The 57671-nt window shown below is 70.3% G+C and carries 45 protein-coding genes and 3 pseudogenes (1 of these 48 running past the window's edge); 10 read left to right on the top strand and 38 right to left on the bottom strand.

The features are described 5' to 3' along the window. Together ACWEN3_RS00580 and ACWEN3_RS00575 are read right to left on the bottom strand one after the other, a co-directional pair. A protein-coding gene (locus ACWEN3_RS00580; protein WP_452963855.1) for a PP2C family protein-serine/threonine phosphatase crosses the window boundary here: on the bottom strand, nt 1-176 show its start. It extends 1003 nt beyond the left edge of the window; 176 of the gene's 1179 nt are visible here — the first part of the coding sequence; it begins with the start codon at nt 174-176; its stop codon lies off the left edge, out of view. Between the two features lie 121 nt (nt 177-297). Then, nucleotides 298-1473, bottom strand: coding sequence for a PP2C family protein-serine/threonine phosphatase (locus tag ACWEN3_RS00575; protein ID WP_452963853.1), 1176 nt, complete (start codon nt 1471-1473; stop codon nt 298-300). A gap of 201 nt (nt 1474-1674) precedes the next feature. On the opposite strand from ACWEN3_RS00575, the gene ACWEN3_RS00570 reads away from it, so the two are divergent. Beyond that, on the top strand, nt 1675-2109 hold the full coding sequence (locus ACWEN3_RS00570; protein ID WP_452963880.1) for a MarR family transcriptional regulator: 435 nt from the start codon (nt 1675-1677) through the stop codon (nt 2107-2109). 179 nt (nt 2110-2288) lie between these two features. On the opposite strand, the gene ACWEN3_RS00565 is transcribed toward ACWEN3_RS00570, so the two are convergent. Continuing rightward, a complete protein-coding gene (locus ACWEN3_RS00565; protein WP_452963852.1) occupies nt 2289-2825 on the bottom strand; it encodes a TspO/MBR family protein in 537 nt (178 codons plus the stop codon). 126 nt (nt 2826-2951) lie between these two features. Between ACWEN3_RS00565 and ACWEN3_RS00560 the strand changes: the two genes are divergently transcribed. After that, the gene (locus ACWEN3_RS00560; RefSeq protein WP_452963850.1) at nt 2952-3287 is read left to right on the top strand and encodes an STAS domain-containing protein; all 336 of its coding nucleotides are present in this window, start codon (nt 2952-2954) and stop codon (nt 3285-3287) included. 88 nt (nt 3288-3375) lie between these two features. Beyond that, nucleotides 3376-3825 (top strand): ATP-binding protein, encoded by a 450-nt coding sequence (locus ACWEN3_RS00555; protein ID WP_452963848.1) that lies wholly within the window; start codon nt 3376-3378, stop codon nt 3823-3825. A 21-nt stretch (nt 3826-3846) separates the two neighbouring features. On the opposite strand, the gene ACWEN3_RS00550 is transcribed toward ACWEN3_RS00555, so the two are convergent. The 4 genes from ACWEN3_RS00550 to ACWEN3_RS00535 all read right to left on the bottom strand — a co-directional run bounded on the left by ACWEN3_RS00550 (nt 3847) and on the right by ACWEN3_RS00535 (nt 8715). Further along, entirely contained in the window at nt 3847-4245 is a 399-nt protein-coding gene (locus ACWEN3_RS00550; protein WP_452963846.1) for an STAS domain-containing protein, read from the bottom strand. Continuing rightward, nucleotides 4242-5333 (bottom strand): cobalamin B12-binding domain-containing protein, encoded by a 1092-nt coding sequence (locus ACWEN3_RS00545; protein WP_452963845.1) that lies wholly within the window; start codon nt 5331-5333, stop codon nt 4242-4244. The genes ACWEN3_RS00550 and ACWEN3_RS00545 overlap by 4 nt, the downstream gene beginning before the upstream one ends. Then, the gene (locus ACWEN3_RS00540; RefSeq protein WP_452963843.1) at nt 5330-7000 is read right to left on the bottom strand and encodes a PP2C family protein-serine/threonine phosphatase; all 1671 of its coding nucleotides are present in this window, start codon (nt 6998-7000) and stop codon (nt 5330-5332) included. Before ACWEN3_RS00540 ends, ACWEN3_RS00545 begins: the two co-directional genes overlap by 4 nt. 248 nt (nt 7001-7248) lie before the next feature. Then, nucleotides 7249-8715, bottom strand: coding sequence for an extracellular catalytic domain type 1 short-chain-length polyhydroxyalkanoate depolymerase (locus ACWEN3_RS00535; RefSeq protein WP_452963841.1), 1467 nt, complete (start codon nt 8713-8715; stop codon nt 7249-7251). A 334-nt stretch (nt 8716-9049) separates the two neighbouring features. On the opposite strand from ACWEN3_RS00535, the gene ACWEN3_RS00530 reads away from it, so the two are divergent. Continuing rightward, nucleotides 9050-9877, top strand: a complete 828-nt coding sequence (locus ACWEN3_RS00530) for a 3-hydroxybutyrate dehydrogenase (RefSeq protein WP_452963839.1) — start codon at nt 9050-9052, stop codon at nt 9875-9877. A 181-nt stretch (nt 9878-10058) separates the two neighbouring features. After that, on the top strand, nt 10059-11624 hold the full coding sequence (locus tag ACWEN3_RS00525) for an MFS transporter (RefSeq protein WP_452963837.1): 1566 nt from the start codon (nt 10059-10061) through the stop codon (nt 11622-11624). A gap of 372 nt (nt 11625-11996) precedes the next feature. Here the strand turns inward: ACWEN3_RS00525 and ACWEN3_RS00520 are convergent, their stop codons facing one another. Further along, on the bottom strand, nt 11997-13742 hold the full coding sequence (locus ACWEN3_RS00520) for a TIGR03767 family metallophosphoesterase (protein WP_452963835.1): 1746 nt from the start codon (nt 13740-13742) through the stop codon (nt 11997-11999). A gap of 722 nt (nt 13743-14464) precedes the next feature. Next, complete coding sequence (locus ACWEN3_RS00515; RefSeq protein WP_452963833.1) at nt 14465-14920, bottom strand: hypothetical protein; 456 nt, start codon at nt 14918-14920, stop codon at nt 14465-14467. Nucleotides 14921-14962: 42 nt separating this feature from the next. Between ACWEN3_RS00515 and ACWEN3_RS00510 the strand changes: the two are divergent. Further along, nucleotides 14963-15973: pseudogene (locus ACWEN3_RS00510) on the top strand (IS701 family transposase). Here ACWEN3_RS00510 and ACWEN3_RS00505 read toward each other — a convergent pair. Continuing rightward, nucleotides 15965-16441: a DUF4231 domain-containing protein gene (locus tag ACWEN3_RS00505; protein WP_452963832.1), complete on the bottom strand. Its 477-nt coding sequence runs from the start codon at nt 16439-16441 to the stop codon at nt 15965-15967. The pseudogene ACWEN3_RS00510 and the gene ACWEN3_RS00505 sit on opposite strands and share 9 nt — an antisense overlap. A gap of 656 nt (nt 16442-17097) precedes the next feature. On the opposite strand from ACWEN3_RS00505, the gene ACWEN3_RS00500 reads away from it, so the two are divergent. Further along, nucleotides 17098-17652: a GNAT family N-acetyltransferase gene (locus ACWEN3_RS00500; RefSeq protein WP_452963830.1), complete on the top strand. Its 555-nt coding sequence runs from the start codon at nt 17098-17100 to the stop codon at nt 17650-17652. A gap of 254 nt (nt 17653-17906) precedes the next feature. On the opposite strand, the gene pyrE is transcribed toward ACWEN3_RS00500, so the two are convergent. The 5 genes and pseudogenes from pyrE to ACWEN3_RS00475 form a co-directional block, all read right to left on the bottom strand. Then, nucleotides 17907-18434, bottom strand: a complete 528-nt coding sequence (pyrE, locus tag ACWEN3_RS00495; RefSeq protein WP_452963828.1) for an orotate phosphoribosyltransferase — start codon at nt 18432-18434, stop codon at nt 17907-17909. Between the two features lie 182 nt (nt 18435-18616). Then, nucleotides 18617-20159: pseudogene (locus tag ACWEN3_RS00490) on the bottom strand (DUF1996 domain-containing protein). A 554-nt stretch (nt 20160-20713) separates the two neighbouring features. After that, on the bottom strand, nt 20714-21793 hold the full coding sequence (locus ACWEN3_RS00485; RefSeq protein ID WP_452963826.1) for a 3-keto-5-aminohexanoate cleavage protein: 1080 nt from the start codon (nt 21791-21793) through the stop codon (nt 20714-20716). A 48-nt stretch (nt 21794-21841) separates the two neighbouring features. Further along, on the bottom strand, nt 21842-22282 hold the full coding sequence (locus tag ACWEN3_RS00480; RefSeq protein ID WP_452963824.1) for a carboxymuconolactone decarboxylase family protein: 441 nt from the start codon (nt 22280-22282) through the stop codon (nt 21842-21844). Then, a complete protein-coding gene (locus tag ACWEN3_RS00475; RefSeq protein ID WP_452963822.1) occupies nt 22282-23676 on the bottom strand; it encodes an MFS transporter in 1395 nt (464 codons plus the stop codon). Before ACWEN3_RS00475 ends, ACWEN3_RS00480 begins: the two co-directional genes overlap by 1 nt. A 150-nt stretch (nt 23677-23826) precedes the next feature. Between ACWEN3_RS00475 and ACWEN3_RS00470 the strand changes: the two genes are divergently transcribed. Beyond that, nucleotides 23827-24897, top strand: a complete 1071-nt coding sequence (locus ACWEN3_RS00470; protein ID WP_452963820.1) for an AraC family transcriptional regulator — start codon at nt 23827-23829, stop codon at nt 24895-24897. 197 nt (nt 24898-25094) lie between these two features. Here ACWEN3_RS00470 and ACWEN3_RS00465 read toward each other — a convergent pair whose 3' ends face one another. The 3 genes from ACWEN3_RS00465 to ACWEN3_RS00455 all read right to left on the bottom strand — a co-directional run bounded on the left by ACWEN3_RS00465 (nt 25095) and on the right by ACWEN3_RS00455 (nt 28404). After that, nucleotides 25095-25901, bottom strand: coding sequence for a DUF817 domain-containing protein (locus ACWEN3_RS00465; protein WP_452963818.1), 807 nt, complete (start codon nt 25899-25901; stop codon nt 25095-25097). Nucleotides 25902-25948: 47 nt separating this feature from the next. After that, nucleotides 25949-27067 (bottom strand): Ca2+-dependent phosphoinositide-specific phospholipase C, encoded by a 1119-nt coding sequence (locus tag ACWEN3_RS00460; protein ID WP_452963816.1) that lies wholly within the window; start codon nt 27065-27067, stop codon nt 25949-25951. 83 nt (nt 27068-27150) lie between these two features. After that, on the bottom strand, nt 27151-28404 hold the full coding sequence (locus tag ACWEN3_RS00455; protein ID WP_452963814.1) for an alkyl sulfatase dimerization domain-containing protein: 1254 nt from the start codon (nt 28402-28404) through the stop codon (nt 27151-27153). Between the two features lie 75 nt (nt 28405-28479). Here ACWEN3_RS00455 and ACWEN3_RS00450 point away from each other — a divergent pair, with 75 nt between their 5' ends. Then, complete coding sequence (locus ACWEN3_RS00450; RefSeq protein WP_452963812.1) at nt 28480-29655, top strand: helix-turn-helix domain-containing protein; 1176 nt, start codon at nt 28480-28482, stop codon at nt 29653-29655. Between the two features lie 99 nt (nt 29656-29754). On the opposite strand, the gene ACWEN3_RS00445 is transcribed toward ACWEN3_RS00450, so the two are convergent. The 9 genes from ACWEN3_RS00445 to ACWEN3_RS00405 form a co-directional block, all read right to left on the bottom strand. After that, the gene (locus ACWEN3_RS00445) at nt 29755-31179 is read right to left on the bottom strand and encodes a DUF6177 family protein (protein WP_452963810.1); all 1425 of its coding nucleotides are present in this window, start codon (nt 31177-31179) and stop codon (nt 29755-29757) included. Beyond that, a complete protein-coding gene (gene eccCa, locus ACWEN3_RS00440; RefSeq protein WP_452963808.1) occupies nt 31176-35177 on the bottom strand; it encodes a type VII secretion protein EccCa in 4002 nt (1333 codons plus the stop codon). The genes ACWEN3_RS00445 and eccCa overlap by 4 nt, the downstream gene beginning before the upstream one ends. Continuing rightward, nucleotides 35174-36442, bottom strand: coding sequence for a type VII secretion protein (locus ACWEN3_RS00435; RefSeq protein ID WP_452963807.1), 1269 nt, complete (start codon nt 36440-36442; stop codon nt 35174-35176). Before ACWEN3_RS00435 ends, eccCa begins: the two co-directional genes overlap by 4 nt. A gap of 10 nt (nt 36443-36452) precedes the next feature. Further along, on the bottom strand, nt 36453-37817 hold the full coding sequence (gene eccD / locus ACWEN3_RS00430) for a type VII secretion integral membrane protein EccD (protein ID WP_452963805.1): 1365 nt from the start codon (nt 37815-37817) through the stop codon (nt 36453-36455). A 419-nt stretch (nt 37818-38236) separates the two neighbouring features. Continuing rightward, nucleotides 38237-39100, bottom strand: coding sequence for an immunity 49 family protein (locus tag ACWEN3_RS00425; protein ID WP_452963803.1), 864 nt, complete (start codon nt 39098-39100; stop codon nt 38237-38239). After that, the gene (locus ACWEN3_RS00420) at nt 39097-41730 is read right to left on the bottom strand and encodes a hypothetical protein (RefSeq protein ID WP_452963801.1); all 2634 of its coding nucleotides are present in this window, start codon (nt 41728-41730) and stop codon (nt 39097-39099) included. The genes ACWEN3_RS00425 and ACWEN3_RS00420 overlap by 4 nt, the downstream gene beginning before the upstream one ends. Beyond that, nucleotides 41727-42125, bottom strand: coding sequence for a DUF6507 family protein (locus ACWEN3_RS00415; RefSeq protein WP_452963799.1), 399 nt, complete (start codon nt 42123-42125; stop codon nt 41727-41729). Before ACWEN3_RS00415 ends, ACWEN3_RS00420 begins: the two co-directional genes overlap by 4 nt. 65 nt (nt 42126-42190) lie before the next feature. Further along, a complete protein-coding gene (locus ACWEN3_RS00410; protein ID WP_452963797.1) occupies nt 42191-42502 on the bottom strand; it encodes a pore-forming ESAT-6 family protein in 312 nt (103 codons plus the stop codon). 70 nt (nt 42503-42572) lie between these two features. Further along, nucleotides 42573-42905: a hypothetical protein gene (locus ACWEN3_RS00405; RefSeq protein ID WP_452963796.1), complete on the bottom strand. Its 333-nt coding sequence runs from the start codon at nt 42903-42905 to the stop codon at nt 42573-42575. Nucleotides 42906-43217: 312 nt separating this feature from the next. Here ACWEN3_RS00405 and ACWEN3_RS00400 point away from each other — a divergent pair, with 312 nt between their 5' ends. Continuing rightward, a complete protein-coding gene (locus ACWEN3_RS00400; protein WP_452963794.1) occupies nt 43218-44498 on the top strand; it encodes a protein kinase domain-containing protein in 1281 nt (426 codons plus the stop codon). Here ACWEN3_RS00400 and ACWEN3_RS00395 read toward each other — a convergent pair. From ACWEN3_RS00395 to ACWEN3_RS00345, 11 genes and pseudogenes are all read right to left on the bottom strand, one after another. Continuing rightward, a complete protein-coding gene (locus ACWEN3_RS00395) occupies nt 44464-47190 on the bottom strand; it encodes an ATP-binding protein (protein ID WP_452963792.1) in 2727 nt (908 codons plus the stop codon). The two genes, ACWEN3_RS00400 and ACWEN3_RS00395, sit on opposite strands and share 35 nt — an antisense overlap. Nucleotides 47191-47373: 183 nt before the next feature. Further along, nucleotides 47374-48579: an Ig-like domain-containing protein gene (locus ACWEN3_RS00390; RefSeq protein ID WP_452963790.1), complete on the bottom strand. Its 1206-nt coding sequence runs from the start codon at nt 48577-48579 to the stop codon at nt 47374-47376. A 289-nt stretch (nt 48580-48868) separates the two neighbouring features. Next, nucleotides 48869-50584 (bottom strand): NADase-type glycan-binding domain-containing protein, encoded by a 1716-nt coding sequence (locus ACWEN3_RS00385; protein ID WP_452963788.1) that lies wholly within the window; start codon nt 50582-50584, stop codon nt 48869-48871. Further along, the gene (locus ACWEN3_RS00380; protein ID WP_452963786.1) at nt 50581-51150 is read right to left on the bottom strand and encodes a phage tail protein; all 570 of its coding nucleotides are present in this window, start codon (nt 51148-51150) and stop codon (nt 50581-50583) included. The genes ACWEN3_RS00385 and ACWEN3_RS00380 overlap by 4 nt, the downstream gene beginning before the upstream one ends. Nucleotides 51151-51172: 22 nt before the next feature. Next, nucleotides 51173-53131 carry a putative baseplate assembly protein gene (locus ACWEN3_RS00375; protein WP_452963784.1) on the bottom strand — a complete coding sequence of 653 codons (1959 nt, stop codon included), beginning with the start codon at nt 53129-53131 and terminating at the stop codon, nt 51173-51175. Then, a complete protein-coding gene (locus ACWEN3_RS00370) occupies nt 53131-53589 on the bottom strand; it encodes a GPW/gp25 family protein (protein ID WP_452963782.1) in 459 nt (152 codons plus the stop codon). Before ACWEN3_RS00370 ends, ACWEN3_RS00375 begins: the two co-directional genes overlap by 1 nt. 55 nt (nt 53590-53644) lie before the next feature. Continuing rightward, nucleotides 53645-55555, bottom strand: a complete 1911-nt coding sequence (locus ACWEN3_RS00365) for a VgrG-related protein (protein WP_452963780.1) — start codon at nt 55553-55555, stop codon at nt 53645-53647. Next, nucleotides 55555-56274 (bottom strand): CIS tube protein, encoded by a 720-nt coding sequence (locus ACWEN3_RS00360; protein ID WP_452963778.1) that lies wholly within the window; start codon nt 56272-56274, stop codon nt 55555-55557. Before ACWEN3_RS00360 ends, ACWEN3_RS00365 begins: the two co-directional genes overlap by 1 nt. A 23-nt stretch (nt 56275-56297) precedes the next feature. Continuing rightward, on the bottom strand, nt 56298-56720 hold the full coding sequence (locus ACWEN3_RS00355; protein WP_452963776.1) for a phage tail protein: 423 nt from the start codon (nt 56718-56720) through the stop codon (nt 56298-56300). A gap of 72 nt (nt 56721-56792) precedes the next feature. Continuing rightward, nucleotides 56793-57299, bottom strand: coding sequence for an extensin (locus ACWEN3_RS00350; RefSeq protein WP_452963774.1), 507 nt, complete (start codon nt 57297-57299; stop codon nt 56793-56795). Between the two features lie 10 nt (nt 57300-57309). After that, nucleotides 57310-57671, bottom strand: a pseudogene (locus ACWEN3_RS00345) (hypothetical protein); the annotation flags it as partial.

Below are 57671 nucleotides of genomic sequence, written 5' to 3'. Positions count from 1 at the left end.
AGAGGGAGGTTGGACACCGGCTGCAGGACGGTCAGTCCGTAGTCGGCGAGGAGGAGGGTCACCTCCTCGGCTCCGAGGCGTTCGGCGAGGACGCGGCGCGCCGTGGCGACCAGGGCGTGGGGCGGGGCCCCGCGCAGTTGCGCTTCCACCGAAGGGAGCGGTTCAGAGGCGTTCACGGCATCGGCCCTCTCGGCTTGTGGCTTCCACGCTACCGCCACCGGCCGGAGCGGCGGGCGCGTGCGAGGCGGGGACGGCGACACCGCCGGGTCGCTCGCCGGGCCCCGTGACCGTACGGGCTCACGGCCGTGTGGGCCGCCCGCGCCAGTCGAGGCACACGACCAGCGCGTCGTCGTCCGCCAGCGCCGCCGTGCCACGGTGGCTGCTCAGTTCCCGCAGGATGGCGCGGGGGACCTCGGCGGCGGGCAGCAGCCGAGTGGAGTGGATGGCCCGGACGAGGGCCGCCTCTCCGTATGCCTCGCCCTTGGGGGACGCCACCGCGTGGACGCCGTCGCTGACGAAGACGAGCCGGTCGCCGGGCTCGACCTTGAAGTCCTGCGCCACGTAGTCCGTCTCCTCGAACATGCCGAGCGGGAGCTGGGCGTCGAAGGTGACGCGCTCGACGTTGCCACCGCGCAGCCGCAGCAGCTGCGGGGAGCCCGCGTCCACGACGCTCGCCCGGCCGGTGGCCAGATCGAACTCGAACATCAGGACGGACAGATAGCAGCGTCCCCGGTAGTGGGCGTAGACGGCCTGGTCGGCCAGGGCCGCCTGGTCGGCGATGGCGAGGCCGGCCCGCCGGGCGTTGCGCAGGGCGTTGATGGCGAGGTTGGTCAGCAGGGACGCCTCTATCCCCTCGCCCATGCCGTTGGTGACGTAGAGCATCAGGTGGTCGGCCGTGGCGGACCAGTCGAAGTTGTCACCGAAGATGGCGTAGGCCGGCTCCAGCTGGGCTCCCAGGTCGTACTCGGAGCGGGAGCAGGAGCGGCCGGGCAGCAGCTGCCACTGCATCTCGGCGGCCAGGGTGAGCCGGTCCTTGCGGCGCGCCTGGAGGTACAGGTCGGTGTCGCGCTCGGCCACGTACACCTCGCGCCCCAGCACCTCGGCGATCTCGGCCAGTTCGGGCAGACACGCGCGCGCCGCGTCGCTCCCGGGCAGGGTCAGCGAGAGCACGCCGAGCCGGTCACCGCGTACGCTCACCGGCAGATGCACGCGTGCACGCCCGTCCCGCTCCTCCTCCCAGTACGGCTCCTGCGAGCCGAAGGCCCGTCCCTCCGGGCTGCCGTGCGCCGGCACGGGCTCCAGGGTGTGCGGCAGCACCGACACCGGCTGAAGGACCGTCAGGCCGTAGTCGGCCATGAACAGCTCGACGGCCTCAGCGTCGTACCGCTCGGCCAGGACGGCGCGGACGGCGTCGAGCAACTCGTGGGGAGCCGCTGTGCGCAGAGCGCGAGCAGCGGCTTCGAATCTGTTCACGATGGGAAATACACCAATCCTTCTCCGGAAGACCGTACGGGCTCGCTCACGAAGCCGGGCCCGGTGAGGAGCCGCGTCGGTCGTCCCGAGTCATCTGTTGCCGGTGCGGGCGCCTAGTACGCTGACAGGCACCACAGTGCCTGCGAGAGTGTGACCGTGACTGCCTTCCGCCGCCGCCCGGAGCCCGACGAAGTCGCCCGTGTGACCACCACGGCCGTCGAGTTGCTGGAGGTCGTGTGGGGCCGGGCCTCGACCGCGCCCACCTCCGCGTCCCAGCTGCGGGTGCTGCACATCCTCGAACACCACGAGGGCATCAATCTGCGCACCCTGGCCGAGTCCCTCGCGTCCACCCCGCCCTCGACCAGCAGGCTGTGCGACCGGCTGCAGGCCGCGGGCTTCGTCGAGCGGGTGGTGAGCCCGGAGGACCGGCGCGAGGTGCGGCTGCGGCTCAGCGGCCGGGGCCGCGCCTTCCTCGCCGACCTGCGCGCCCGCAGGGAGCGGGAGTTGCAGAAGGTCCTGGCGGGTATGCCCGCCGCCAAGCGCGTCGCGCTGCTGGAGGGACTGGAGGCGTTCTGCGCGACCGCGGCCACGCAGATACACGACGACACCCCGGACTCCGGCAACCGGACCGCCTGAAAGGCCGTACACGGCACCGTCGCCGCCACCGCCCTTCGGCGTTCGCGACCAGCCCACGGAGCGGTCTCCCACCGGAGCATTCCAGGTCCTTCCCCGCGTACGTCCGACACGGCTACTCTGTTGCCTTATGGCTATTGTTGTCAAACGACAACAGTTCTTCGGGTGCCCCCTGCCCCGCTTCATCCGGCCCTCGCGGCTGCCGGAACGGCGCAGCGGCGACCGGGGTTGTGCTGCACCAAGGAGAAATTCAGAGCGGTGGCATACAGACACCAAGCCGCATACGGAGTCAGCGCCGCGGCGGCCGCACGGTCGGTGCCGGCCATCCGGCGGACGAGCCGGGCGTTGCCGCCGTCCAGCAGCACCGTGCCCACCAGACCGCCGAGCGGGCTCCTCCGGCCGAAGAACAGGTGGCTCCACGCCGCGTTGAGCGCGAGATCGACCGTCAGATCGACCGCCAGTGCCGCGCGTTCACGGCCGCGCGCCCGGCTGAGCCCCCGGCCCGCGGCCCAGGCGATCGAGGCGTACAGCGGCGTCCACACCACCCCGAACGCCCAGGAGGGCGGCTGCCATGCCGGCTTGTCCAGCGAGCGGTACCAGGGGCCGCCCGCGTCGACCGCCCGGGCGCCCGCCACCGCGGTCGCGGTGACGGCGACGGCCGCGCAGGCCGTCCACGCGCCGCTGCCGCCCGCACGGGAGCGTTCACCGATGATTTTCATGACCTCCCCAATACCCGCTGAGGCGCGTCACATGGCGGCGGTCACCGTGTCGGGTGCGGTCGGCCCGGTGGAAATGTGTGGTGCGAGGATGACCCGATGCAGGCGGCTTCTGGGATGAAAGTGCACGTGACCCACCATGAGCAGACCTTCGTCGTCACCGTGCGCGGCGAAGTGGACCATGACGACGCCGAGGACTTCGACGCGGCGTGGGAGGCGGCCGATCGGACGGCGCTGCCCGTGACGGCGGTCGATCTGTCCCAGGTGAGCTTCGCCGACAGCATGCTCCTCAACGCTCTCCTCGAGGCCCGGCGCCGTCACCTGGCCGACGGCCGTGACCTCGTGCTCCTCGGCCCCCTGCAGCCGGCGGTCACCCGGCTGCTGACCATCAGCGGCACCATCGACCACTTCACCATCGTCGACGCGGGGCCCGGACCCGGCAGGGCGGACGCCGCCACATCATGAACGGGACTACAGCGGGTAGGCGGGTACGGCACGACGAGACCACTGTGTGATCAAGAAATACCGACCGACCACGCATGGAGACACATCCATGGCCATCACGATCAGGGGGCAGGCAGCGGATGAACCACGACAGGCGGCTCCCCTGCGGCACAGCGCGACCTGGGACCTGGCCGGAATCTCCATCTCCGACGCCCGGCACGCGGTCCGTGGCCTGCTGGCCCGGGCCGGCCATCGTCCCGACCACCGGCCGAGCCAGGACGCCCAGCTCGTGGTCAGCGAACTCGTCACCAACGCGCTCCGCCACGCGCCCGGCCCCGGCGCCCTCCTGCTGGAACTGACGCCCGGCACGGACGAGTTGTGGATCGCCGTCCATGACAGCTCACCCCGCCCGCCCGAGGTGCGGGCCGGTGACGCGGGAACCGTCGGCGGCCACGGGCTGCGCCTGGTCACGCGGCTGTGCGAGCAGGTGCAGACCGTCCCGTCGAAGCTCGGCAAGCAGGTTCTGGCTCGCCTGGTCCTGCGCACGCACGCCGGCTGACCCCGCCGTACGGCGCACCGGTCACGTCACTCCGGCTCCCCTGATTCCCTCGTCCGGCTCGGCCGTCCGGGTCCGCCCGGGGGTCACCGGAGCGGTGAGGTGGCCGAGGACGTTGGTTATGTGGAGCATGCGCTCCAGGACGTCCGGCCGGTTGTCGAGGTGGAGGGTGGCGCCGAGGGCGCTCGTACGGCGGTGGATCATCAGCAGGGCGGCGAGGCCCGAGGAGTCGATCCACGTCAGCTCGCTGAAGTCGAGGCGCACGTCGCGCCACGGCTCCTGCTCGCCCGTCAGGTGCCCGGTGACCGCGTCGAGCAGGTCGTCACTGGTGTCGTAGTCGAGTTCTCCGCCTACGCGCACGGTCAGCGTGTCGGGCTCACGGACGCAGTCGACGGCGAACTCGGCAGGGGACAGATCGGTCATGCGTGGGCGCCGGGGCCGGGGACGGAACGGGCGGGGCGCTCGCCCAGGACGGCGGTGCCCTCATGGATCAGGTTCGTGCTGCGGGGGAAGTCGCGCAGTTGGCCCGCGAGGATGTCCAGGCCGGTCACCAGCGACCGGGCCGGGACACGTCGGGCTTCGAGGATGTCGGCCGTCCAGTCGAGGAATCCGGTGAACAGGTCGGAGTCGTCGACGTAGAGGGCGGTGGCCAGGAAGTCGACGACATGGGCGATGTCCTCCGCGGTCCGCTCCCGCTGGGCGTCGTCGTATCCGCGCATGGCCGGGAAGCGGGACTCCAGTTCGACCAGCGTCTGTTTGACGAGCTGCGGGCGGGACTGGACGACCATGGTGTACTCCTGGTCGGCCAGGTGCGGCAGGTCGTCCACCGCCTGCCGGCTCACCGACGCGTCCGGGCGGGCCAGGCCCTCGTCCAGTACGGCGACCGCGCCGCGCGCGTCGGCCGCCCACCGGTCGGCGCCGAAGGCCTTGGCGTACCGGCCGTCGGGACCGAAGGCGCGGCCACCGGCCAGGACGGGGACGCCGACGGCCTGGCAGGCGGTGATGGCGGCGTGCGCGGTGGGCAGATGGGTGGGGATCGACCCGGACAGCAGGACCGCGTCGGGGTTGGTGTGGTGCAGGTGGGCCACCAGATGCGGGGTGGGGGTCTGGGCGCCGAGGTAGTCGACCCACCGGCCGCTGAGGGAGAGGACCTCGGCGACGAGCCGGGCCGGGAAGGCGTGCCACTCGCCGTCGACACAGCTCACCGTGACGCGGCCCCGCCGGGGAGCGAGGCCGTCGCCGTGGCGGCGCCTGACGTGGGCCAGGGAGGCGATGACCCGCTCGTTGATGGCGGTGGCGGCATGCTCCTGGGCCACGGTGATGCGGTCGGCGGCCCACTCGGTCCCGACCTTCTCCTGGACCGGCGCGATGACCTCCAGCAGCAGCGTCTCCTCCTCCACACCGTCGGCCATCGCCTGGTGCACGATCCTGGCGGCCGCGTGTTCCTCGCCGTCGACCACTGCCTGCCACAGCCGCTCCACCAGATCGGCCGTCGCGGGTAGCTGTCTCACGTGTTCCTCCTGCTGTCTCGGCCGCCCGCATTCCCGTTGACCACCGTGAGTGAGCCGGTTCTGGGCGCGCTGATGGCCACGGTGGCCATGTCGTCGTGCCGGCCCGGGCCGATCCACTGGGCGGCCAGCATCTGCACCCGCTCCACGACCGCTTCCGCCGGCATGCCGGCGCACTCGGAAAGCGCCCGGCGCAGGCGGTGTTCACCGAACAGTTCGTCGCCGAGCGGGCCGCCCCGCGCCTCGGTGATGCCGTCGGTGTAGAGCAGGCAGGTCTCGCCGGGTGCGAGGGTCGTCCGCACCGTGTTCGTCGTGACGGACGGCAGGGCGCCCACCAGGGTGCCGTAGGTGGACACTTCCTCGACCGTGCCGTCGGCGCGGACGGTCAGCGGCGGCAGATGGCCCGCGCTGGTCAGCCGCACCTGCGCCCGGCCGCCCCGGCGGCGCACCGAGGCCAGGACCACCGTCGCGAAGCGGGTGTGATGGGAGTTGAGCAGGGCGCCGTTGAGCAGGCCGAGCACCTGCTGGTGGTCCCCGGCCAGCGGCAGCAGGGCGTGCAGCGTGTTGCGGATCTTCCCGGTCAGCACGGCCGCGTCCAGGCCCTTGCCCGCGACGTCGCCCAGGACGACCAGGGTCTCCTGGGAGGGGTCGGAGCCGGGGTGGACGTCGTAGAAGTCGCCGCCGACCCGCTCGTGGTCCTTGGCCGCGCGGTAGCCGCCGGCGTACTCCACCCCGTGCACGCTGTGCAGCGAGGGGGGCAGCAGTTCCCGCATCAACGTGTCGGTGATGGTGGCCTGTTCGGCGTAGAGACGGGCCGCGGACAGGGCGGCGCCCGCGCGGGCGGCGAACAGCCGGGCGAAGATCTCCTCGCCCTCGGTGAAGGCCTGCTCGGTGCTGGAGCGCAGCAGGATCAACGCCCCGGCGGGCACGCCGTGGCCGGGCAGCGGGGCGACGATCACCGAGCCGACCGGTCCGGCGAAGCCGTCCGGGACCACCCAGTCGGGAATGCCGGCGGGGTCTATCCAGCGAGCCGGCACGGGCGGGAAGCCCTGCAGCGCCTCCGTCAGGCCCGGCACGCCGGAGACCTCTACCTTCCGGCTGATCTGGGTGACGGGCCCGCCCCGGCGCGCATAGGTCAGCGGGTGGCGCTTGCCCTGGGAGGGAGCGACGAGGACGGCGGCCTCGGCGAAGTGTTCCGCGGCCATGGAAGCGGCCACCTCCATGCAGCGCGGCACGTTCAGCGTGGACAGCAGCGCGCCGGAGATCTGGGAGAGAATCTCGGTCCGCATCTGAGCGTCGGTCAGCGCCGACTCGGCCAGGCGACGGTCCGTCTCGTCGACCAGCCACCACACCACGTCGCCATGGTCGCCGGGAGTGGGATGCGCCTCGAAGAAACGGTCGTTGATACGACCGCTCAGCGGACCGGCCGAGGCGCTGCGCGAGCCGTCGCCGAGGCGCTGGTGCGCATCCCAGAGCCAGGGCGGCCCCGTGTCGGGCAGTCGGTCACCGCTCTTCGTGCCGGGCAGGAGCAGCCGGGCCGCCTCGTTGACCCGCACAAGACCGCCGTGCCGGTCGACGACCAGCACGGGATAGGGAGCCTCGGCCCACGTCTCACCGGCCCCGGGGCCGGTATCGGGCGGGCGGGCGGCAGAACCCTGGTGAACAGACACAATCGGAGGCACGCTAGGTGCGCACCCCACCACCTTCCTGCCATAGAAAAAGATGCCTTACGGCAACCGTCTCGCACTCACCCCCGGGGCCGCAACCCACCGCCGCCGACGTCACCCGCACCCGGGCCCACGAGTCCGGCCCTCTTCGAAACAATGGTCAGGGCTCATAGGGGAGTTCGAACTCACCTGCGCCGGCACGCCCGCGCCGGGCGTGGGTTCCCGGTGCGGGCGTGCCGGCACTCGCGGGTTCAGCAGCCGGAGTCGGCGATGACGAAGTAGCCCGGGGAGGTCTCCTTCAGTGTGTGGGTGACGGCGACGTTGTACAGGCCCATGTTCTGGCCGGAGCCGTCGGCGTAGGTGTAGCCGACGCTCTGGTGGGCGCGACCGGCTTGCACCTGGCCGTAGTTGTTGTCGGTGCAGCACTTGGGTGCGGCGCCTGTCGTCGTCGCCGTGACCGGCGCGGACGACGCGCCGACGGCTCCGGCGGGATCGACCGCCGCGACGGTGTAGCGGTAGGAGGCGCCGGCGGACAGGCCGGTGTCGGTGTAGGTGGTGCCGGTCACGGAGCCGGCCTCGGCGCCGTCGCGGTAGACGTCGTACGAGGCGGCGCCGCTGACGGAGTTCCACGACAGCGAGGCGCCGGTGTCGGTGGTGCCGGTCACCGTGAGTCCGGACGGGGCGGGCAGGGACCCGGTGCCGCCCTGGCCGTCGCTGCCGTCCAGGCCCCAGAACTTCGCGGTGTAGTAGCTGGAGCAGATGTGGTCGAGGTAGTAGGTCCCCGTGCTGCCGCACTGGTCGGCGCCCGAACCGGGGTCGACGGCGAGACCGTGCGCCATACCGGAGACGGAGAACAGGGCGACGGCGGGCTCGCCGGTGCGGTCGTCGTAGACGCTCTCGGTGGTGCCGCCGGCGAGGGTCCGGGTGCTGGAGGCCGTCTGGCCGATGCCCCGGACGTCCGTCCACTGGTCGCGCAGCTCGGTGCCGTTGACCGGGGCGACGGTGGTGTCGGAGGACCCCTGCCAGACGGCGACCCGCGGCCACGGGCCGGAGTACCCCGGGTAGGAGTTGCGGACCTTGTCGCCCCACTGCTTCGGGGTGAGGTTCTGGTCGCTGTACTGGCAGCCGGAGGCGGCGGTCTGCGTGGTGGCGCACTGCGCGGGGATGCCGGAGTCGACGGAGCCGCCGGCGAACACGTCCGGGTAGTCGGCGAGCAGGTCCGCGGTCATGCCGCCGCCGGCGGACAGGCCGGTGACGAAGACACGGCCGCGGTCCGAGCCGTACTGCGCCACGGCGGTGTCGACCATCTGCACGATCGAGGCCGCCTCGCCCTTGCCCCGGGTGTCCTTGGCCGAGTCGAACCAGCTGAAGCAGGACAGGCTGTTGTTGGCCGTGCCGGTCTGCGGGTAGACCACGGCGAAGCCCCACCGGTCGGCGAACTTCTGCCAGCCGGAGTGGGTGTGGTAGTCGCTCGCCGACTGGGTGCACCCGTGCAGGGCCACGACCAGGGGCGCGCCCGCGGGCAGGCCGGTGGGGGCGTACTCGTACATCGCCAGGTTGCCGGGGTTCGAGCCGAAGCCGGTGACCTGCTGGAGGGTGCCGGCGGCCGCCGCGCTCGGCGCGAGGGGGGTGACGGCGGTCAGGCCCGCGGCGAGGGCGCCCAGTGCGCCGGCCAGTGCGGTGCGCCGGAAGAATCCGCGCCAGGTGGAGGGAAGCATGGTGCGACTCCGATGAGGTGGGGGGAGAGGCGTGGGGAGCGTCGTACCGGCTTGCTGAAAACGGACCGTACGACCGGCCGGCCCGTCCGCGACATGTGAGGGACACCCAGGAGCCCGGTGCCCGGCGTGGCTCGCGCACCCATGGCGTCGGCGGTGCCGCTGTGACATGCGACGGGCCGGGCGCATGCACCCTTATCGGGTGTTCCCGGCGGGCAGGGTCCACCGGGGCGGCCGCCGGCCGCCGGCGCATGGCGATGTCACCCACCCCAGGTCCCGAAAATATGTGGGCGACCCACATGTCTCACCCCATGGTTCCTACCTACCGTGTTCGGCCATGGACAGCACCAAGAGCTCCGCCGAGGGCTCGCCCCAGCATCCCGGGCCCGGTGAGGGCGCCGCGTCCGGTCTGGCCTCGACCCGGTTCCTCACCGGCCGCAGGGCCCTGGTCACCGGTGCGGCCGGCGGGATCGGCCGGGCCTGCGCCGAGGGCTTCGCCGCGGCCGGTGCCGAGGTCTACGTGGTGGACCGGGCCGCCGAGGCCGCCAAGGAGGTGGCGGAGGCGATCGGCGGCATCGCCGTCGTGGCCGACCTCTCCGAGGCCGACGCCGTGGACGCGCTGCCGGACGACGCCGACATCGTGGTCAACAACGCGGGCCTGCAGCACATCGCGCCCGTGCACGAGTTCCCCCCGGAGCGCTTCACGCTGATCCAGCGGGTGATGGTGGAGGCGCCGTTCCGCATCCTGCGCCGCACCCTGCCCCACATGTACGCGCAGGGCTGGGGCCGGGTGGTCAACATCTCCTCCGTGCACGGTCTTCGGGCCAGTGCCTACAAGTCGGCGTACGTCGTGGCCAAGCACGCGCTGGAGGGCCTGAGCAAGGTGGTCGCCCTGGAGGGCGCCGCGCACGGCGTGACCAGCAACTGCGTCAACCCCGGCTACGTCCGCACGTCGCTGGTGGAGCAGCAGATCGCCGACCAGGCGCTCGCCCACGGCATCCCGGCGGCGGAGGTGGTGGACCAGGTGTTCCTGGAACGCACCGCGATCAAGCGCCTGATCGAGCCGGCCGAGGTCGCCGAGGCGGCGCTGTGGCTGTGCACCGAACGCAGCGGTTACCTCACCGGCAGCTCGATCCCCCTGGACGGAGGCTGGACGGCACACTGACGGACCGTCAACCCAGTTTCCCCTGCCGTCCGTTGCCGGCCCCGGCCGGTCCGGACGGCACCCGCGCCGCTGCCCCCGGCGCACCGCACCGGCACAACTCCCCCGGACTCGCTCCTCCGTCCCCCAGCGTCAGCCGGGTCCGGCGGTTCCGCTCCCATCCCCTCCGAGAACGGTGACAACCATGCCCAGCGATCACAACGCCGTGACCCGCCCAGGCGCCTCCGGAAGACCACGCGATCTGCGCAGGGTCGTCGCGGCCAGTCTCATCGGCACCACCATCGAGTGGTACGACTACTTCCTCTACGGTTCGGCCGCCGCCCTGGTCTTCGGCCGCGTGTTCTTCCCGGAGTCGGACCCGCTGACCGGCACCCTGCTGTCCTTCCTCACCTACGCCATCGGCTTCGCCGCCCGCCCGATCGGCGCCGTGGTCTTCGGCCACTACGGCGACCGCCTCGGCCGCAAGAAGCTCCTGGTGATCAGCCTGCTGATGATGGGCATCTCCACCGCCCTGATCGGCTGCGTCCCCGGCTACGGCACGATCGGCGTCGCGGCTCCCCTGCTGCTGACCCTCCTGCGCCTGGTCCAGGGCTTCGCCCTCGGCGGCGAGTGGGGCGGTGCGGTGCTGCTGGTGTCCGAACACGGTGACGCGAAGAGGCGCGGCTTCTGGGCGTCCTGGCCGCAGGGCGGCGCACCGGCCGGCAATCTGGTCGCCGTCGGCGTGCTCTCCCTGATGACCACCTTGCTCAGCGACGACGCGTTCAACTCCTGGGGCTGGCGGGTGCCGTTCCTGCTCTCCGCCGTGCTGGTCATGATCGGCCTGTGGATCCGGCTGTCCGTCGACGAGTCCCCGCTGTTCAAGGAGGCGCTGGCCAAGGCCGAGCGGCGCAAGGCCGAACAGCGGGCGGAGCAGCCGCCGTTCGTCGCGGTCGTACGCAGCCACTGGCGGGACATCCTGGTCGCGATGGGCGCGCGGATGGCCGAGAACATCTCGTACTACGTGATCACCGCCTTCGTCCTCACCTACTGCGTCGAGCACCTCAAGATCGACAAGCAGACCTCGCTGAACGCGGTGCTGATCGGGTCGGCCGTGCAGTTCTGCCTGATCCCGCTGTTCGGCGCGCTGTCCGACCGGATCGGGCGCAAGCCGGTCTACCTGGTGGGCGCGGTCGGCGTGGGCGCGTGGTCGTGGGCCTTCTTCGCCCTGCTCGACACCAGGTCGTTCCCCGCTCTGGTGCTGGCCGTCACCGTCGGCCTGATCTTCCACAGTGCCATGTACGCGCCTCAGGCGGCGTTCTTCTCCGAGCTGTTCGCCACCAGGATGCGCTACACCGGCGCCTCCATCGGGGCCCAGCTCTCCTCGGTGGCGGCCGGCGCCCCCGCCCCGCTGATCGCCACCGCGCTGCTCGGCGCCTACGGGGACTCCGCGCCGATCTCGGTGTACGTCGGCCTGGCCGCCCTGATCACCGTGATCGCCGTGGTCGCCGCCCGCGAGACGCGCGGCAGGGACCTGGCCACGATCGAGCCGGACGGCTCCGCGGCGCGCCCCGCCCCGGACCAGCAGACGGCGGCGTCCGCCGCGAGGTGGCCGCCGGGCCGGTTGCGTTGCCACCGCTCGCGCCGCAGCCGCCCACCGACAGGGCCAGGAGCACGCTGGCCAGCGGGGCGTAGATCCTGCCGCCTGTGTTGCGTTGCTTCACCGCACCGGTCTCCTGACTGCAAAGCTGACCTGACTCTGCTGGGAAGGTAACCGGGGCATGAAAGGCGAAGTTCAGCGGAGGGTGAGAATATGTCCAAAGCCGACAGCGCCCCCGGCACCATGCGGGTCATCACGGCTGACGCCCGGCAGGAGGCGGCCGGTGCGGCGGATGAAGGAATCGCGCCGCTGCTCTGACGAGTTCTGGTCGGACGCCACCCAGACGCTCACGCTCTCCCTGAACGGCTCGTCCAGCACCCTCGTCCACGACGACAGGACCGGCACCTGCGACCACGTCGCTGATCCCGGTCTGTCCGTCGGCCCCTTGGGCCCGCTCACCATGTTCGGCCCGCTCACCACGTTCGGCCCGCCGGCGTCGTCCCGGGGCGGGCCGGTTGGCGGAGCGCGCCGGAGGGCCGTCGGCACCTACGTCGCGGGCTTGGCCAGGAGTAGTTCGGTGTTGTGGTCCGCGGCGGCGCCGATGCGGGTGGCGGGGGTGGCGTAGGGGTCGTTGTAGGCGAGTTCCCGGTACAGAGCCGCAAGGCCAGCATCGGAGGTGTCGCTGAAGTCGGTCCGGTAGGGGGCTGCTGACTCGATGAGCGTGGTGAACAGCGAGAGGGTGCCGTCCTGGTTGTCGGCGATCTCGATGATCCGGGCGTGGTGCGGGTAATCGACGTGGGAAGCGGTGTTGATCTCCCAGAAGGCGCGCTCGGGGACGGCATGGCCGTGCGGGATGATCCGGTTGGCGTGGGTGTGCCCGTTGACCCAGGCCACGACGTTCGGGAAGCGCTGGAGGAGCGTGACGAGCTCGTCGCCGCTGTGCCGGGCTTCGAAGGGGTGGTACGGATCGGGCAGCAGGTTGCCCATCGTGCCGCTGGTGTGGTGGCTGAAGACGACGACGAGCCGGCTGTCGGATCCGCCACGTACCGCCTTGCCGTCGCTGTCGTACCAATGTCCGCTGTGCGCCTTGAGGACCGAGTCCAGCCAGTTCAGCTGTGCGGTGCCGAGTGAACCGTCGGCGAAACCCGCCCGGTTGGTGGTGTCAAGGCTGATGCCCAGGACGTCGTTGGGGAGGTCGAACGTGTAGTAGAGGTGTCCGCTGGTCACCGAGTCCTTGGTGAAGCCGTGGCCGACGGGGCCCGCACCTGTGTATGCGGGATTCAGGTGCGCCTGGGCGAATTCGGCGGGGGTGAACGGGTGGCGCCGCTCGTCTGGGGTGACCGTGCGGATCGAGCCGGCGCTGGTCAGCAGCTTGCTCAGCAGCAGCACGGCCTCCGCCGGGTCGTGCAGCACGGCGTCCGCCAGTTGTGCCGCGGTGGCGTCGTCACAGCCCTCCAGCTTGCGTGAGCCGGTGTAGAGGTCGTTCAGCAGGCCGAGGTCGGGCAGGCTGCCCTCGATGCTGTCGTCGTGGTTGCCGACCGTCGTGTACCAGGGGACGCTCAGGCCGGGTGCGTCGAAGGGGCGGATCGCGCCGCTCAGGAAGCCGGGTATCTGCGGCAGGCCCTTGGCCTTGTAGGCGTCATGAAGGGACGACTCGGGGTTCCAGTACTGGGCGCTGCCGGAGTTCTGTACGCCTTCGTAGCGGGCGAGGTCGCCACTGTTCGGGGTGATCCGGCCGCCACTCATGACCGTCAGGTACCAGTCGAGCTCGATCCGCTCGTGGTTGTCGGTGTTGTCGCCGGTGGCCATGACCAGGCTGAACGGCAGGCCCGTGTAGGGCCCTTGGCGTACCTGGTTGACCCGGTCCACGAGTGACGAGGCACCGCGCACGGTCAGCGTCTCCTGTGGCCGGTGCGCGCTGTCGTTGAACCGGGCCAGGTACTCGAACCGCAACGGCGACTCGGTGTCCGCCAGATGCAGGTCGGTGAACTGCACGAATGAGGCAAGCCCGGTCCGCCGGTCGTCCCGCCCGGACGCGGCACCGGCCAGCTCGGCGCGCACCACGAGCGGCCAGCCCGTCCCTGCCACCAGCCGCTTGTACGCACTGTCGCCGGACGGCGTGGCCACCTGTTCCAGCGTGGTCCCGCCGGTCCGGATGGCACGCGCGGCCGTGGCAGCCAGGGCCCGGTCCTGGGCACGCGCGCTGCTCGGCGTCAGCAGCGGCCACAGGGTGGCTCCCGCGGCTGCTGCGGATGCTCCCGACACGAACCGGCGACGGCTCATTCCGCTCATGAATCCCCCTGTACATGGCGGCAGTTGAGTGTCACGCCCGACGGTCGAACGCGTCCGCCGGAGCCACCTTACTGACGGGTAGACAAGTGTCCAGAGCGCGCGGGGAAACTTGAGGGAAACGGGGAGAACGGGGGTACGGTGGCTCGCGGTTGTGGTTGTGGCCCCCGTACAGGCCGACGCGCAGGCGCGGGCGACGCCGGAGCGGGCGCTGCTCGGGGAGTAAGGACGCTGCCTCTCCGCCAACTGGCCGGCCAGCGGCGGAGCCTGGCACACGTTTCTGGCCGCGTATGACGAGCGCGGTGGCGGGGTCGGGTTCGAGTTTGTGCAGGCGCTGTCCTGCGGCTGCCTTGGCGGGGTTGGGGTGGGGTCCGGCGTCTGCGATGCGGTAGCCGTAGGGTGCTCGCCCGCCGAGGTAGCGGCCCTGGAGCTTGGGCCGGAAGCCCATGGCGGTGCGTACCCGGATCTTGATGCGGTTGCGTTCGCCTCTGCCCATGCCGCCGAAGACGGACACCGATGCGCCCGGAGCTCGCCAACCACTATGTGACCCTGGGCTGCTCCAGACGCCGGATGGCAGCGTAGTTGGCATACGGTGCGCGCCTTCCAAGTCCTTGGGTTGCTCGCCCAGTACTCCGGCTGTAGATCGTGATCTTGCTGGTCGGGTACCACGTCCCGGGCCGAACTGATCCCGGTCTCGATTGGTCCGGTCCGATGTGCTTGCGGCCTCAGCTGGATTGGTCAGTGGAGAGGCTGGTTGCGCTGTCCGTGCCGTAGAAGCGGCCTTGATCGCACAACGCGTCGATCTCGGCGTTGTCTTCCTCGCTCAGTTGTGCATCCAGCGCGACGCTGATGACGCGTCGGGCGCGGGCCAATCGCCGGGCGACATCCCAGTCGGCGATGAATGTGCCGACGGTGGACTCGTCGGCGGTTCCGGATGCCTGGCGGGATCCGAGCCGGTCGAGGGAAACGACGAACTCGTTCAGGTCCTGCAGTACTGCGACGACCTCGCTGAGGGGCATGCGGATCTCTCGGGAGGACATGTCCATCAGCCGATTCAACTCCAGAGCTGGTGCTCGGGCCCAGACCCTGATCTTGCTGGTCGGGCCGGTCAGGGGACGGGTGCGGCCACCGGTGATCATCGGTGTGTGAAGACAGAAGATCAGGCGGTGGCCGCAGGTCACAGCATAGATCCTGCCCGCTGGCAGGAAGCGTTCGAGGTCCTGATGGGCCGTATCGCGGGACGGTTCGTCCGGGTGGAACCCCGGCGCCGGGCACGGGCGTTCGTGCTCGGACTGTTGTCGGACCTGCCGCGCAAGAACTGCTGGACACTCGCAGAGCAGGCCGGGGACGCGAACCCGTACGGTCTGCAACACCTGCTGTCGAGGGCCAAGTGGGATGCCGACGCGGTACGCGATGACATCCGCGGCTTCGTCGTCGAGCACCTGCACCACGAGGATGCGGTGCTGGTCGTGGATGAGAACGGCGACCTGAAGAAAGGCATGGGCACTGTGGGGGTGCGGCGCCAGTACACCGGCACTGCCGGGCGCATCGAGAACTCCCAGGTCGCCGTCTACCTTGCCCGCGCTGGACGTCGGCGTCCCCGCAACCTGGGTGGCCGGCGACGAGGTCTACGGAGCCAACCCGCATCTGCGCACCGCCCTGGAGAAACGGCGGGTCGGCTACGTACTCGCCGTCGCCCGTGACCACCAGATCACCACCCACGCGGGCACGTTCCGCGCCGACGCCCTGATCAAGAAGCTGCGCGGAGAGCCTAGCAGAAACTCTCCGCCGGCGCCGGGGCCAAGGGGCACCGCTTCTACGATTGGGCCCTGGCCGACCTCGCCGACGACCGCCCTGGCCACCACCAGTTGCTCGTCCGGCGCAACCGACGCACCGGCGAACTCGCCTTCTACTGCTGCTACTCAGCCGCCCCGGCACCGCTGTCCACCCTGGTGCGCGTCGCCGGACGCAGATGGACCATCGAGGAGACCTTCCAGTCCGGAAAGGGCCTAACTGGGCTGGACGAACACCAGGTCAGACGTTGGACGTCCGGGCACCGCTGGGTCACCCTCGCGATGCTCGCCCATGCCTTCCTCACCGTCGTCCTGAGGTCTCGCCTCAACGGCCGCGAACCGGCGCGCCCTGAGTTTCGGCGTTGTCCGGTGTGGTACGCACCCGTTGGTGTCAGGTGCTGGTGTCAGAAGAAAACGCAGGGCTTGACAGGTCTAATTTAGCTCTCGCCGCGCACCTGGGACGCCAGGTGGCGTTTGAACATCAGCGCTGACCTGACCGCCTAGGGTCATGACGTTCAGGGTCGCAGAATTCTCGTTGGCGATCGCGCTCTCTACGCGTGCGACTAAGGTCGTGAACGCTTCGTTGTCCGAGAGTCCCGAATAGGGCCCCACCTTGGTCTCGAAGTAGATCCGTTCATGGCCGAGGAGTTGTTCAGTCGATCTGTAGTTCTTCCACTGTTCGCGATAGCGGTAGACGCTCTCCAGCGAGACAGAGCCGACAACGATCAGGCTCAGCACCGTGGCGGTAAGTTTGGCGAATGACAGGTCGAGGTTGACTAACACCGGGACCAACGCTCCTCCTACCACTGAGATCGTCCTCATCCGGAGGTGCATCGCCTTCGTCTTGACGGCCTTCTTGTCGTACCACTCCTGGTACTGCGTCAGCCTTCCCTCTACGTACTCCTGCACCCCGACCACGGGACGGGAGACTGCGGGGTGAGCTTGGAGTGACTGTTGTCCGTCATCCGCTGCTGGCATGCGTGGTAGTACATCGGCGGCGAGACAACACAGTCAACCCGCCAGTTCGCTCCGTTACCACTAGCTTGGAAGATCGCGTATGCGGATCGGGGCTGGGCTGGTGAGACGCTGACCTGCGTGTCCCCGATTGGCTTGCCGACGTTCCCCGTGGTTCCCCGCCGCTCACCATCTGATCAGGCACGTGAGGATATCGCTGGACAGCGAAGTCGAGCGGCTGGACCATCGTGTTCATGATTCTCTTAGCACCAGCAGCACTGGTGGTTTTGGGGTTCCTCGTCTTCGGTGTCCTCATCGACCGACGCGCACGGCACCGGGGGAGTACGAACCGAGACAGTCGCAGCATGGAGCTCGATGCACGGGAGGCCCGGCGCGATCTGCGCGCCTGGAAGCGCGGGGCCATGGGCAACAGCGGTGAGGATCTCTCCTGGATGAACCACCGCGGGCGATGAGCCCATCGCGGTGCTGCTGCGGTCACGTTGACGCACCAGGTCGGCATGCCAGGGCCTTGAACACGCGGCCGGCTCACCGTCATCGGCGGCCCCTCACCGTAGGAATCGCGTTGCGGGCACCCACCCAAAGGTTGGACCGTGATCGCCGTGTGCCGTCCGAAGCCCGTCATCGACTGCGAAGACTTCGTGTTGCGTCGTTGGCGGCCTCAGGAGGACTTCCAGACCCTGTTCCAGTTGATTGAAGAGTCACTTCACCATCTGCTGCCGTGGATGCCCTGGGTGGCTGGCCACAGCCAGCAGGCCACCTCCGACTTCCTGGACCGTTGCGACCCGGATTGGCGTACCGGCCAGGCGTACCACTATGCAATCAGCGACGAGGGAAAGCTGGTAGGCAACTGCTCCCTGTTCCGTATCGCCGATACGCGCGGTCGGGAGATGGGCTACTGGCTACACCCAGCCGCCACAGGCAGAGGCCTGGCCACACGAGCAGCGGCAGCCATGACGAAGGAAGCATTCGCGCTGCCAGGCGTCGAGTACGTACAGATAGTGCATGACCTGGCCAACACCGCCAGCGAGACGGTCCCCCGACGCCTGGGCTTCACGCAGGTGGGGTACAAGCCTGGCGAGCAACCGCTGGCATCATCCGAGAGCGGCACAGACGCAGTCTGGCAGCTATACGCCACCGGCCCGTAGATCGATAGGACCGGTACCGGAAACGGGCCGCTCTGGAGTCGACTCAAGCCCTGGTTGCCATGTCCTGCACCTTGGACACGCGGTCGGCGTAGCGACTTTGGCCGGGAGATTCGACGACCGAGTCAAGCCGCCTGCGGGACCGGAGTGGCCATCGAGCGGAAGAAGTGAGAGTGCTCTGACTGGGGACGGTCGGCGGGGTGGCTGCTGCGACGGTTGGACGTGGGTGACGTTCGGAACCGTCCTGCACAGCCCCGTCAGGCGGCAGCGGCTCGCAGGTCCGATGCCGACAGCAGCGACAACAGTTCGATGCCCTCGGTCGCGAGGGCGTCGGCACCGCCTTGCTGGCGGTCGATCACGCACAGGGCCTCGTGCACCTGAGCGCCCAGACCACGCAAGTCCGCGGTCGACAGCACGATCTGTCCTCCGCTGGTGACCACGTCCTCGACGACCAGTACCCGGCGTCCCTCGATGTCGGCACCTTCGGCGAGACGGCAGGTGCCGTAGGGCTTGGCCTGCTTGCGCACGAACGCGCACGGTAGACCCGTGTGTCGGCCGAGCGCGGTCACCACCGGGATGCCGCCCATCTCCAGGCCGGCCAGGACCTCGGTGCCGGTGGGCACCAGCGATGCCATCTGCCGGGCGATGTCATCCAGCAGGACCGGGTCCCCCTCGAACCGGTACTTGTCGAAGTACTCCGTGGCAGTACGTCCGGACCGAAGCGTGAACTGCCCTGTGAGATGGGAGGCGGCATGGATACGGCGAGCGAGATCGGAATGTGTCACAGGAGTCCAGTCTTCCATCTGACCGCCTGTCGGGCCCCTCGAAGTCGGCTTCAGCCTGGCTGAGATCGGCAACTACTGGGTGCGCCGGTCTCGGCGGCTGAGTGGCGCGCGCGGTGCACGGCGAAGGCCGGTGGTGGGGGTCCCGCCGCCGGCCTTCTTCAGCCGAGCACCGGTTCAGTACGTCACTGGCAGCTCTGGCCGGTGTTGACGCAGTCGGCGATCGTGGACGCCAGGTTCCCGGTGGTGACGCTGATGAAGTCGTCGTGGTCGGTGATCGGCTTGTGCAGTTGTTCCGGGAAGCCGTCGACCGCGTAGGCGTTCTTCACCGTGCCGTCCGCCTGGACGACCGGCTGCGGCACGTCGTACACCAGGCGCATCGTCAGCTGGGGGATCGCCTTGAAGCCGTTGGGGCAGGCTCCGCTCGCGGGGTCGGCGGAGGCCACGTGGGTACGGTGGTTGGCGCTGTCGATGTTCTGGCCGTCCCAGCAGCTCTGGAAGGCGAACGTACGGACCACCTGGCTGCCTTGGGGGCAGATCGGGTACTTGTCCGTCAACTGGACCTTGTCCTCGAATCCGGTGCAGCTCCAGTGCGCGTTGGCGTTGGCCGGGCCGTTGGTGAAGGCCTTGGCGTCACCGGTGATGATCCGCAGGAACTGCGGCATCGCGACGACCTTGCTCACCGGGGAGCCGACGTACTTGATCTGCGCCTGCTGGGCCACGAGGATCTTGCCGACGTTGAGGTCCTTGCCGCCCCCGTCGTTGTTGGCGTCCTGCTCCTGCGTGCCGTCCTGTTCGCGGATGACCGGCCAGTAGTACGCCGACAGGTCGTTCTGGTTCTGGCAGCTCGTTCCGCCCTGCAGGAACGTGTCGTTGCTGGCGAACGCGTCGACCTTCTGGTTGCCGACGTAGTCGTGCACGTGGTGCGCACCGTTCGTCACGCCCGGCGCGACGATGACGTTGTCGCTGTTGTGGTTCTGGTTGTCGTTCACCCCGCAGTTGGTGACGAACTCGCCGGTCGAGGCGTCGGCGGTCTGGTCCGGCTTCTGCTGGACGTTCGGGGAGGCCTGGGTGATGTCGACGAAGTCGTCCGCGGACGGACCGTCGCCGCCCTGGCCGCCGTTGCCGCCCTGCTGCTGGCCCCCGTCGCCGGTCTGGCCGTCGCCGGGACTCGCGGTATCCCCGCTGTTCGGCTGGCCGCCGGCGTTCTGGCCGGTGTCGTTCCCCGAGGCATCGGCCTTAGTCTGGTCGGGGGCCTGCGTCGTGCAGGCGGCCAGCCGGCTCAACTCGTGGTCGAAGCTGCCGCCGACGTGCTGGATGTCGGTCCTGATACGGCCGATCGTCGCGGTCCGCTTGTCCTTGAGGGGGCCGACGATCGCGTTCTGAACGTAGCTCGGGTCCTTCGACTGCGCGTCCCGGGTGGAGGCGAGCCGGGTGTAGGCGGGCGGTGACCTGTTTGTCGAGGTTCGCCAGTTCCTGGTCGACGCCTTTGCGGGCGGCGCCCGGCACGTTCGTCAGCTTCTGGCCGACGTCCGGGCAGGAGATCGTCGACACCTGGGCGGACGCGGCCTTCGTGCGATTCCCTCCCCACGCCTGGTTGTTCGACTCATGCGCCGAGGCGTAGTAGTTGGCCCAGACCAGCCCGCCCCCAGCGAGCGCCAGTGCCGCCGATGCGGCTATGGCCTTGGTGGCCAGCGGCATACGCCGTTTTCGTGTATTGCGTTTCATGGAACTCCTCCGACTTTTCCTTGCGGGGCGGCATCGATGCGTCGAACGGGAGTGAAGCGGCCCCTCTCGGATACGGAGTCGATCGCAAGGGTGTTCAGTCGGATCCCAAGTCGGTCAGCGGTCCTCGGAAAAGCCCGGGTGTAATTCGCTGAAGGCACTGAGAGTTGTCACGCCCTTACAAGTTGTCGGCGTACTTTCGCCGCTCAGCGACCGCCTCTCCGGCGAGGTGACAGTGCAGGTCAGAGGCGACGGTGGGGGAATCGGGCCGAGTAACCTTGAGTCACTTACCGCAACGGCAGGAGAAATGAGAATATCCCCGCCAAAGGAGGGCGAGGTTCTGGCAGCTTTCCTTCTCGTCGAAGCCTGCCCAATCTCCCTGTATGACCCGCGTTCGCGCAGGGCCACATCCGGGTCGGGTGGAAGATGAAGCCGGACCGTCCCGGTCCATGGGAGAGAGCCACGGGACGGTCCGGCAGTCTCAGGCGGGCGGGGCCCCGCAGTTGGGCAGGGACGAGTCGGCGGAGGGTTCATTCGTCGACCCGTCGGTCAACGCGTCAGACGAGCGCGTCGGCGGCATGGGGAGCGCGGCGGCGCAGCGGAACACCGCGCTCGCCCGGACGGCGGTTCGGCACCATGCCCAGGTACTCCAGGGTCTCGTCCGCGCTGGACCAGTACTCGCCGATCCGGTAGATGCGCTTGGCCTCGCCGGTGGTGGCGACGTCGCGGCCCAGTTCGTCGGCGATGCGGACGAGCTGCTCGACCTGCTGCACGGAGGTGATCCGCTCCTTGCGCGGGGCCCACAGATTGTCCTCGATGCCGACGCGGACATGCAGGCCGAGCGCGATCGCGATGGCGTTCATCGGCAGCGTGGAGCGCATGATGCTCTCGATGGTCAGCACCGCCCCGTCCGGGGTGCGGCGGGCGAACTCGATCAGGTCGGCGGGGTGGACGCCGGAGGCGCCGCCGCCGATGGCGACGTAGTTGAGGTTGAGCGGGCCGGTGTAGGAGCCGTTGCGGATCAGCCGCTCCACGGTCTCCAGCTGCGCGATGTTGCCGAGCATGAAGTGGGGCTGGATGCCGTTGGCGGTGAGCCGCTCGAGATGCTCCAGGTAGAACTCGGGCCCGGCCTCGATGTACATGTCCCGGTAAGCCTTGTAGAGCCAGGGGTTCTGCATGGACGTACCGGCGATGTCCTCCTCGGAGAGCATCTCGGTGATGTTCATCTGGCTGGTGTTGATCGCGATGGTCACCTGGTCGGGCGTGGGTTCGAGATCGGCGAGCAGGTGCCGGGTGTCCAGGTCGAGCCACTTGGCGGCATCGCCCTCTTCCTCGGGGGCGAAGGAGATCGACCCGCCGACCTGCAGGATCATCTCCGGCACGGCCTCGCGCAGCCGGGCGAGCATCTCGTTGAACAACGAGAGCCGCTTGGAGCCGCGGCCGTCGTGCTCACGCACATGGATGTGGAGCAGCTGGGCGCCGGCGTTGTAGCAGTCCACGGCCTTCTGGATCTGCTCGTCCATGGTGACCGGGATGTCGTCGCTGTCGCCGGGCAGCCACTCGGGACCGTAGGGGGCGACCTGGATGACCAGCTTCTCCTGGTTCTCGGGCAGCAGGGAGTCGTCGAGGAAGTGCATGTCGTGCCTCCGTGATGTGATGCGTGATCAGGTGGTGCGGGGCAGTGATCAGGTGGGCTCGCCCTCGGGGTGCTCGCGGGCGGCCAGTTCCTCGACCAAAATCGGGACGCCGATGTTGCAGGCATGGATGCCCACCAGCGTGGCCAGCTTGAGGACTTCGAGGATCTCCTCGCGCGTGGCGCCGAGCTTCAGCGCGGTGCGGATGTGGCGACGGACACCAGGGGCGTACATGTGGGTGACAGCCGCGTCCACAGCGATGCAGAGCAGTTCGACGGTCTTCGGCTCCAGCACGCCGCTCTCCCACGGCTGCATGGCCATGGCCATGAACTGCTCGGTCCAGGCCGGGTCCGCGTCGTGCAGGCCGTCCCACAGGGGGTTCCAGGCGCCGCGGTCCCGCATCCGGTCCACCACCGGGGTGTGGGCGACCGGGGTGGAGTCGGCGGAGGCCGGGGTCGGCCCGGCGGGTGGGTGCTCGCTGGGGTTGTTCATCAGACGGTCGGCTCCATCTCGTGGTCGGTCGGCGGCGTCGCCGCCCGGACGCCACCGGAGACGGCGGCACAGTCCTTCTCGTAGGTCCGCGAACCGAGCCAGAAGGCCACGGCCGCGAGGAGGCAGAACACCGGCATGACGGCCAGCGCGGTGCGCAGCCCGAAGGTGTCCGAGAGCCATCCGGTCAGGACCGGTCCGACAGCCAGCCCGAACAGGTTCTGGACCAGCACGACCATGCCGACGGCGGTGGCGCGGACGGAGGGGATCACGACGTCGACGACGGCCGCGGGAGCGGTGCCGAGGGTGGCGGCGAGCGGAAAGCCGGCGGCTACGATCAGCGCGAACTGCGCACTGCCGGGCGCGAGGCCCGCGAAGGCTCCGCTCAGCGCCGCCCAGCTGACGGCGGCGGTCACCGCGGGGACCAGCAGCCGGTGCCCCGGACTGACCGCACCGCGTCGGTCGGCCACATGAGCCAGGACGACGGCTCCGACGACGCCGGCCAGGATCACCAGCCCGGCCCTGGTCCCGGCCTGCGTCGAGGAAAGCCCGTAAGCCCGGCTCAGATAGCTGGGCAGCCAGGTGTAGAAGGTGGAGAGCACGACCAGGTTGAGCGCTCCGCCCAGGTAGCACCAGATCGCGGTCCGTGCCGAGAACAGTTGGCGCAATGTCGAGCGCAGGCGCGGCCCGGGTGCGGTCGCGGGAGGGTCCGCACCGGGGTCGACACTGGCGTGGGGGTTCTGCCGCGCTTGTCCGGCTGCCTCCGGAGTGCGGTAGTCGCGCACTCTCAGGAAGAGCAGCGCGAGGAGCAGACCGGGCACACCGAAGGCGCCCAGGGTCACCCGCCAGCCCAACCGCGCGATCATCAGTCCGCCCAGCACCGCCCCCAGCAGCGTGCCCAGGGGGCCCGCGGCCTGGAACGCGCCGAGCACCGTGGCCCGCCGCCGCTGGGGGAAGTAACTGGAGAGCAGCGCGGCGCCCGCCGGTCCGTAGCCGGCCTCACCGGCACCGAGCAGCGCACGGCCGCCGAACAACTGGGCGTAGCTGCCGGAGACGGCGCATCCGAGTGCGGCCAGGCTCCACACCCCGCCCATCACGGCGATCGAACGCACCCGTCCCCAGCGGTCCGCCAGCCGTGCGGTGGGCAGCGCGACCACCGCGATGGTGATCGACACCACGGAGACCAGGGATCCGAGCGCGGCGTCGGAAAGCCTCCACTGGTGCTTCAAGTAGGGGAACGCCGAGACGATGATCTGCCGGTCGAGGTAGTCGGTCGCGGCCAGCGCGATCACCATCGCCGCGAGGGCCCGGGCAGAGCGCCGGGAGACCAGGTGGGCGGCGGAACCGGAAGCATCCAGGATCAGCGACGGCCCGGTGCGCCTCGTCGATCTGCCCATACGCGTGTATCTGCCCATACACGTCCTCCAGTTGGGGTCACCGTATCCGTCCGGGGTGACCATGAGAGTAGGCGCGCACGCCCATAGCTGCTTTGCGTAGAGTGGCAATTGACTTTGCATTTCGTGGCATTGGAGAGAGGGGCCTTCCGGATGGCGCGTTTCATCCGCAATGCCGTGCTCAACGGCTACGTCGAACTGGTACGCACTCTGGGCGGCGACCCGTTGGCGCTGCTCTCCGCCGTCGGGCTCGACGACTCCCACCTCTCGGCGCACAACGCCTGGATCCCCATCGACGCGGTGGTCGAGCTCTTCGAGCTCTCAGCCGCGGCAACGGGATGTGACGACTTCGGGCTCAGACTCGGCGAAGGCCGCCGCCTGTCCAACCTCGGCCCGATCAGCCTCGCCGCCCGCGAGGAACCCGACATCCGCAGCGTGCTGACCATGATCATGCGCTACCAGCACCTGCACAACGAGGCACTGCGCAGCCGCCTGACCGAGTCCAACGGCCTGGCCTGCGTCCAGGTGGAACTCGACCTGAGTCATCCGCAGCGATCCCGCCAGGCCATCGAGTTGCTCGTCGGCGCCCTCCTCCGCTACCTGCGCAACCTCATCGGCGACGGCTGGTGTCCGGTCGCGGTCCGCCTCACCCACGACGCGCCTCCGGACACCGCGGGGCACCACCGGGCGCTCGGCCCCCACGTCCGTTTCGGGCAGGCCGACAACGCGATCGTCCTCTACGCGGGCGACCTCGACGCACCCAACACACTGGCCGACCCTCTGCTGCGGCCCTTCGCGAGGCAGTACCTGGAGTCGATCGCGTCCCCCAGGTCCACGGCGGAGGTCGAGCGCGTCAAGGACCTCATCGAGGCACTGCTCCCCAGCGGACGTTGCTCACTCAAGCATGTGGCGCAGAGTCTCCGCGTCGACCGCAAGACCGTGCACCGGCACCTCGCCGCCTCGGGCGAGACGTTCTCGTCGGTCCTCAACTCCACTCGCGTGCACCTCGCGAAGCAGTACGTCGAACACCAGGGCCGGCCGCTGACCGAGGTCGCCGAACTCCTGGGCTTCGCCTCGCTCAGCACCTTCTCCCGTTGGTTTCGCGACGAGTTCGGCACCAGTCCCCGGACTTGGCGCGCCGAGCGCCGGCGCGAGGGCAACGGCGCGGCGGCACCGCCCCATGCCTCACATCAGCCGCCGTCCCGAGGTTCAGCTGTTGCGTGAACTCGGCGGCGCGCTCGATATCGCCGTCCTCCGCGTTCGTCCCCTGGCCCAACCTTCTCCGTCGCGCGCGCACCGCGAGGCACGAGAGGCGCGCGCGGCCCGGGGGCCTGCCCCTCCGCCGTGTTCGCCGGATGCCCGCACGATCCGTGGGTGGCCGGGCCGTCCGGACCATCGAGGTGTAGCTGCCAGTTGCCACGTCACCCGGCGGAGTGCGTCCTCACCCCGGGTGTCCTCGACCGGCCGAGTGCCGCGAGTACGAACGTGACGCTGATGAGCAGGGCCCAGGCGCCGAACTTGCCGACGCCGACGGGCTGCCAGCCGTGCAGCTGGTACGGGTAGCGCCAGGCGCCCACATAGGTGGCGAGGTTCTCCGCCACCCAGAGGAAGAACCCGATCAGGACGAACGACAGCGCCAGCGGCATCCGTCGGCCTACCCCGCGCACCGTGAAACGCACCGAGCTGCCCGCGGTGACGGCCACGAGGAGGGCCGCGAGGAGCCAGCGGGCGTCGGGCAGCCAGTGGTGGCTGAAGAAGTTGACGTAGACGCCGGCGGCCACCAGCGCCGTCGCGCGGGGCCGGTAGCCGTACAGCTCCAGCTCGAACAGGTGCCAGGCCCGACAGACATAGCTGCCGACGGCCGCATAGAGGAAACCCCCGTACAGGGGAACGCCCGCGAACTTCAGCACGGCTGGCTCCGGGTAGCTCCACGAGCCCTGCGAGACCTTCACCAGCTCGAACGCGAGGCCGATGACGTGGCAGGCACCGATGACGGCGACGTCCCGGCCGCTCTCCCAGCCGCGCCGCCAGAACAGCAGCGTCAGCAGCACGCCGTAGCCGACGAGCAGGTCGTAGCGGGCCACCGGTAGCCGTGGCAGCAGGGTCGATGCCGCCACTCCGGACAGCAGGGCGATGGCGAAGGCACAGGCCCGGATCTGCGTCCAGGTGAAGCCGAGCAGCTGGCCGGTCAGGGAGGCCGGGGTACCGGCCGGTCTTGTAGTCAGCATGGTGTGAAGGAGTACGGTACGCGGCCCCCTTTCGGTTGCCTGACCTGTCAGCAGTCTCGGGGCCAGAGGGTGAATGCGCCGGGGGCGTTCATCCAGTCGAAGGTGGTGACGCTGGAGTGGCCCTGCTCGGCGAGGTACTGGACGCGCTGGGCCGCGGCGGTGGGGTCGGGGTTGGTGTCGTCGAGCGTGGGGACCACGCTTTCGGCCGAGCCTTCTACGGTGAGGTAGTGGCTGTGGCAGTACCACGACATGGCGTATCCGTCGTTCAGCCAGCGGGTGGCCTGGGTGTCGAAGACGACGAACCAGGGGCGCAGGTCGGCGTCGTAGAGGAGACGCGGGTCGCCGTTCGGGCTCGGTTTGGTCATGGCAGGCCACATGGAGGCCTCCGAGAGCCGGCCGGCTGCCGACAGGTCGGCCAGGTGCTGGGCGTATTCCTGTTCGGTGGAGAGGTTGTCCAGCTTGTAGCCCGCGAGCTTGTTCTCGATGGTGCCGGTGATCGGGAAGACGATGAATTTCCCTCGGAGCTGGTTCCAGGTGGGCCAGGCTCCGGCCTTCGCCGCGGCGTCGAGGGTCGCGTAGGTGGTTCCGAGCATGTCTGCGGGAGTGAAGAGGTTCCCGGCACCGAGGTGTCCGGCCACCAGCTGGTCCAGTTGGGCCGGCCCCATTCCGGCCTTGGACCGGAAGCCCCATTTGAGTTCGAGCTTGATGTAGACGGGGTCGTGACGGGGGTGTGCGTCGCTCCAGGCCCTGAGATCGTCGAGGCAGGTTCTGAGGCTGCCGTTCTCCCAGGTGGTCTTGAAGACGCCGGATCCGGTGGTGTAGGTGCAGTTGTTGTCGTTGACCAAGGGGTCGGAATGGCTGACGATCCATCCGCCGGGATCGCCGTAGGTGCTGTAGGTGTCGATCTCCAGCAGGTGCGCTCCGAGGTCGAGGCCCGTGGTGATCGACTTGGACTTGCTCCTGTCGTAGGCGTTGTGCAGTCCGGACGCGGCGATCTGGTCCAGGGGAACACTGTCGAAGGCCGATGTGTCTGCCGCCGTCCTGACCGTGGCGGCGTGGCCGGGCGTGGTGAAGGCCTGCGCCGAAGCCAGGCCGAGCAGCACGGTGGCGGCCAGAGCACAGGCCCTGCGGCGCCATGGACGAACTTCCGCTCGGGCGGGGGGCATCGGGGCTCCTTACGTCAGGGAGAGTCGTGTGCGGCGCGATCCGGCAAGCAGGTTCGCTCGCTCTGCCGTCGGCTGCGCGCCGGTCAGGGCTTGGCGCACCGTTCTCGTGACTCCGCGGCTGCCCAGGTGAAGATGCCCTGGGCCATCAGGGAGGCCTCGGACTCGGCACGTGCCTGGTTGACGTCGGCGCGCGCGGCGTGCACGGCGGTGTCGTCGGGGGCGGCCTGTACCGCGAACTCCGCGAGGTGGCCGGCGATCCTCAACTCGCCCGCGTCGGCGTAGCGTCGGGCCGCGTCCGACAGCGCGGCCGCACCGCCTGCGAGGTCCGCCAGCGCGGTGGAGAGCCGGCCGTCAGGAGCCGGTTTGAGGTGTGCGGGGTTGCCGTCGTACCAGCCGGCGTAGCGCCGCCACAGGTTGCGCACGATGAACTCGGGTTCGTCGTACTTGGCTTGCAGGTAGATCCGGTCGGCAAGGTGGGCGGGCGGGCGTACGGTGTGGATGAGATCGTCCAGCCGCGCCCCGGAGTTGAGCCCGTCCAGTGTCTGCTCGACCAGGCTCTCCAGCCATTCCGCGGTCTCGGTGAGCGCCAGGTGGATCCGGTCGGCGCCGAAGACCGGTGCTCCGTGCGAGGGCAGCATGATCTCCGCGCCCAGGGCCGCCATGCGGCGCAGTGCGAGCGCCCACTCGCGCGGGTAGCGCTGCACCTTCTGGGGGTTGCCGCAGTTGGGAGTCACCCAGATGAACATGTCACCGGGGCACAGGACGCGGTGTTCGGGGATCCAGGCGACGGTCGCGTCGTCGGTCTCGCCCCTCACGTGTAAGAGCTCGAAGGTCAGGTCGCCGCGCGTCAGGGTGAGCGCGTCCCGGTATGTCACGTCGGGCCTGCGGTACTGAGTCGGCCAGGCCAGATCCGGTGCCTGGAACTGCCGTTGGTTGATGACGGTGTTGTAGCCCCCTGTCAGCAGGTAGCGGTCGAACCTTTCCCCGACCTTTTCGTGGGCGAGCACGGTCGGGCGTGGCGCATCCTCCGCGTCGAAGGGAGCCATCCCGAAGACATGGTCGATGTGACCGTGGGAGAAGACGGCGGTGGTCACCGTATCCCGGCTCCAGGCACGAACGGCCTGGTGGAGCCTGTCGGCGTCGAGCGGGTTGCCGGTGTCGAACAGGATGACCTCGCCGTTCGTGCGGAAGGTGATGACATTGCCGAAGCCGGGGTACCAGCCGACGCCGTCGACCACCTCGATGACGCCGGAGCCCGCCTGCCCGGCACGGACGATGCTGTCGTCGACGGCGCCCTGCCAGACCCGGTCCGCGTACGCGATGAGGGAGGAGTTCATGGTGCCCATGCCACCGCGGACGAGTGCACGCGGCAATCGGCCGCGAGGCCACCGACGGCTGTCTACGGTTGTGACATGTCACAAGCAGACGCTGCGAGGGACGGCGCGATTCGGCTGGCCGCACGCCTCGAACCGCGGGTCAACCAGCTGGCCAGGGCCATCGTGGAACGTCAGCGGGCCGAGGTGCCCGGCTTCGATCTCCTGCCCGGAGAGATGCGGGACGTGGAGATCGCGGCGACCGCCCGCCACGCGATACGTGGGTTCCTCCGCCACGTGCAAGGCCTGCCGGACATCGACATCGGGGTGTTCCGGGAACGCGCCGCCGAGCGCGCCGAGGAAGGACTTCCTCTGGTGCAACTGCTCAAGGGGTACCACGTCGGTGCCGAGGTACTGCTGGACGTGCTGGGCGAGTTGGCCCGTCCAGGCGAGGAAGCGGCGCTGCAGTCCCTGACCCGGATGGAGCTGAGGGCGCTCCAGGCCATCGTCGAGAGCGTCACGGAGGCGTACCTTGCCAGCCTCGCCGACCAGCAGGCGGCGGCAAGGGAGTTGGCCCGGGCGCTCATCCGCGGTGAGCAGCCCGAGGAGGTCGCTGCCCGTTTCGGGCTGTCCCTGGAATCCGGCTACCTCGTACTCAGTGTGCGGGCCTTCGGGCCCCGGACATCGGTAGCGGCACGCAGGCTGCTGCGCCGGGCGCTCGCCCGGCTCGCCCCGCTGGCAGACGGCCGCGTTCTCAGCCTTCCGGACGAAAGCGGTGGCTGGGTCCTGTTGCCCGCGTCGACCGCGCTCGACGCGGTCGCCGACCGACTCTCCTCCTGTCTTCCGACCGCGTCGATCGTGGGCGCCGCCACTGCTGGCACCGCCGAGGAGGTCCCTGCGGCGGCCGAACGAGCACGCCGGATCGCAGCCGTTGCGGACGGACCCGGCTTGTACCGGGTGCGGGACGTGCTGCTCGACTACCACCTGTCGGGAGCCCCGGACAGCGCACCCGAACTGGCCGCCCTGCTGGAGGCGCTGGACCCACAACCCGGCCTGACCGCGACGGTGGCCGCCTTCCTCGACTGCGACTTCGACCGGCGCCGTACGGCTCACGCACTCGACGTGCACCCCAACACGGTCGACAACCGCCTCTGCCGTGTCGCGGAGTTGACCGGCGTCGACCCGCACACCGCCCGCGGCGTCCAGCTCTTCGGTGCCGCGCTGACCCTGCGCCGGATCGCAGGGCGGGAACATCCGCAGGGTCGCCAACGCTGATGCGCGCCTGATGGGTGGTCGTGGTGTCTGGGTGACGATGGGTGGTCGGATTCGGAGCCGCGGGCGGTGAACACCCTGAGCCAGGAGTCTGTGGCGCCCTCACACTGTGCCCGGGGTGCCGGCCTTGAGGTGTGCGGTGAGGGTCTGGAGTGTCGTCCAGGCAGTGACGTCGGTTCCGTCGCCGAGGGCGTAGTGCAGGGCTGGGTCCCTGGCCGTGCCGAGCTGTACAGGCTTCATCGCGAGCGGGGGGCGACGGGCGTGGGTGAGTCCTATGGATCGGGTGTCTCTGGTGCCGAGGGTGAACGTGATCGGGATCGGTGGGGCGGTGAGGACGGGAGCCAGGACCAGGTCGGCGCCGGCTGCTGTCAGGGTGGTCAGCATGGTCGTCAGGACGTGGGATGCGACGAGTTCGGCGGCCAGTGGCTCGATGGCGTCCAGGGGGACCTGCTCGGCTGTCGGGTATCCGACCGTGAGCGTGACGTCCTCGGCGATGCCGGCCGTGGTGCGTGACGTGCGGTGGGTGGCGACGGCCGGTCGGTCGGGGGAGCCGATGGCGAGGGTGTGGGTGGGTTCGGGAGAGCGGTTGCGGGCCAGTTCGGTCAGCTGGCGGGGGGACCAGGGAAGGTTGATCGGCTCGGCCGTGCCCCAGCCGGCCGGCGGGGCGCCGGTCAGGTGGCGCCAGGCTGTTTCCAGGGCGGTGCCGAGCACGAGGTCGGCATCGGGGGAGCGGACGGTGCGCAGCGCTACCGTGAGGCGGCGTTCCTCGGTGGGCTTCACGCCGTTCGTGAAGGCGTCCGCGACCTTCGCGGGCGTGGCTGTGGGCGCGAAAGTGCCGTCCTGCCAGGCGAGTTCTGCGCCGGAGAGGCCGTCGTAGTAGCCGCCGGACGGGTCCTTGACGACCCAGCGGTTCGGTGCTCCGACCAGGGCCGTGCGCAGGGGCAGCGTGAGGCGCGTGTGGGGCGGGGTGACGAGGTGCAGGGCCCGGTCGGTCGCTGCCGTGGTGCGCAGGACGTCGGACAGCCAGGCGGTGAGGGGCAGGACCGGGCGGTCAGCGAGTACCACCGTGGTGGACTCGGTGAGGACGTCGACGGCGGGTAGGGCCCCCTCCGGGAGGCGGGTCGCGGTGACCTCGTCGCCGTCCTGGGCCGTCTCCACGACCGCCGTGCTGGCCGCCTCGATCGGCCACGTCGTTCCGCCCAGCAGCATCGTCAGGCGTCCGCAGATCGACCCGGCGAGGGGTTCGGCCGCGGGGATCGCGGTGGAGGCGCGTGTCTCGGTCCACCAGTACGGCGGCTGTGGCGGGTTGGTGTCCGCACCGAGGAGGCGTTCGGCCTCGCCGGGTACGTGGACCAGGAGCGGGGATTCGACGGAGACCAGGGGGCGGCCGGCCGGTGTGCAGAGCTGGATGACCGCGCCGTCGTCGGTGGTGGTCAGGCTGAGGCCGGGGCCGCCGGCGTGCAGGGCGGCGAGCAGCGTCGCTGGGTCGGGCATCTTCTCGGTGAGCGCGATGACGTCTTTGGTCATGCCCGGGTCTCCATGGACTCGGCCTCGGATGCGAGGGCGGTCTGGATCAGCTGGTGGCGGCGGCCGCGGCGGACCAGGGTGCCGCGGCCGGGCGGCTGGGCGGAGGCGTACAGGCCGGGGAACAGCTGGCCTTCGGTACGGTCGCCCGTCATCACCAGTGCCGTGGTTCCGGTCTCGCGCAGTGCCGTCAGGAACGGTTCGTACAGGGCGCGCGAGGACCCGGCGACTCGGCGCGTGACGACGAAGTGCAGGCCGATGTCCCTGGCCGAGGAAATGTACGGCAGGAACGGGCTGAGGGGCTGCTGTCCGGCGGCGGTGAGGATGTCGTAGTCGTCGATAAGGATCACGATCCGCGGGCCGGTGAAGGACGGCTCGTCGGTGAGGGCGTCGGGGTCGGCGGCCTCCGGCAGGCGTTTTGCCAGTTCGGTGGCGATGCCGGTGGCGAGCGCATGGGAGAGGGCGGCGTTGTGGGCGTAGCCGCCGCGATAGGGCTCGGGGATGAGGCCGCGCAGCCCGCGCCGCGGGTCGAACACGCCGAAGACCAGTTCGTCCTTGTCGTAGCGGTCGATGAGCGAGTGGGAGATCAGCTTGAGCAGGTTCGTCCTGCCGCACTCGTTGTCACCGAGGACCAGCAGGTGCTGATCGGTGCCGAACAGGTCGAGGATGGTCGGAGAGAGGGTCTCCTGGTCGACGCCGATCGGGATCGCACGGGGTTGTGCCGCGGTGGAGGGCATGCGTTCGGCAGGCAAACTGGTTGGCAGAACCCGTACAGGCGCGGCGAGTTCGCCGTGCCAGGACGCGCGCAGAGTGGCCGTCGTCTGTTCGAGGGCTGGGCCGAGGCCGTCCGTGGTGGCGTGCGTGTCGATGCGGGGGAGGGCCGTCTGGGCGAACAGTCTGCCGTCGGTCAGGGCCCGGCCCGGTGTGTCCGCCGACAGGGTCGCGGAGAGTTTGCGGTCGACGGAGGAGTCAGCCGGGTCGTTCAGGCGTAGTTCGATGCGGCTGCCGAAGAGCGACTGGGTGGCGATGCGCACGTCGTTCCAGCGGAGCATGCCTGCCACGACGTGGATGCCATAGCCGCTGCCGCGCTTGAGGAGGTCGGCCACGTCGTCGTCGAGATGGGCGAACTCGTCACGCAGGGCGCCGAATCCGTCGATGAGCAGGACGATGTCGGTGGAGCCGAGCCGGGGCAGTTCGCCCCTTGCGCGCAGGGCCCGCAGTTGGTCGACCGAGTCGATGCCCCGCTCGCGGAAGATCTCCTCGCGCTCGGCGAGCATGGCGCGTACTTCGGCGACGGTGCGGGCGACGCGCTCGTGGTCAGCACGGGTCGCGATGCCGCCGACATGCGGCAGGTCCGCGAGCACACTCAGTCCGCCGCCGGCCAGGTCCAGGCCGTAGACGGCGACTTCGCGCGGGGTGTGGGTGAGGGCGAGGGAGAGCGCCAGGGTGCGCAGCAGGGTTGTCTTGCCGGAGGCCGGGCCGCCGATGACGGCGGTGTGCCCGCCCGCCGTGTTCAGGTCGTGCACCCACGGACCCTGCCACTGCCGGGCCGGATCGTCGAGGACACCCAGTGGCACCCGCAACGGGCCACCGGGGTCGGTGAGCCGGAGGCCGTCGGCGGATGCCTGTACGGGACCCGCGGCCGTGTCGAGGGTGAGGGCTTCGGGCAGCGGCGGCAGCCAGATGCGGCGCACCGGTTCGGCGGCGTCGGCGAGCCTGTCGACCGCGACACTCAGGACCGTCGGTCCGGTCTCGCGCTCACGCGGCGCCTGGGCGTCCTCGCTCGTCGTGGGTAGCTGTGCCGGAGCGTTGAACGCCGGGTACGTCCAGGCGAGCGGTTCGGCGTCGGCTGTGCTCTCGTGTACGACGGGACCGCGGTACGCACCGGAGACGAAGCCGGCCTTGAAGCGCGTGTACGTGGAGGTGTCGACCTTCAGGTAGCCGAAGCCGGGCAGGGGCGGCAGGTGGAAGGCGTCGGTGGTCTCCAGGACCGTGCGCGACTCGTCCGCCGAGAAGGTGCGCAGCCCGAGCCGGTACGACAGATACGTCTCCAGGCCCCTGAGCCTGCCGCCCTCGATGCGCTGGCTGGACAGCAGCAGGTGGACGCCTATGGAGCGGCCGATGCGGCCGATGGACAGGAACAGGTCGATGAAGTCGGGTTTGGCGGCGAGGAGTTCACCGAACTCGTCGATGACGACGAAGAGGTGGGGGAGCGGTTCGAGGTCGGGGCGGGCCGTGGCGCGCAGCGCGCGGTAGTGGCCGATGTCGGCAATGTTGCCCGCGTCCTTGAGGACCTGTTGGCGGCGCTTGATCTCACCGGCGAGGGAGGTGTGCACGCGCTCGACGAGGCCGGCCTGGTTCTCCAGGTTCGTGATGACGCCCGCCACGTGCGGCAGACCGGCGAACGGGGCGAACGTGGCGCCACCCTTGTAGTCCACGAGGACCATCGCCAGATCGTCCGGCGCGTGCGTCGTCACCAGCGCAAGGACGAGGGTGCGCAGCAGCTCGCTCTTGCCGGAACCGGTCGCGCCGACGCACAACCCGTGGGGGCCCATGCCGAGTTCGGAGGACTCCTTCAGATCGAGCAGCACCGGCTGGTGCCGGTCGTCCAGGCCGATCGGCACGCGCAGGAAGTCACGTTCCCCGCGCGGCGCCCACTGCCGGACGGGATCGAGGGCCGCCAAGTCGTCGATGCCGAGCAACTGCGGGAAGCCGACGGGCCCGGAGACGGGGGTGCCCTCGGCGGCGGACTCGGCGGACAGCCTCAGGGGTGCGAGGGTCCGCGCGAGGCCCTCGACTTCGGAGAGGCTGGTGCGGTCGGCCACGCCATGCGTCCGTGCGACCTGCTGCCCGCGCAGATCTTCCACCACGACCTGGTCGCCGTCGACGGTGATGCGCACGGAGACGTGATCGGGCTCGTGGACCTGCTCGGCGAGCAGGTGCAGCACCGTGACGCCCATGTCGTCCAGGGCGACGGCTGAGTCCGGGCGCGGAAGGTCCACGGCGTTCTCCCCGTGCTCATCGATGAGTGCGAGCAGCCGATCGGTCAGCGCGAGCGCCTTCTTGTCGGACAGTCCGCGGCGTACCTCGGCCGCGTACGAGGCGCGCCGCCCCAGATCCGTGCCGATCACCTGAGCCAGCTGGGCCGGACTGGGAGCGATGCGCCGCGCGGCGAGCGCGCCGTCATGGCTGTGCGGGTCGTGGACGTGGGGAAGCCATTTGACCCACTCCCAGTCCTCGATACGGTCCCCGGGCACGGCCAGCGCGATGGCCACGTCGTCCGGTGCGTGGGTCACCGCGGCCTGCGCCAGCAGGGACCGGGCGACACGCAGCACGTCCGGGCGCTCTCCGATGATGCTGACGTTGCCGGCTCTGTCCAGCGGAACGGTCAGCGGATGGTCCGACACGGCGGTGTAGCGGGCCTGCAGGGCACGCGCCTCGTTCAGCATGAACGGGTCGGGCGGGGTGAGCACGCCTCCGGCCGCGTTCTGGCCGATGGTCAGCTGCTGCACGGGTACGTCGCCCACGCCGACCCGCACCTGGAGGAAGTCCGGGTCTGTACGACGGCGCTCCCACAGCCGGGCGGGATCGCGCAGGACGTCGTACAGGGCCGTGGGGGCAGGGTGAAGAAACCGGGCGGCACGGCGGCGCTCGCGCTCGGCCGTGCCCAGCTCGGTGCGCAGTTCCTCCAGGTACTCCAGGTACCGCTCGCGCTGGACGCGCCGCTGCCTCTGGGCCTTGCCCCGCTGCGACAGGAAGAGGGCGACCGCGCCGAGCAGCGCGATGACGAGTACGACGGCGCCCAGGCCCGCGAACTGGCTGGAGCGGATGATCGTCATCATCACGACCGAGCTCATGACGCCGGCCATCGGCAGCAGAGCGGTCGCCGGGGCGCCGGTCTTGCCTTCGGGCAGGTTCGGCGGGGGCTCGATCGTGCGGGTCGCCGGCGGGAGCAGAGGGCGCGTCGAGCGGGCCGGACGGTGGACCTGTCGCTGGGTCAACGGACGCGCACCGCCCGCTGGAGCGCCTCGGCGGCGAGCTGAGTGGCCGCGCGGCGGGTGCCCTCGCCGAGCCGGTCGGTCATGATCGGTCCGCCACCGGCCAGGTGCCGGTCGTAGGGCAGATGCACGAGGGTCACTCCGGTTTCCCGCAGATGGGCCGTGGCGGCCTTCAGGTCGAGGTTCGCGTCAGGCGTGTTCGAGGTGAGGGCCACGACGGTGGAGGCGAGCGCGGCGTGCGGCAGTTGACCGAGCCAGTCGAGGACGATCCGGGTACCGCCCACCCCTTCGGCGGTGAGCGGGGCGACGACCACCCGCGCGTGCGCGGTGTCCATCGCGGTACGGGCCACCTCGCCGGGCAGCGTCTCGCAGTCCACGACCGTGACGGCGAAGTAGCGGCGCAGGGCGAGTGTGACGGTGCGGTAAGTGGGAACGTCCAGCGGGGCGCCCACCCGCCCCTGACTGGCGGGGAGCAGCCAGCCACCGTCCGCCACCGGCACCAAGTACCCGGTGACGTCAGTCAGTTGCATCGATGGAGTGAGGATCCGGGCGAGCTCGCCGCACGACCAGCGCACGGACTGCGCGCCCATCCGCACCGGCAGCGTGCCGAGGGCGGCGTCCGCCTCCAGGGCGAGTACCGGGTCGTGCCGGTAGTGACTGAACGTCCGCGACAGCAGCGCGGCGGTCGTGGTCTTGCCTACGCCACCGCGGATCGACGTCACGGCGATCACCCGGCCCGTGGTCACCGACTGCTGCAGCAGCCCGCCCAGACGGCTCTCCTCGGCGACCTCCTGCGCGGCCGACGAGGTCAGCTTGCGCAGCGACCGGCCCGAGCGCCGGGTCAGTGAATCGCCGTGCCGGGGGGAACCGAGCGCTATGGCCAGGCGTGGGTCGAGCGTCGGCACGGGCTCGGGCGTCGCCATCGGCAGCCGGGCCTGGCGGGGCGGCCGTACGGCGGGGGAGGCGCTCGGCGGTGTCGTCCGGGTCTGCGGGACTGCCTCGGCGGCGGGAGTGGGGGAGGCGGTACGGGGGTGGGCCTGGACGTCGTTCGCCGGCGGCGGTGTTGTCTGATCCGGGGTGGGCGGCGCTTCGTCCTCGTGCGGGGATGGGGCCGGTGTGGGCTCCTCGCGGGAGGGGCTGCCGGGGTGGGGACGCTCTTCGTCCGGGTGGCGGACGGGCAGGGGTGGCCGCTGCTCGCTCACCTCCCCCTCAGGGCCCGCATTCAGCTCGCGCAGTACATCGTCCTGCCAACGGCCGGGAGTCGTCATCACCGCTCCCTCACGCGAAGGTGCCGAGCAGCCGCGCGTAGACCCCGAACACTCCGAGCACCAGCGGGAACAGAGCGATCACACCGGCCGACTCCAGCACATCGCCGGCCCTGCGCAGTCGTACCCGCACATGCTCGGCGGGCTGCACGGCCAGCACACCCAACGACAGCATCACCAGCACACCGAGAACGGCGAGCGGAGCCGTCGCCCCGGAGCGCTCCAGCCACAACCAGGTCAGCCGCAGTGCCACCACCATGGATGCCGCGAGCAGCGCGACGACCTCCCCGACCAGTGGGTAGGCGCGCGCCCGCAGCGCGAGGACGAATGTGACGGCGACGGCCAGCGGGACCGTCCACACCGACACGGTACGCACCGCAAGCACTCCGGCGACGGCACCGGAGACGGCGGTGACGACCGTCGCCAGCGTCAGCCCCCGATGCGTGGCGGCCAGCGCGGTCGACACCTGATAACGACTGACCGACGACCCCGCGGAACGTCGGTCGTCCAGCCCGGACAGCCCCGAAGCCGTAAGCGCCAACCGGGGCAGCATCCCCAGCGCCACCACGGACACCACGGCGAGCAGCGCCGCGGCACGCGCCACCCCGGCGGAACCGGTCCCGCCGGACTGGACCGCGAGCGCGATCTCCCAGCACACCCCGGACCCGGCCAGCGCACCCGCCCCGACCAGCGCACCCCGCCCGAACGGCGAGAACCAGCCGAGCAGCAACAACGCCACCACCAGGACCGAGAACACCACGGCCAGACGCACGGCCCCCGACCACGCCTGGGCGTCGGCAACCGCCCAGGCGCCCTGCACGCCCAAAGACGCACTCACGACGACCAGAGCAGCGGCAAGTCCCTTGTGACCCGCCCGTCCCAGCAGCGCACCGGCCGACGCGGCGACCGCCGCCGTCACGAGGAGGGCCAATCCGGCGGCCTCGGCGGGGCACCCCTCGCGGGCCATGAATCCGGCGGCCGACGCCCAGAGCACACTCGCGCCTGCGGCCGCGGTCCTGCGCGCCCGCGCGTCCCACCGCCAGGCCCGCACATCCAGGTCGCCGGCCGCCTCGTCACTCACGTCATGGACCACCGGAGCGGACGGCGCGTCCTCGACGCGCACGAGTCGCAGCACGGCACCGTCGGCCACTCCCGCCGACTCCAGCGACTCGCCCGGCTCCAGAGCACTTCCGTCGGCAGTCACCAGATGCCGGGCCTCGGGACGCTCGCCCACCCGGTCATCGAGGAGCCGCATCACTTCGGGCAACAGCAAACCGATGGGCTCTTGCGACGGCAGCACCAGGTCCACCCGACGCCGCTCACCGACCAACGTAACTCGGCTCAGCGCAGTACGACTTACAGTCCCCCGGGATATCACGCGTTCGAACCTATCACCGGGCCGAAACCGCAGGCTGCGGTGTCCCGATGCCCTGACCGGTGACCGGAGCGGAGGGCGCAGTCGGGGCCGGCACGGACGTCCCGTAAGGGATCCTTCCGATCACCCGGTGGGTGATGAAAGACCACCCCACACAACCGGCACACACCACGGCGGCGATCACCACACCCGCGAACGCCTTCCCGAGCCGCTCGTCCACGGTGCGCCGCTGCCGCTGTCCTCCGAACAGCACGGCGTCACGCAACCGCCGACGTCGCACCGCCACGGACTCAAGGAGTTGGCTGTCGTAATCCTGGGCTGACATGTCTTCATTTCCGGTTCGCTCGGTGTGAGGGTTCTATCTTCGCAATTGCTCGAAACCCATGAGGCCGAACCCTGACGAGGGGCGGTTCAAACCGCCGTCAGGTAGGGAACTCACCAAGCCAGCTGCGCTGGAGGAGGTGCTTGGGCAGGTACTCGGACTCGACCTCGATTGGGAACCCGCCGTCGTAGGCGAGGCAGGCGATGGCCAGGGGGCCGAGAGCGATGCTGCCGTCGATGTCCTTCTCCCGCTCCTCGGTCAGGGTCCAGTACGTCTTGTGCAGCCTCAGCGCCTCGGCCAGGGCTGGGCTGAACCCTTCTTCGTCCTTGCGTACGAAGTGATAGAAGAGGTTGATCGGCGGATATAGCTGCCCGTCGAGCAGGTCGCGAGGAGCGATCCGTGCCACAGAGGGGTTCGATGTCTCGAACGTCGCGGTGAGCTTCTCCACTAGCCCGGACTGCCGCAGCCAGTACGTCTGCAGAGTATCCACCCAGTGGTAGATGTACTCGTCGTACTGCCCTTCCGGCGCCCGCAAGCGCTCGAGAGGGATTTCACTGAGCTGCGCCATCCGCTGCTGGTCACGACAGATGACGGCCAGCCAGAACGCCGTGAGCCAGGTCCCTGCGCTGGCAGTTGAGAGCGGGCCGGCCGCGGCGAGACTACGCACCTTGTGGTGGATGCGGCACTCGACGGTTCCTTCGCTCGCACTTGTCACCGAGAACAGCGCAGAACCCAGTTGCATCGCGTCGACCGTGGCCTCCCACGTCTCGACCTTCGCGGCCCTCGGATCGATAACACAGCGTGCACGCAATGCCATGACAGCAGTGTTGAACCTGGAGTCGATGACCGCCGTCGATTCTTCGAGGCGATCGATGCCCTTGACCAAGTGCTCGCTGAGCCGCTCCGCGAACTGTTCGGCCTCAAGGCCGCCCGGTAGCGCATGCCGGGCGATGTGTACCGTCACGGAAGGGTCCCCTTGCTGATGTCGAACCGGCGGTATAGGTAGCCAGTGTATGTTCCCGCGTTCTTCTGCCCCTTGACTACGACATATTCTAGCTTCTTGTCTGTGAGGGCGTTCTCCAGGTCCTCGACCAGGTCGAACTCTCCGCGCTTTTTCATGGCCTCGATAATGTCGAAGAAGTACTCCCTACTGCCCTGTGAAGCCTGTCGTCCGTCGGAAATTTTCCGGCTGCCGAGTTCTGTCCCAGGGCTGCTTTTTGCCTCGACAACGACTATTCGGCCGTCGCCGTGCTTCCATACCTGATCGAATTGGTCGTTGCCGTTTTTCGGGCCCAGCAGCGGCTGTTCCTCGAAGTCGCCGTACGTCTCGGCGATGTAGTGATGTCGGGCTGCTGCCTCGCCGAAGTGCTCGGTCGCATCGCCCATGGCGGTGTGCGATTCCTTGTACGTTGTGCGGGACTCTGCCCACTCCGCCGCCGTGTCTGGGGTGCCGTGGGCCTGGTGGACGTCCTCGGCATGTGTCTTCCATCTCTTGACGACGTTGTCCCAGTGCACGGCGAGGTAGCGTCTGTGTGCGGCGTCATTCAGGATTTTGAGCCGCGACTGGTTCTTTACGGTATCCTCGCCCACAGAGATGTAATCGTGGTCGAGATAGTGCGGTTCGGGTGCCTCAGGAGCGTCCTTGGCATTGACCCATGGTCCGTCGTCGGACAGCCTGGTCAGCTGGGGTGGGGCGTATCCACTCTCGTCGTGGAGATCCAGATCCTTTCGCCAGCCAAGGTCCTTCTTGTAGAAGTGATCGTAATATCCAGGCTCGTGATTGGCGCGATACACCTGGATCTCTTGTATTTGTTCCAGGGAGAGCGAGCCACGCGGCCCGTACGGGTTGGGCCCGTCCTGCATGAAAGGAGGACGTTGGGCCTCTGCCGGCTGATCGGGGATGTCACCGTCGGACCCGGCCGTGGCATCTGTGCCGTCGCCCATCGCGTCGTCGCCGCTCCGACCCAAGTCGTCGTGGCTGCCGCTCTCACTGCTGCCGCCGTTGCCGGAGCCCCCTGTGCTCCCGTGTTGGTGGATCTCCACGCTGCTGTGCCCGGCGGGTGCTCCGTGACCGGCTCGGGACGGAAGGTTGTCTGCTACGTGCACGTCGGTATCCGCGGCGCCGGCTGACGTGCGGGCCAAGACGGATCGTCCCGGTTGTGCGGTGTCGGCAGCCGAGGACATCACCGGGCGGGCTCCGATGGGCTCCGGCTGTCGTATGGGAGGTGCACTGTGGGCCGGTGGCGTCGTGAGCCGGGCGCGGTCGTCCGAGGTGAGTTCGTGTGTGGCTTCGCTGACGTTCTGTCGCAGGCTCCCGTCAGCGTTGAGGACGTGACCCTCGTCGGTGAGGTAGACGATCTTGCCTGTGGCGTTGTCGACGTAGGGGATCGCGTTGTCCGGGATTTTGGGGGAGCGGAGGGCATCTGCTTGCTTGAGCAGGTCGGCCGTCACGCCGGTGTGCAGGTTCCTCAGTGTGGAGAAGGTGTCGCCGACCTTGGCGGAGGCGAACTTGCCCGCCTTGCCGATGTACGTCATGGGGTCGATGACCCGGCCGACCTTGCCGACGGCCGAGATGGTGCGGACTGCCGCACCGGTCTTGCCGGCGCCGGAGGCTGCGGCGCCGGCCCCCTCGGTACCCAGGACCGTCAGTACGTTGAAGCCGAGGGAGCCCGCGGCCCGGCTCGGGTTGGTCTTCCACTCGTCCCAGGCGACGAAGCCCTTGGCGGTCTGGTTGAGGACGTGGCGGGAGTCGCGCAGCCAGGACGGGAGGTCCTTGTCGGATACCCACCCCCAGGCGCCCAGGGTCACGAGGGTCATGCCGACGCCTGTGCCGAGTTTCGCCAGGTTCTTCCACGCTGCGCCGGCGGCGTCGGCGCCGTCCCAGCCGACCAGGGTGCCCAGACCGTGGACGGTGGCCACCACGCCGTCGTACCAGACGCCGTCCCACACCTGCTTGCCCTGGTGGGCCAGCCAGGCCCAGCCCTCGTACTCCTTCTCGGCCGGTGCGCCCCAGGGAGTCTCCTTCGCCTGGTCGAGATCGGCGGTGTTGAAGCCGTACATGTTGCAGCTGTGGGAGCCGTCGTCGGCGATCAGCGGGGCGCCGCCGATCAGGGCCATGATCTTGTTGTAGGCCTTGCGTTCGGCGGCTTCGAAGGCGGCGACCGTGTGGTTGACGTCGTGCCACAGGTCGTTGTTGTGGTCGACCTTGTCGTGGTCCTTGCGCCAGTCGTCGTGCCCGGACACCGAGTTCACGAAGGCGGTCGCCTCCGCCTTCAGTGTGTCCAACTTCTTTGCCAGGGGCTGGACTTCGAGACTGTAGTCCGACAGGGCGGTCGCGACCTTCTCCAGGTCGTCGGCGAAGGCATCGGACTTCGTCTTCACCGGCAGCGTGGTGCTGAAGAGCTGCTCCGCCTCGGGTGCGGAGTAGAAGGCGGACAGGTGCTGGAAGGTGGTGTGCACGTCCGACCCGGACGCACGGAACTGGCCCGCGTCCGCGGTCAGCAGCATCACATCGGTGTCCAGGGTGTCCAGGTCGCCGATGAAGTGCGGTATGCCGGACGGGTCGATCAGCTTCGCCTCGTCGCCCACCGTCACTGGCCCTTCGTGTGGTGGCCCGTCTGTCCCACACCGGGCATGTCCACCTTCGGTTCCTTCGCCGCCTCGCGCTGTGCGTTCGCGGCCTGCTCCAGGGAGCCGGTCATGTACGAGCGGGTGGCCTGGTCCGCCCCGTGCAGGGAGCCGGCGGTGCGCTTGGCGATGTACACCAGGTCCCGGCTCCAGTGCTGCATGAAGTGGCCGAGTGCCGAGCCGACCAGACCGGCCGTGCTGGTGTACGGGCCGTACTGGCTGGTCAGCGTGCCGGCCGCGGAAGCGGCCTCCTCCAGGTTGCCCTGCATCGCGCTGCCCGCGTCCGACATGTTCTTCGCGGCGGTGCCGCATTCGGACAGCACCTTGTACACCCCGGCCGGGTGAATGTCCCACCCCGTCACAACAGTCCCCTCGTCCCCGTTTGCGTTCCTGCACGGCGCCTGTACCGCCGCCAAATCCCCGTGTGTCAGCCGATGTTGTCGACAGCCGCCTTGGCCTTGGCGAGGGTGGCCTGAGCGGTGCCGTCGTTCTGCTCGAGCGTGTTGCGGACCAGACGGATGATCTCGCGTACCTCGGTCGCGGCCTTGTGCCAGCGGACCTCCTTGCCGTGGTACTCGTCCGAGACACCGTCGGCCTGGAAGTCGGCCATCGCCGCCTTCACCGCCCGGTCGCGGTCGGTCAGCACGCGCTCCAGCTGACCGATGATGCCGGCCAGCCCGGTCTGCACCTCGGCGGAAGCGCCGGTGTCGTACGAGCGGCGGTCCTGGTTCTGAGTCATGATCAAGTCCCCCTTGAAGTCAGCGACTGCAGTGGTGAGTTCCTCGTCCTGAGGCGGTCAGCGACTGCGGCTAGCGCGCGCCGAAGCGGGCCGCGTCGAAGTTGGCCACTCCCATGTTCTGGTGCGCGTTGTCGCCCAACTCCACGTCACCGCTGCCGAACGCGGTGTCCATACCGGACTGGCCGCCGAGGATCGCGCCGAGTGAGCTGTTCAGATCGGCCGTGATCTCGTCGGCATGCGCCTTGAACGTGTCGAACGCGGCTTTGCCCGCCCCGTTGAACTTTCCCTCCAGCGGCTGGGCCGCCTGGATCAGCGACCTGATCAGCGTGCCCAGGTCGTCGCTCGACCCGACGGTGCTCTTCCCGAGCTGGGACAGGGTCGTCGACCCCATGTCGAACTTCATCCACTCACCCCGTAAGCGTGTTGTACCGGCGTGCTGGGACTGGCCCGATCGCCGCTGCCTCATCCAGAGGCGCCCAGAACCCACGCCGTCGAACATCCTCTCGTGTTTCGCGTTGCAGGCGCAACGCGAAAGAGGTGGAAGTGGCTTGATCTGGTGTGGGGGCATGTGAGGCCTGCGTGAGGGCAGTTGGTCGTCGAGCCGCCGCCGAACGCCAGGTGACGGTACGCGCCCCCGAGCACTGCAGGGACGCGCCGCAGGGTGGGACCGGATCACAGAGATCCCACAAGAACCGCCCCTACGGTGCCTCGGCGGATGTCGGCAACGAGGGGGAGCACCGTGGATCGTTCACGTCGTCTGGGCGGACGCTACCGTCTGGAACAGGTCCTGGGTCATGGGGGGATGGCCGAAGTATGGCTGGCGTACGATCTGCTGCTGTTCCGCCCGGTCGCGGTGAAGGCGCTCCGGCCGGAACTCGCGGCCGATGCCGAACACTGGGCGCGTTTCCGCCGTGAGGTCGTCTCGGCGGCCCTGTTGGGGCACCCGTCCGTCGTCGCCGTCTACGACGCGGGCGAGGACACGATCGACGGCCACCTCGTCCCGTACCTCGTGATGGAGTACGTCAAGGGCGCCACGCTGCTCCAGTTCGTGCGCGAGGAACGGATCGCCGGACCCGAGCACGCCCTGGAACTCACCGCCGGCGTGCTGGAGGCGCTCGATCACGCCCACCGCCACGGCATCGTCCACCGGGACATCAAACCGGCGAACGTCATGCTCTCCCACGAGGGCACCGTGAAGGTGACGGATTTCGGCATCGCCCGCTCGGTGGATCGGGCCGGTACGACGCTCACCCGCACCTCGGTGGTGGTGGGCACGGCCGAGTACCTCTCGCCGGAACAGGCCCGGGGCGAGCAGGTGGACTTCCGCACCGACCTGTACTCGACCGGCTGTCTGCTCTACGAACTGCTCACCCACCGCCCCCCGTTCACCGGTGACACGCCGCTGGCCGTGGCGATGAAGCACCTCTCGGAACCACCGGTGCCGCCCTCTGCCCACGCCCCGCACCTGCCTGCCGCCTACGACACCCTGGTGCTGCGCGCGCTGGCCAAGGACCGTGCGGACCGGTACCAGACCGCCGAAGAGATGCGCGAGGCCATCGGGGAGGTGCTGGCAGGCCGTGCCACGGCGGTCACCTCGCCGCTGCCGGATCCGCCTGCGACGGTTCGGAACATCCAGCTACCGCCACCCCCGGACCCCCGGAAGGAACGCCCCGTACGCCGACGGCGTTTCCGCCGGCCGCTCCAGGCGATGGCGGTGCTGCTGGCGGCCGTGTGCGCCTACGTGATCGTCGGATCCCACGCCCCTGCTCGTCCCCGGGTCGCGGCACCCTCGCTGATCGGCGAGACGATGAACGGAGCCCGATCGGGCGCCAAGGCGGTCGGCCTGCGCGTCCAGCCCATCCGACACCGAGGGTGCCCTCACCCCGGCACGCCCGTCGGCCGAATCTGTGAGCAGACACCCTCGCCCGGCAGCCAGGTGCCACGTCATGCCGTCCTGAGGGTCACCCTGTCTCCCGGCACAACTCGTCAGAGGTAGAGCGGCCCGCTGCGGCGATCTCCGCGTGCGCCCGCGCCGCGAGATGTTCGGCGCCGCACCTCTCCGCCAAGCCGGCACCCTCGAAGAGCAGTTCCGCCGCCCGGCCGGCATGGCCCTCGCGCCTGAGGCCGATGGCGAAGTCGACCAGTGCCTCGGCGTACAGGTGCTGGTTCGGGGACTTGCTGAGCGCCTCCACGGCGCGCTCCAGCAGCGCCGGGGCGTCCCCGTCCTCGGCCACCGCCGCGCTGAACCGCAATGCCTCACCGATGGCGGTGGGCGTGTCGTAGCGCTCCGCTCGTTCCAGTGTCCGCGCCGCGAGAGCGCGGGCACCGGCGGGGTCCTCCGGCGCGAGGGCGAGGGCGAGGTGTCCCGCCCAGGGGCACCAGGTCGGATTCAGGATGCCCTTGGCCTCCAGCCGCTCTCCGGCGGCGGTGAGTTGGGCGATGGCCTCCCTACGACGGCCACGGACGAGCAGCAGGCGCCCGTACAGCGCCTGGGGGTCCGGGAAGACCACCGCGTTGGGGTAAGGGGGCGCGAAGTCGTGCGTCTCGGCGACGCTCAGCGCTTCCTCGGTGTGGCCGCGGGACAGCAGGACGTCGAGCAGCAGACCGACGGCGTACCACTTGGCGGGCAACCTGGGTCCGACGCGGTCGGCCAGCCGGACCGCCTCACGCGCGCAGCGCTCGGCCTCGGTGAGCATTCCGCGCCGGAAGTGGACCAGACCGAGGAGGCTGAAGGCGAAGGAGAGGTGGGCTCCGCTCCATCCGACCTGCTGGCACTCGGCGATGGCGGAGCTGAACAGCTCCTCCGCGCGGTCGCACTGGTCGGCGTACATGTACCCGAGCGCGGTGATGCTGGGCAGCTCGAAGCCCCAGTCGGGGTCGGTGTAGCTGAGCCCTACGGCGCGTGCGGCGACGGCCAGCGCGCGTTCAGCCGGCTCGCCGCGCAGCGTGGCATCCCAGGTACGCAGGCACAACAGGGCCTTCTCTCCCACGTTCTGCCCGGACAGGTGCTCGGCGAGCCGCGTGAGCCGACGGGAGCGGACGGACGCCTGCACCTCATGCGTGTCGAAGACCTGCCACAGGTGGTGCGCGGCCTGCAGGCGCAGCCGCGCCCGGTACGACCGTGCGCGGGCGGCCTCGGCCCCCACCACGTCGGCCGCTTCGCCGAGCTGGTCGTTGTGGGCGAGAACCTGTGCCAAGCGGAAAGTGGCGTCCTCTCTGAGCGTGGGGTCGAGGTCGGGAAGCTCCAGGGCCGCCGAGAGGTGGTTGACCGTGGTGGCCGGGGCGGTGAGCAGGGCGGAGCAGCCGAGCTCGTAGAGCACCGCCGCGCGCTCCTCGGCCCGGGGCGGCTCGCGCAGCGCACGCTCCAGGCAGCGACGGGCGGCGTCCGGAGCCCCTTGGCGAAGGTTCTCCCGCGCGGCCGCGCGCAGTTGCTCGACGGTCAGCGGGTCGTTGCTCGGATGGGTCTCCAGCAGGTGCCGGGCGGCGACAGTGATGTTCAGGCCCGCGTCGGTCACCGCGGAGGCGGCCTGCCCGTGAATGGCGGTGCGCATCGCCGAAGGGATGGCCCGATACACGGCCGTGGCGATGAGGGGGTGGACGAACTCGAGCGTCCTGGTGCCGGTCAGGATACGGGCGACCCGCAGTTTGTCCGTGGCGTCCTCGGCCTCGGCCGGGGGCAGCCCGGCCACCGAAGCCGCCAGTTCGGGGGAGATCTCGGTGCCGAGCACCGCCGCCGCCCAGGCGAGCCGCACGGCCCGGTTGCCGAGCCTCTCCAGTCGCTTGACCAGTCCGGTGCCGCGGGACGACGAACCGAGGTCGCGCAGCAGGTGAGCCGACTCCTCGGAGGGGGTGAGACCCCGGTCCTGGACCTTGGCGACGAGTTCGACGGCCTCGTAGGGGTTGCCGCCGGTGACGGCCCAGCACTCGCGGCAGAAGGGATCGTCCGCGTCAGGCCCGAGTGCGGCGCGGACGAGTTTCGCGACCGACTCCGGGCTGAGAGCGCGCAAGCTGATCGGGTGTGACCCGCGGCCGCCGACCAGTTCGCGGAACGCCACGGCCTCGGCCGGCAGTTCGTCCGGTCGGTACCCCAGGACTATCAGGACGGGTAGTTCCTGCACGCGCACGGCGAACGTGGCCAGCCAGGCGAGGGACTCCGCATCGCCCCAGTGGGCGTCGTCGACGACCATGACGATCGGCGCCCTGCGCACGGCGAGCTGTGTGAGGACCCAGTCCAGACCGTCCCGGACACCCTGTGGATCCGGCACGGCGGTACCGGCCTGCTGAGCGAAGAGGCCGACGGCCGGCCCCGCGATCTCGTACCAGCCACCGAAGATCTCGCGACGCTCGGCCTCGGCGCAGGATGCCAGGACAGGCTGCAGCAACTGCCGGACGACGTGGAAGGGAACCGTATGCTCCTGCTCGCTGCCGCGCGCGGACAGGACCGTGCACCCTCGGGCGGCGGCCATGCCCCGGATCTCGGCCAGCAATGTCGTCTTGCCCAGTCCTGCGGCGCCGCTGAGGAACAGCAGCCCGCCACGTCGACCGCCGCTGTCCGCCGAGCGGGTGCAGAGCGCCTCCACCGCCTCCCGCGCGGCGGCCACCTCATCGTCACGCTCGTACAGGGGCGTTCCCGCTCGGCTGGGGTCCACCGACCCGAGTCGCCTCTCGTTGCGTTCCTGTTCCGGCACGCTGTTCCCCTCGCTTCCCAGCCTGTTGGCCAGCCTAGCGAAGTGGGACGACGTGCGGCAGAAATGCGCAGGAACCGTGTCGGCCGCCTTCCCAACCCGGAGCCGAAGTGGTAGGTCGTCAGCCTTACGTCTACGCCGCCTGGCGGAAGCGATTCGGACTCCTGTGCGGGGAGAGTCGTGGCGTCAGTGGGTCGCGCTGCCCGAGACCCACTCGCTCCACGGCATGTTCCAGTCGCTGAGGCCGTTGTCCGGGGCCAGCGTGGTCTTGTCCGCGGAGTTCTTGACGATCACGACGTCACCGGTCATCGAGTTGTCGAAGAACCACGCGGCGGGCTGGTTGCCGTCGCCGCCGCCCTTGACGTCCTTCAGGCCCACGCAGCCGTGGCTGGTGTTGACCTTGCCGAAGACCGAGTCGGCACCCCAGTAGTTGCCGTGGATGAACGTGCCCGAGTCGGTCAGGCGCATGGCGTGCGGTACGTCGCCGATGTCGTACGCGGGCTTGCCGTCCTTGTTCGTGAGGCCGACGCTCGCACCGCTCATATGGGTCTGCCCGAACTTCTCGGAGATGACCATCCGACCGTTGTGCGTCGGGTGCTCGGGGCTGCCGGACGAGATCGGGATGGTCCTGATCGTCTTGCCGTCCCGTACGACGGTCATCTGCTTCGTGCCGGCGTCGACGGTGCTGATCTGGCTCCGGCCGATCTTGAACGTGACCGTCTTCTGGACGCCGTGAAGGGTGAGCCTGACGGTGACGGTGGAGCCGGGCTTCCAGTAGCTCGCCGGGCGGAAGTCCAGGCGGTCGTCGTGGAACCAGTGACCGACCACCCGCTGGCCGCTGCTGGAGCTGACCTGGATCTCCGACTGCACGGCGGCCTTGTCGCCGATCGGCTTGTCGAAGTTGACCGTCACCGGCATGCCCACGCCGACGGTCGAGCCGTTCTCGGGGGAGAGGTGCCCGATGAAGTCGTTGGCCGGGGAGACCGTGGTGATCGTGGCGTTCCCGGTGGCGGAGCGGTTCTGGGCGTCCTCGGCCTCTGCGGCGACCTGATACTTGGTGGCCCTCTGCAAATGGCCGTTCGGCTTCCAGGACGTGCCGTCCGCGGACAGGGTGCCCGGAATCTCGGCACCGGTCGCGACGGCGGTCATGGTCACCTTGGTGAGCTTGCCGTTGCTCACCGTGACTTCGACGGGGGCGTTGACCCCTACGCCGTAGGCACCCTGACCAGGCGTGATCCTTATTCGGGCGGCGGAGGCGTCCTGGCCCGCCTGGTTCGACTGCGCCTGCGGGCTCGGGTGGTTGCCGGTGCCGTTGCCGCTGGTGGCAGCGCTGCTGGTACCGCCGAGGGCTGTGACTGCGAGTACACCGCCGAGTACGCCGGCCGTAGCCATCAGCCCGGTGTGTCGCTTACTTACCGTGATCAAACGCTTCTCCCATGTCACTGGCCGTCGTATCCGTGGAGCTGGTTACCGAATGGGTGCAACCGGCATCAAGAACCACCCTTACGCATTCATCCGCCCCGAAGGGAAGGAATTGTGGCGAATTCCACGCGTCGCGACTGCGTCGCCTCGGCCGGTGGCGAAGAGGTATGCGGTGTACGCCCCCGGGCTGCCCGCGCAGCCGCCGACCGTGCTCCGCCGCCGCCCGCGGCGGAGCCGGCCCGCTCCGGGCTGCGGAGGGTCAGCCGGTGTTCGACGGTCCGAAGAACTCGATCTCGGCGATGGCGACCTGCTTGTTGGCGGCGGGGAAATAGGCGGACTCGACGGTGAAGCGGACGCTGGTGACCGCGCCGACGCGGAAGGGGATGCGCTGGCCGCCGACGCTCTGGTCGAGAGTGAGTTCCCGCGTGACGGTCTTGCCCTTGTCGTCGGTGACGGTCGCCTTCAGGCGGTGCGGCAGCGCCTCCTTCTGGAGCTGGTCGGCGTGGGTGGAGACGCCCGGGGTGATGATCAGGTCCAGCAGCCGGGTCGGCTGGGTGAACTTGGCCTCGATCCACTGGCCCTCGCCGGACCCCGAGACACCCGGCCCCCACCAGGTGTTGTTCCACTTGTCGAAGGCCAGTTTGGCCGGGTGGCCCTGGTAGGAGCGGGACGCGGCGACGCTGTCCGGAGCGACCGAGGCGCGCTTGGCGAAGTGGTCCTCGGCCGCCTGGACGCCCGTCGGGATGTTGAACGCCAGCACGACCAGCAGGGTCAGCACGATCGCGGCGCCCAGCCAGCTCAGGACGCGGTCGAGGGTACGGCGCAGTCGGGGCCGTTCCCCGGCCCAGGGGGTCTCCCGGTTGCGGAAGTCCAGCATCCGCCGCCACCACGGACGCCGCACGCCGGCCGCCTGCTCCTCCCTGGTCATCGGCATCGCGCAGCGGGCGCAGAAGTGCCGGTCCGGCCGGTTGGGCGTGGCGCACCAGGGGCACGGTGTCCCGCCGCCCGCGCCCAGTTCCTCACCGGGCGCGTGCACCACCTGCGGCCGCTGCGGCGCCGGCCGCCCTGGGAGCACCGGCGCGACGGAGGGTGACTCGGCGGCCCGCTGTCGGGGATCGGTGACGGGGACGAGGAGCTGCCGGGCGCGGTGGTTCATGGTGTCGCTGAGGGGGGCGGGTGGGGGACCGGGTTCGCCGTGCACCGCGGGCAGGGGCTCGGTGGGCGCCGTCCCGTCCGTCCCGACCTGGGAGGCTGGGTCGCCGGTCGGCGCGGGGGCGTCGGGGGCCCCTGCACCGCCCTCCGCCGTTTCCGTGCTCCGGCCGCCGTCGCCTCCGTCGCTGCCTTGGCCTCGGGCCTCGCCGTCGGCCGGTGCCGAGCCCTGGGCCTGCGCACCGAGCGGGCCCCGCGCCGTACGCCCGCCACCGCCCTGCCCGACGGCGTCCCAGCCGGGGCTGCCGTCGCCGGTCCCTGCGGCGGGTCGTCCCGTACGGGGTTCGGCCGTGGGGTTCGTCCCGGCGTGCGCCGGTGCCCCGCCACCGCCCTGCCCGACGGCGTCCCAGTCGGAGCTGCCGTCCCCGGACGACGTCGCGCCGCCTCCCGCGGTACCGCCGGTCCCTGCGGCGGGCCGTCCCGTACCGGGTCCCCCCGCGGCGTTCGTCCCGGCGTGCACCGGGGCCGGCCCCGCGTCTCTGCTCGCGGTCGGGGGCCGTCCCGTACCGGGTCCGGCCGTGGGGTTCGGCCCGGCGTGTGCCGGGGGCGGTCCCGCGTCCGTGCGCACGGCGGTGTTCGCGCCGGAGGGGCCCGCGGGGTCGTCCCCGGTGCGGCCCGAGGAGGCCGGTTCCGCTGCGGCGCGTTCCGCGCCCCTGCGCGGGGCCGACCGGTCCGTCCAGCTCAGCACGGCCCCGCAGGCGTCGCAGAACGACTGGCCCGGTTCCGCGCGGGTGCCGCATTCGGCGCAGTTCTGGGTGGTCGTCATCGTTCCGGGGTCCTTTCGAGCGGAGCGGTCGCGGCGGTCACCTGGACCGTGTAGGGCATGTGGGCGGGCCGGGCGGCGGCCACGAGCGTGGCGAGGCGGTGCTCGTCCACCGGGGTCGGGTGGGGCAGGCGCAGCCGGACGTGGAGGCGCGGGCGGCGTTCGCCGGGCACCGTGCCCAGCGGCCTTGCGCTCCAGTCGGCGGCGCCGCTCTCGGTGATCTCCGGCTCGACGCCGAACGCGAGCCGCACCGCCTCCGCCAGACCCCGCCGGGTGCCGCGGATCCGGTGCAGGTACGCGGCGGCGGCGACGGCCGCCCGCAGCCGCGCCTCCGGTTCGGTGCCGTCGGTCTCGGCGCCGATCCAGGTGCCGAGCCACTGCGTGAAGTCCAGCGGCGCGAGGGACGGCCGGTAGTAGGTGTCCATGCAGTCGAGCGCGTTCAGGACGGGTGCCAGCACCTCGTCGAGCCCGGCGACGAAGCGCTGCGCGAGATCGTCGTCGGCGAACACCGCCGGCAGCATCACGCCGATCGGCGCGGAGGAGCCGAGACCATCGATCGAGCCTCTCAACAGGCGCTCCTTTCAGGGCGGTTCACGACACGTCTCCGATCACGCGCACCCGGTGGTCGAAGGAGAACACCAGCGACGGGGCGGACAGGTCGATGCGGTCGGTCGCCTCGCCCCGCTTGCCGGTCAGCGGGTCGGCCGGATGCAGCACCACCTCGTCGACCAGTTCCACCCCCGGCACCCGCTGGAGCACCGCGAACACCTCGCCCGCCTGCACCGGCCGCCCGAACGGCCATCCCTTGCCGTCCGTCCCGCCGGTGAGCGGATCGATGTGGCGGTAGAGGGCGTCGTGGGCCTCGCGGCGTACGCGGTCGGTGTCGACGCCGCGGAAGGCGTGCACGGTGGCGACCACCGTCACGCCCTGGTAGAACGGCGGCCCCACCGCCAGCCTCGTGCCGATCAGGCGCCGTTCGTCCAGATGCCGGGTGATGCGGGTCAACAGCGAGTCACCGGGCACGAGTTGCTCGAAGCGCAGCCGTCCGCCGGAGTCCGGCACCGCCTGCGGCACCACCAGCACCCGTACCGCGTAGGCCCCGTGCTCGCCCTCCTCGCCCTCCAGACAGGTGATGCGGGCGGTCTCGGGAGCGGCCCTGCGGGCCAGTTCCTCGTAGTCCCGCAGGGTCACCGCCCGCTCCTGCGCGCGCAGCGTGATCGGCGCGCGGACCTTCGCCTCCGCCACCGTCTCGCCGTCCACCCCGCCGCGCGCCGCCTCGCGGTTGACGACCTCGGAGACGTACGGGATGGACGTGCGCAGGATCTGTACGGCCCCGCGCGCCACGTTCCCGGCCCGGCCGCCGCCGGTGCGGTAGCGGCGCGCGCGGATGACGGAGCCCTTGGGCGCCACGGTGCCGTACTGGCGCAGGGAGCCGTCGGGCTCGCGGACCGCCGGGCCGAAGGCGACCTCGCCGGTCGTCGCGTCCAGCGTGATGTGCCGGTCGTGCGGCCCGGAGGCCGCGAAGTGCGGGACGACCCGCCAGTCCACCCAGCCCTCGTGCTCGGCGGTCTGCAGCAGCAGTGGCGGGTCGTCGCCGACGACGGGCGCGTGCGCGAGCCTCAGCCGCTGGCCCGGCAGTCCGGTGGACTCGCCGAGCGCCTCGTCGTACACCGTCTCCGCGTGCACGGCCGACGTCGTGCCGCCCATGGTGAAGGCCTCGGCGGCGCGCACGGTGGGGGAGGTGGTGTAGAAGGGCTGGCCGGTCAGGGGCTCGGTGACCCGGCAGCGCAGCCAGCCGGCCTCCTGGCCGCCGTTGCGGGACAGCAGGTGCCCGCCGGGGACGTGCAGGACGACCTCGCCCGGCCGGTTCAGGCCGCCGGTGCCGTCGCGGTCGACCTCGCAGGGCCGCCAGCCGTCCGCGGTCCACGCCTCCCACACCAGCGGCGGCTGGCGAGGGTCGACGCCCACGCCGTCCACCCTGCTGTCCAGGTCCAGGACGACGGCACAGTGCGGGACGGCCGCGGACAGCCCCACGAGCATGCAGTCACCGGGGTTCGGGGCCTCCGCGAAGCACGGCAGGTCCTTGGCCTCGGCCAGGTCGGCGGTCAGGTCGGCGGCCGGCTCGCCCCGCTGCTGCCTCATCAGGAACCGCAGCTCGCACGGTACGACCGCCAGGGCGCGCTCGGTGGCGAAGACCACCGCCTCCTGGCTCTCGGTGCGCAGAGTGGCGACCTCGGTGCCGACCGGCACCGGCACGACGTCGTGCTGCGGCGCCGACAGCCAGAACGTGACGTCCGTGCGGGCCGCCGTCGGCGGGAAGAGGGTGATGCCGACCAGGTCGAGGAACGCCAGATGGTTCTTCTCCGGCACGCGGTTGAGCCGGTAGACGATCTGGTCGGCCATGTGCGCGACCGTCTCGACGAGGGTGACGCCCGGGTCGGAGACGTTGTGGTCGGTCCACTCCGGGGCGCGCTGCTGGATGTAGCGCTTGGCGTCGTCGACGAACTGCTGGAAGCGGCGGTCGTCGAGGTTGGGGGAGGGCAGAGCCATCAGCGGTCGCTTTCGGGGGAGTTGCCGGGGCCGTCGTCGAACGGGCCGCCGCCGGTGCCGTCCTCCTCGTGGGAGGGGATGACGTAGAACGGGAAGACGAGACTGCGCGGATTGCTGGTGCCGCGGATCCGGTAGCGGACGTCGATGTAGAGCACGCTGCGGTCGGTGCCCGCGGTGACCTCCACGTCGGTGACCTCGACGCGCGGCTCCCAGCGGTCCAGGCCGGCGTACACCTCGTGCTGGATGCGGCCGGCAGTCTGCTCGTTGACCGGGGCGAAGACCAGGTCGTGGATGGCGCAGCCGTACTCGGGCCGCATGGGCCGCTCGCCCGGCGCGGTCGACAGGACGAGCCGGATCGCCTCCTCGATCTCCCGCTCGCCGCTGACCAGGGCGATGCCCCCGGTCGGCCCGATGCGCAGCGGGAACGACCAGCCGGAGCCGACGAACTGTTCGGCCATCAGAACCACACCCAACTTCGACAGACACGGTCACGGAAACAGCGGTTGGCGCCCGTCACGGGATCGGCGCGATCACGGGGATGGTGCTGACGAGGAACGCCTCGGTCCCGACCAGCGTGGAGGCGGCCTTGATCGTGGTGTTGGCGATCGAGCTGATCTGCACCGAGCCCTCGCCGCTGAGGGACGCGAGGCCCACGGCGTTCATGGCCAGCGCGCCCAGCGCGCTCAGCGAGATCTCGCCCGCCGCCTTCACGTTGACCATTCCGGCGCCCTCGATGCTGACCGAGCCGCCGCTCTTGATGGTCAGCCTGCGCCGCGCGCTCAGCGTGAGGTCGGTACCGGCCTGCACGGACACCGAGCGGTTGCCCTTGATCGTGACCGCGCCCCTGCTGTCCACCGTGATCTCGGTCTTCGTCCGGTCCATGTTGATGACCAGCCTGTCGTCGCCGGTGGACAGCCTGACGCCCCGTTTGCGGGTGCCGTTCGTCTGGCTGAGCAGGTCCAACCGGTTGGCGTCCCGGTCGGAGACGGTGTGCCGGACGGCCCGCTTCTTCGTCGCGTCGTGCAGCGGTTCCGGCACGTCGGTGGGCATGTCCTTGCCGTTGTAGAGGCCGCCGACGACGAACGGGTGGTCGAGGGCGCCCCGGTCGAAGGCGACGAGCACCTCGTCGTCCACGTCGAAGGGGAACACCCCGCCGCCGCGCTGGCCGCCCATCTGCACCGTCCGCGTCCAGTCGCTGACGTAGGTGTCGTCCAGCCACGGGAACCGCAGCTTGACCCGGCCCTGCTTGAGCGGGTCGTTCACATCGGTGACCAGCGCGTTGGCCACACTCGGCAGCCTGGGTCCGTTGCCCGTGCCGCCCCCGCCGGAGGACAGGCCGAACAGCGAGCGCCACTGCCGTCCGCTGACCGTCACCCACGCCTCGTAGTGCCTGCCGTCGCCGAAGGCGTGCCGTACGGAGGTGATCGTGTACTTGCCCTCGAAGGGCGCGCCGGTGTCCGAGAGCGCCACCGGCACGCCGGGCCGCAGCTTCGGGTTGCCCCATGCGACGACCTCGACCTCCGCGAAGGAGCCGGTGACGTCGTCGGCGAGGGCGTCGGAGGCGAACTTCACCTCGGTCGACCTGTCGTAGGGGATCGACGTCTCCACCAGCCTGCCCGGCTTGAACGCCCTCGCGGCGCGGCCGGGTGTGCTGCCGATGTCGAAGCCCGGGTTGGTGGTGGCGGGCGAGACGGAACTGAGCTGCTTCTTCTGCATGACGTCCCAGCCGCGCGCCTCCACCTCGCCCACCTGGTCGGAGGCGGTCACCGCGGCCCGCAGCCGCAGGATGTCGTGCCCCGCCTGGAGGACCAGCGGGCTCCTGTCGCCGTCGGTGCGCGGCGAGGGCGCCCCCGAGGCGGGCTTCGGCTCGACGAACTGGAACATGCCCTTGGCGTCGATGGACATGACCATCTCGTTCTCGTCGGCGAGCCGGGCGAGGAAGTCCCAGTCGGTGACGTTGGACTGGCTGATGAAGTCGTACACCGTCTTCGTCGACTGGATCCGGCCGACCGGAACGCCGTCCAGCGCGGCCAGCTTCTCGGCGATGTCGGAGGCGGACTGGTTCTTGTACGCGGCCACCCGGCGCCGGCGCATCAGCCGGTGCCCGAAGTCGTAGCCCCGGACGACCGTGAACGCGCCCGTGCCGTCGTAGTCGGCCTCGAAACCGGTGATCTCGCCGGTCAGCAGTGTGTCGCCGACGCCCTGCCCGTCGGCCACGGTGGCGATGGTGACCGGGGTCCCGAACGTGGCGCCCAGCCGGCTGATCATGATCCGGTACGGGTCGCGGAAGGTCAGCTGGAAGGCGGCGGGGACCCCGGCGCCCTGGTCGACCCAGCCGTCGACGAGCGCGTGCACCGCGTCGTCGGGCAGCTTCCCGCCGCCGATGCGGACCTGCAGGACGGCGGACGTCGCTTGCCGCACCATCAGCGCAGCACCTCCTCGGCTGCGGGCAGCAGCAGTTCGGTGCCCGAGGGCAGCCGGGCGGGGTCGTCGATGTCGTTGGCCTCGGCGATCGCCCGCCACGCGGTCGCGTCGCCGTACTCCCGCCAGGCCAGCGACTGCAGGGAGTCCCCGGCGACGACCCGGTGCACGCGCTGCGCGGTCAGCGCGCCCGACGTCGGGTTCTGTCGCTTGGTCTTGCTCGGGATCTCGTTGAGCTGGAGTCGGCAGCTGGCCCGGATGGGCACACCGCTCGTCCCGAACAGGAGGTACGACGTGGACAGGGAGGACACGTACGCCGTGAAGCGCGCGGTGGAGAACGAACCCCACTCGAGGACCACCCACGGCGGTGACGGCTTGTGTCCGTGGATGGACGCGTCCGTCACCTCCAGGCAGTCCAGCAGCGACTCGACGTTCTTCAGCACGGCACTGCCGGTCGGCTGGTCGGAGGAGTCGAGGAAGATCTCCAAGCTCATCTCCAGCGGCTCCACGCCCATGAACTGCGGTGTGGGTCCCTCCCGTTCGATCTGGACGGGGGTGACCTTCCACTGGGCGCGGCGGCTCATCTCCACCTGCGACGGGTTGAAGTCGAAGTCGAACGTCCTGATGAGCGCGCCCGGGGTGGTGCCGCCACCGAGCGGGGGTTCGTGGATCGCCAGACTGGCGCGCACGAGGCTGTTGCCGGCGCCCTTGCTGGTGGCCATGTCCTGGGGTTCTCCTTGTCCGGTCAGTCCGTGAAGCCGTGGTGGGTGATCTCCAGGACCTCGGTGGCGACGGCCGGGCTGGCCGGGTCGAGCGAGGGGCCCTGCCAGCTGACCGGCAGCACGTCGATCAGGCCCCAGCTGGCCACCTCGGACCCGTCCGCCCGCAGCGCCCTGATCTGCGCGGTGGGCCGCTTGATCCCCGTCTGCACGGAGGAGATCCACTTGGCGACCTTCGAGGTGTCCGGGGTGAGCGGGCGGGTCAGCCGGATCGTGGAGAACGTGACGCGCGTCGGCAGCTGCCACACGAACCCGTTGTTGCCGCCCTCCTGCCGGTGCTCGATCTCCACCTGCGACGACAGCCCCTCGCAACCGTTGAAGTAGCCGAGGCTCTCGCCGTCGATGCTGAGCGTGAACCAGATGGTGGAGCCCGGATCCTTTTGGGCCATCAGAGGCGGGGCCTTTCTCGAACGTCGTCTTCGGTGAGCTGTCTTCTTCGCCTGGCGTTCCGGTCCCGGCCGTCAGTGCCTGGGATCGCGGAGTCTGCCGATCCGCTCGCGGTCCATGCGCAGTTCGGTGCGGATCAGGCGGGTGATGCGGCCGATGAGCCGGTGTGCCAGTTCATCGAGCTGGAAGTCGGTGAGCGCCCTGGGGTCGAACCCGTTCCCCTGAACCGCCGAGTACTCCGGCGGCGCGCCACCGGCGGGGCCCGGGGAGTACGGAGGCGGGGCGTCGCCGCCGGGGTTCGCCGAGTAGGGGGGTGGCGCCTCGGCGCCCGCGGTGGCGGGGGACGGGGGGCCGCCGGAGGAGCCCGTGGCGGCGCTCTCGCTCCGGCCGGGACGCGTCCGGCCCAAGGTGGACGCGACCGTGGCGGCGGCCGCCGCGGCGAGCGCACCGGTGGCCCGGAAGGCGGAGGGGACGCGCTGGACGACGGGGAGCGGCGGCGCGGGCGCGGCAGCGGCCCTGGGCGGGGCCAGCTGTGCGACGCGGAGGGGAGAGCCGACGGGAACGGGGGCGGCGCGCCGCAACGGGATGGCCTCAACGCGCCCCGGCGAGGCAGTCGTTGGGCGAGCGGCGGTGGGGGCCGGGGTGCGCTGCACCGGCAAGGTCGGTATGGGGGGTGGTGACGGGTGCGTCGGGGGCGCGGGCGGCGGGGCGGAGGCGGGAGTGGTTGCCGGGGGCGGGGTGAGCTGCGTCGGGGCGGGCGGTGTGGGGGGTGATGAAGGGTGCATCGAGGGCGTGGGCGGAGTGGTTGCCGGGGGTGGGGTGAGCTGCGCTGGGATGGGTGGTGCGGGGGGTGATGAATGGTGTGCTGAGGGCGCGCGCGGGGTGAGCTGCGCCGGTGCGGGCGGTGCGGGCGGTGCGGGCGGTGCGGGCGGTGCGGGCGGTGCGGGCGGTGC

This window comes from Streptomyces sp. NPDC004561, from assembly GCF_053602155.1.
This window is presented reverse-complemented; position numbering and strand designations above follow the sequence as displayed.

Coding starts and splice junctions, on each gene's coding strand:
- ACWEN3_RS00460 (WP_452963816.1), bottom strand. CDS start 27,067: ATGCCCCCCGCCCGAGCGGAAGTTCGTCCATGGCGCCGCAGGGCCTGT.
- ACWEN3_RS00365 (WP_452963780.1), bottom strand. CDS start 55,555: ATGGTGCGGCAAGCGACGTCCGCCGTCCTGCAGGTCCGCATCGGCGGC.
- ACWEN3_RS00405 (WP_452963796.1), bottom strand. CDS start 42,905: ATGAAGTTCGACATGGGGTCGACGACCCTGTCCCAGCTCGGGAAGAGC.
- ACWEN3_RS00520 (WP_452963835.1), bottom strand. CDS start 13,742: ATGAGCGGAATGAGCCGTCGCCGGTTCGTGTCGGGAGCATCCGCAGCA.
- ACWEN3_RS00435 (WP_452963807.1), bottom strand. CDS start 36,442: ATGACGACTCCCGGCCGTTGGCAGGACGATGTACTGCGCGAGCTGAAT.
- ACWEN3_RS00465 (WP_452963818.1), bottom strand. CDS start 25,901: ATGCTGACTACAAGACCGGCCGGTACCCCGGCCTCCCTGACCGGCCAG.
- ACWEN3_RS00550 (WP_452963846.1), bottom strand. CDS start 4,245: ATGACCGATCTGTCCCCTGCCGAGTTCGCCGTCGACTGCGTCCGTGAG.
- ACWEN3_RS00355 (WP_452963776.1), bottom strand. CDS start 56,720: ATGGCCCAAAAGGATCCGGGCTCCACCATCTGGTTCACGCTCAGCATC.
- ACWEN3_RS00370 (WP_452963782.1), bottom strand. CDS start 53,589: ATGGCCGAACAGTTCGTCGGCTCCGGCTGGTCGTTCCCGCTGCGCATC.
- ACWEN3_RS00400 (WP_452963794.1), top strand. CDS start 43,218: ATGTCGGCAACGAGGGGGAGCACCGTGGATCGTTCACGTCGTCTGGGC.
- ACWEN3_RS00470 (WP_452963820.1), top strand. CDS start 23,827: ATGGCGCGTTTCATCCGCAATGCCGTGCTCAACGGCTACGTCGAACTG.
- ACWEN3_RS00480 (WP_452963824.1), bottom strand. CDS start 22,282: ATGAACAACCCCAGCGAGCACCCACCCGCCGGGCCGACCCCGGCCTCC.
- ACWEN3_RS00530 (WP_452963839.1), top strand. CDS start 9,050: ATGGACAGCACCAAGAGCTCCGCCGAGGGCTCGCCCCAGCATCCCGGG.
- ACWEN3_RS00525 (WP_452963837.1), top strand. CDS start 10,059: ATGCCCAGCGATCACAACGCCGTGACCCGCCCAGGCGCCTCCGGAAGA.
- ACWEN3_RS00475 (WP_452963822.1), bottom strand. CDS start 23,676: ATGGGCAGATCGACGAGGCGCACCGGGCCGTCGCTGATCCTGGATGCT.
- ACWEN3_RS00385 (WP_452963788.1), bottom strand. CDS start 50,584: ATGACGACCACCCAGAACTGCGCCGAATGCGGCACCCGCGCGGAACCG.
- ACWEN3_RS00485 (WP_452963826.1), bottom strand. CDS start 21,793: ATGCACTTCCTCGACGACTCCCTGCTGCCCGAGAACCAGGAGAAGCTG.
- ACWEN3_RS00375 (WP_452963784.1), bottom strand. CDS start 53,131: ATGGCTCTGCCCTCCCCCAACCTCGACGACCGCCGCTTCCAGCAGTTC.
- ACWEN3_RS00360 (WP_452963778.1), bottom strand. CDS start 56,274: ATGGCCACCAGCAAGGGCGCCGGCAACAGCCTCGTGCGCGCCAGTCTG.
- ACWEN3_RS00410 (WP_452963797.1), bottom strand. CDS start 42,502: ATGACTCAGAACCAGGACCGCCGCTCGTACGACACCGGCGCTTCCGCC.
- ACWEN3_RS00555 (WP_452963848.1), top strand. CDS start 3,376: ATGGCCATCACGATCAGGGGGCAGGCAGCGGATGAACCACGACAGGCG.
- ACWEN3_RS00450 (WP_452963812.1), top strand. CDS start 28,480: ATGTCACAAGCAGACGCTGCGAGGGACGGCGCGATTCGGCTGGCCGCA.
- ACWEN3_RS00445 (WP_452963810.1), bottom strand. CDS start 31,179: ATGACCAAAGACGTCATCGCGCTCACCGAGAAGATGCCCGACCCAGCG.
- ACWEN3_RS00535 (WP_452963841.1), bottom strand. CDS start 8,715: ATGCTTCCCTCCACCTGGCGCGGATTCTTCCGGCGCACCGCACTGGCC.
- ACWEN3_RS00390 (WP_452963790.1), bottom strand. CDS start 48,579: ATGGCTACGGCCGGCGTACTCGGCGGTGTACTCGCAGTCACAGCCCTC.
- ACWEN3_RS00565 (WP_452963852.1), bottom strand. CDS start 2,825: ATGAAAATCATCGGTGAACGCTCCCGTGCGGGCGGCAGCGGCGCGTGG.
- ACWEN3_RS00455 (WP_452963814.1), bottom strand. CDS start 28,404: ATGAACTCCTCCCTCATCGCGTACGCGGACCGGGTCTGGCAGGGCGCC.